60 protein-coding genes and 3 tRNA genes (2 of these 63 cut by a window edge) are annotated in these 57,139 nt (G+C 43.6%); 45 read left to right on the top strand and 18 right to left on the bottom strand.

Annotated features, from left to right (window positions below; all coding sequences use genetic code 11):
• A protein-coding gene (locus NUW02_02355; GenBank protein ID MCR4274869.1) for a ParB/RepB/Spo0J family partition protein crosses the window boundary here: on the top strand, window positions 1–213 show its end. The gene continues 753 nt to the left of window position 1, outside the view; 213 of the gene's 966 nt are visible here — the last part of the coding sequence; its start codon lies beyond the left edge, outside the window; it ends in the stop codon at window positions 211–213.
• Here NUW02_02355 and NUW02_02350 read toward each other — a convergent pair.
• From NUW02_02350 to dprA, 3 genes are all read right to left on the bottom strand, one after another.
• The gene (locus tag NUW02_02350; protein MCR4274868.1) at window positions 210–1,706 is read right to left on the bottom strand and encodes a RelA/SpoT family protein; all 1,497 of its coding nucleotides are present in this window, start codon (window positions 1,704–1,706) and stop codon (window positions 210–212) included. The two genes, NUW02_02355 and NUW02_02350, sit on opposite strands and share 4 nt — an antisense overlap.
• Before the next feature lie 78 nt (window positions 1,707–1,784).
• Window positions 1,785–4,031: a type I DNA topoisomerase gene (topA, locus tag NUW02_02345; GenBank protein ID MCR4274867.1), complete on the bottom strand. Its 2,247-nt coding sequence runs from the start codon at window positions 4,029–4,031 to the stop codon at window positions 1,785–1,787.
• Window positions 4,032–4,100: 69 nt separating this feature from the next.
• Window positions 4,101–4,976, bottom strand: coding sequence for a DNA-processing protein DprA (gene dprA, locus NUW02_02340; GenBank protein ID MCR4274866.1), 876 nt, complete (start codon window positions 4,974–4,976; stop codon window positions 4,101–4,103).
• Window positions 4,977–5,058: 82 nt separating this feature from the next.
• Here dprA and serS point away from each other — a divergent pair, with 82 nt between their 5' ends.
• The 3 genes from serS to NUW02_02325 all read left to right on the top strand — a co-directional run bounded on the left by serS (window position 5,059) and on the right by NUW02_02325 (window position 8,861).
• Complete coding sequence (gene serS / locus NUW02_02335) at window positions 5,059–6,330, top strand: serine--tRNA ligase (protein MCR4274865.1); 1,272 nt, start codon at window positions 5,059–5,061, stop codon at window positions 6,328–6,330.
• A gap of 3 nt (window positions 6,331–6,333) precedes the next feature.
• Entirely contained in the window at window positions 6,334–7,224 is an 891-nt protein-coding gene (locus tag NUW02_02330) for a hypothetical protein (protein MCR4274864.1), read from the top strand.
• A gap of 680 nt (window positions 7,225–7,904) precedes the next feature.
• A complete protein-coding gene (locus tag NUW02_02325) occupies window positions 7,905–8,861 on the top strand; it encodes a tRNA-dihydrouridine synthase (GenBank protein MCR4274863.1) in 957 nt (318 codons plus the stop codon).
• Window positions 8,862–8,882: 21 nt separating this feature from the next.
• On the opposite strand, the gene NUW02_02320 is transcribed toward NUW02_02325, so the two are convergent.
• Entirely contained in the window at window positions 8,883–9,167 is a 285-nt protein-coding gene (locus tag NUW02_02320; GenBank protein ID MCR4274862.1) for a helix-turn-helix domain-containing protein, read from the bottom strand.
• Window positions 9,168–9,328: 161 nt separating this feature from the next.
• Between NUW02_02320 and dnaX the strand changes: the two genes are divergently transcribed.
• The 4 genes from dnaX (at window position 9,329) to NUW02_02300 (ending at window position 12,154) form a co-directional block, all read left to right on the top strand.
• Window positions 9,329–10,360: a DNA polymerase III subunit gamma/tau gene (gene dnaX, locus NUW02_02315; GenBank protein MCR4274861.1), complete on the top strand. Its 1,032-nt coding sequence runs from the start codon at window positions 9,329–9,331 to the stop codon at window positions 10,358–10,360.
• 12 nt (window positions 10,361–10,372) lie between these two features.
• Window positions 10,373–11,422 carry a quinone-dependent dihydroorotate dehydrogenase gene (locus NUW02_02310; protein MCR4274860.1) on the top strand — a complete coding sequence of 350 codons (1,050 nt, stop codon included), beginning with the start codon at window positions 10,373–10,375 and terminating at the stop codon, window positions 11,420–11,422.
• 139 nt (window positions 11,423–11,561) lie between these two features.
• A tRNA-Gln gene (locus NUW02_02305) sits at window positions 11,562–11,632 on the top strand.
• 30 nt (window positions 11,633–11,662) lie between these two features.
• A complete protein-coding gene (locus NUW02_02300; protein MCR4274859.1) occupies window positions 11,663–12,154 on the top strand; it encodes a GNAT family N-acetyltransferase in 492 nt (163 codons plus the stop codon).
• 2 nt (window positions 12,155–12,156) lie between these two features.
• Here NUW02_02300 and NUW02_02295 read toward each other — a convergent pair whose 3' ends face one another.
• Window positions 12,157–13,071: a sortase gene (locus NUW02_02295; protein ID MCR4274858.1), complete on the bottom strand. Its 915-nt coding sequence runs from the start codon at window positions 13,069–13,071 to the stop codon at window positions 12,157–12,159.
• 82 nt (window positions 13,072–13,153) lie between these two features.
• Here NUW02_02295 and NUW02_02290 point away from each other — a divergent pair, with 82 nt between their 5' ends.
• The 6 genes from NUW02_02290 to NUW02_02265 are packed head-to-tail and all read left to right on the top strand — an operon-like array spanning window position 13,154 to window position 18,274.
• Window positions 13,154–13,762: a hypothetical protein gene (locus NUW02_02290; protein MCR4274857.1), complete on the top strand. Its 609-nt coding sequence runs from the start codon at window positions 13,154–13,156 to the stop codon at window positions 13,760–13,762.
• A gap of 6 nt (window positions 13,763–13,768) precedes the next feature.
• A complete protein-coding gene (locus NUW02_02285) occupies window positions 13,769–14,533 on the top strand; it encodes an HAD-IIB family hydrolase (protein MCR4274856.1) in 765 nt (254 codons plus the stop codon).
• A 30-nt stretch (window positions 14,534–14,563) separates the two neighbouring features.
• A complete protein-coding gene (locus NUW02_02280; GenBank protein MCR4274855.1) occupies window positions 14,564–14,908 on the top strand; it encodes a phosphomannose isomerase type II C-terminal cupin domain in 345 nt (114 codons plus the stop codon).
• Window positions 14,895–16,067 (top strand): glycosidase, encoded by a 1,173-nt coding sequence (locus tag NUW02_02275; GenBank protein MCR4274854.1) that lies wholly within the window; start codon window positions 14,895–14,897, stop codon window positions 16,065–16,067. The genes NUW02_02280 and NUW02_02275 overlap by 14 nt, the downstream gene beginning before the upstream one ends.
• A 6-nt stretch (window positions 16,068–16,073) precedes the next feature.
• Window positions 16,074–17,981: a hypothetical protein gene (locus NUW02_02270; GenBank protein ID MCR4274853.1), complete on the top strand. Its 1,908-nt coding sequence runs from the start codon at window positions 16,074–16,076 to the stop codon at window positions 17,979–17,981.
• A gap of 44 nt (window positions 17,982–18,025) precedes the next feature.
• Complete coding sequence (locus NUW02_02265; protein ID MCR4274852.1) at window positions 18,026–18,274, top strand: GIY-YIG nuclease family protein; 249 nt, start codon at window positions 18,026–18,028, stop codon at window positions 18,272–18,274.
• A gap of 4 nt (window positions 18,275–18,278) precedes the next feature.
• On the opposite strand, the gene NUW02_02260 is transcribed toward NUW02_02265, so the two are convergent.
• Window positions 18,279–18,908, bottom strand: a complete 630-nt coding sequence (locus NUW02_02260) for a hypothetical protein (protein ID MCR4274851.1) — start codon at window positions 18,906–18,908, stop codon at window positions 18,279–18,281.
• Window positions 18,909–18,991: 83 nt separating this feature from the next.
• On the opposite strand from NUW02_02260, the gene NUW02_02255 reads away from it, so the two are divergent.
• The 16 genes from NUW02_02255 to NUW02_02180 all read left to right on the top strand — a co-directional run bounded on the left by NUW02_02255 (window position 18,992) and on the right by NUW02_02180 (window position 36,595).
• Window positions 18,992–19,969 (top strand): CAP domain-containing protein, encoded by a 978-nt coding sequence (locus NUW02_02255; GenBank protein MCR4274850.1) that lies wholly within the window; start codon window positions 18,992–18,994, stop codon window positions 19,967–19,969.
• Window positions 19,970–20,108: 139 nt separating this feature from the next.
• Entirely contained in the window at window positions 20,109–20,765 is a 657-nt protein-coding gene (locus NUW02_02250; GenBank protein MCR4274849.1) for a hypothetical protein, read from the top strand.
• Window positions 20,766–20,968: 203 nt separating this feature from the next.
• Window positions 20,969–21,445 carry a hypothetical protein gene (locus NUW02_02245; GenBank protein MCR4274848.1) on the top strand — a complete coding sequence of 159 codons (477 nt, stop codon included), beginning with the start codon at window positions 20,969–20,971 and terminating at the stop codon, window positions 21,443–21,445.
• Window positions 21,446–21,535: 90 nt separating this feature from the next.
• On the top strand, window positions 21,536–21,736 hold the full coding sequence (locus NUW02_02240; GenBank protein MCR4274847.1) for a hypothetical protein: 201 nt from the start codon (window positions 21,536–21,538) through the stop codon (window positions 21,734–21,736).
• Between the two features lie 155 nt (window positions 21,737–21,891).
• Entirely contained in the window at window positions 21,892–23,682 is a 1,791-nt protein-coding gene (gene typA / locus NUW02_02235; GenBank protein ID MCR4274846.1) for a translational GTPase TypA, read from the top strand.
• A 156-nt stretch (window positions 23,683–23,838) separates the two neighbouring features.
• Window positions 23,839–25,359 (top strand): DEAD/DEAH box helicase, encoded by a 1,521-nt coding sequence (locus NUW02_02230; protein MCR4274845.1) that lies wholly within the window; start codon window positions 23,839–23,841, stop codon window positions 25,357–25,359.
• A gap of 163 nt (window positions 25,360–25,522) precedes the next feature.
• Window positions 25,523–25,720 carry a cold shock domain-containing protein gene (locus tag NUW02_02225; GenBank protein MCR4274844.1) on the top strand — a complete coding sequence of 66 codons (198 nt, stop codon included), beginning with the start codon at window positions 25,523–25,525 and terminating at the stop codon, window positions 25,718–25,720.
• Between the two features lie 166 nt (window positions 25,721–25,886).
• On the top strand, window positions 25,887–27,167 hold the full coding sequence (locus tag NUW02_02220; protein MCR4274843.1) for a DUF4147 domain-containing protein: 1,281 nt from the start codon (window positions 25,887–25,889) through the stop codon (window positions 27,165–27,167).
• Between the two features lie 7 nt (window positions 27,168–27,174).
• On the top strand, window positions 27,175–29,610 hold the full coding sequence (gene ppsA / locus NUW02_02215) for a phosphoenolpyruvate synthase (protein MCR4274842.1): 2,436 nt from the start codon (window positions 27,175–27,177) through the stop codon (window positions 29,608–29,610).
• Between the two features lie 6 nt (window positions 29,611–29,616).
• On the top strand, window positions 29,617–30,639 hold the full coding sequence (locus NUW02_02210; GenBank protein MCR4274841.1) for an NAD(P)-binding domain-containing protein: 1,023 nt from the start codon (window positions 29,617–29,619) through the stop codon (window positions 30,637–30,639).
• Window positions 30,636–31,790: a hypothetical protein gene (locus NUW02_02205; GenBank protein MCR4274840.1), complete on the top strand. Its 1,155-nt coding sequence runs from the start codon at window positions 30,636–30,638 to the stop codon at window positions 31,788–31,790. The genes NUW02_02210 and NUW02_02205 overlap by 4 nt, the downstream gene beginning before the upstream one ends.
• Window positions 31,791–31,792: 2 nt before the next feature.
• Window positions 31,793–32,266, top strand: a complete 474-nt coding sequence (locus NUW02_02200; GenBank protein MCR4274839.1) for an FKBP-type peptidyl-prolyl cis-trans isomerase — start codon at window positions 31,793–31,795, stop codon at window positions 32,264–32,266.
• 222 nt (window positions 32,267–32,488) lie between these two features.
• Window positions 32,489–33,115: a TMEM175 family protein gene (locus tag NUW02_02195; protein ID MCR4274838.1), complete on the top strand. Its 627-nt coding sequence runs from the start codon at window positions 32,489–32,491 to the stop codon at window positions 33,113–33,115.
• Window positions 33,116–33,194: 79 nt separating this feature from the next.
• Entirely contained in the window at window positions 33,195–34,628 is a 1,434-nt protein-coding gene (locus NUW02_02190; GenBank protein ID MCR4274837.1) for an HlyD family efflux transporter periplasmic adaptor subunit, read from the top strand.
• Between the two features lie 10 nt (window positions 34,629–34,638).
• Window positions 34,639–35,901 carry an ABC transporter permease gene (locus NUW02_02185; protein ID MCR4274836.1) on the top strand — a complete coding sequence of 421 codons (1,263 nt, stop codon included), beginning with the start codon at window positions 34,639–34,641 and terminating at the stop codon, window positions 35,899–35,901.
• 4 nt (window positions 35,902–35,905) lie between these two features.
• Window positions 35,906–36,595 (top strand): ABC transporter ATP-binding protein, encoded by a 690-nt coding sequence (locus NUW02_02180; protein MCR4274835.1) that lies wholly within the window; start codon window positions 35,906–35,908, stop codon window positions 36,593–36,595.
• Here the strand turns inward: NUW02_02180 and NUW02_02175 are convergent.
• Together NUW02_02175 and NUW02_02170 are read right to left on the bottom strand one after the other, a co-directional pair.
• On the bottom strand, window positions 36,592–37,359 hold the full coding sequence (locus NUW02_02175) for a HAMP domain-containing histidine kinase (GenBank protein MCR4274834.1): 768 nt from the start codon (window positions 37,357–37,359) through the stop codon (window positions 36,592–36,594). The genes NUW02_02180 and NUW02_02175 overlap by 4 nt on opposite strands.
• Entirely contained in the window at window positions 37,356–38,030 is a 675-nt protein-coding gene (locus NUW02_02170; protein ID MCR4274833.1) for a response regulator transcription factor, read from the bottom strand. The genes NUW02_02175 and NUW02_02170 overlap by 4 nt, the downstream gene beginning before the upstream one ends.
• Before the next feature lie 135 nt (window positions 38,031–38,165).
• On the opposite strand from NUW02_02170, the gene NUW02_02165 reads away from it, so the two are divergent.
• The 3 genes from NUW02_02165 to uvrB all read left to right on the top strand — a co-directional run bounded on the left by NUW02_02165 (window position 38,166) and on the right by uvrB (window position 42,105).
• On the top strand, window positions 38,166–39,428 hold the full coding sequence (locus NUW02_02165) for an FAD-dependent oxidoreductase (GenBank protein ID MCR4274832.1): 1,263 nt from the start codon (window positions 38,166–38,168) through the stop codon (window positions 39,426–39,428).
• A 72-nt stretch (window positions 39,429–39,500) separates the two neighbouring features.
• The gene (locus NUW02_02160; GenBank protein ID MCR4274831.1) at window positions 39,501–39,899 is read left to right on the top strand and encodes a hypothetical protein; all 399 of its coding nucleotides are present in this window, start codon (window positions 39,501–39,503) and stop codon (window positions 39,897–39,899) included.
• Window positions 39,900–40,020: 121 nt separating this feature from the next.
• Entirely contained in the window at window positions 40,021–42,105 is a 2,085-nt protein-coding gene (gene uvrB / locus NUW02_02155; protein ID MCR4274830.1) for an excinuclease ABC subunit UvrB, read from the top strand.
• A 74-nt stretch (window positions 42,106–42,179) separates the two neighbouring features.
• Here the strand turns inward: uvrB and NUW02_02150 are convergent, their stop codons facing one another.
• Entirely contained in the window at window positions 42,180–42,575 is a 396-nt protein-coding gene (locus tag NUW02_02150; protein MCR4274829.1) for a hypothetical protein, read from the bottom strand.
• A gap of 116 nt (window positions 42,576–42,691) precedes the next feature.
• On the bottom strand, window positions 42,692–42,883 hold the full coding sequence (locus NUW02_02145) for a hypothetical protein (protein MCR4274828.1): 192 nt from the start codon (window positions 42,881–42,883) through the stop codon (window positions 42,692–42,694).
• 354 nt (window positions 42,884–43,237) lie between these two features.
• Between NUW02_02145 and NUW02_02140 the strand changes: the two genes are divergently transcribed.
• From NUW02_02140 to NUW02_02115, 6 genes are all read left to right on the top strand, one after another.
• Entirely contained in the window at window positions 43,238–43,765 is a 528-nt protein-coding gene (locus tag NUW02_02140) for a hypothetical protein (protein MCR4274827.1), read from the top strand.
• 187 nt (window positions 43,766–43,952) lie between these two features.
• Complete coding sequence (locus NUW02_02135; GenBank protein MCR4274826.1) at window positions 43,953–44,138, top strand: hypothetical protein; 186 nt, start codon at window positions 43,953–43,955, stop codon at window positions 44,136–44,138.
• 60 nt (window positions 44,139–44,198) lie between these two features.
• A complete protein-coding gene (gene uvrA, locus NUW02_02130; protein MCR4274825.1) occupies window positions 44,199–46,859 on the top strand; it encodes an excinuclease ABC subunit UvrA in 2,661 nt (886 codons plus the stop codon).
• 31 nt (window positions 46,860–46,890) lie between these two features.
• Window positions 46,891–47,853, top strand: coding sequence for a hypothetical protein (locus tag NUW02_02125; protein MCR4274824.1), 963 nt, complete (start codon window positions 46,891–46,893; stop codon window positions 47,851–47,853).
• Window positions 47,854–47,859: 6 nt separating this feature from the next.
• Window positions 47,860–49,083, top strand: a complete 1,224-nt coding sequence (locus tag NUW02_02120) for a GIY-YIG nuclease family protein (protein MCR4274823.1) — start codon at window positions 47,860–47,862, stop codon at window positions 49,081–49,083.
• 680 nt (window positions 49,084–49,763) lie between these two features.
• A complete protein-coding gene (locus tag NUW02_02115; protein ID MCR4274822.1) occupies window positions 49,764–50,729 on the top strand; it encodes a D-alanine--D-alanine ligase in 966 nt (321 codons plus the stop codon).
• Here the strand turns inward: NUW02_02115 and NUW02_02110 are convergent.
• The 4 genes from NUW02_02110 to NUW02_02095 form a co-directional block, all read right to left on the bottom strand.
• Window positions 50,702–51,250 carry a phosphatase PAP2 family protein gene (locus NUW02_02110; protein ID MCR4274821.1) on the bottom strand — a complete coding sequence of 183 codons (549 nt, stop codon included), beginning with the start codon at window positions 51,248–51,250 and terminating at the stop codon, window positions 50,702–50,704. The genes NUW02_02115 and NUW02_02110 overlap by 28 nt on opposite strands.
• A gap of 3 nt (window positions 51,251–51,253) precedes the next feature.
• Window positions 51,254–51,329: transfer RNA gene (locus NUW02_02105), tRNA-Ala, on the bottom strand.
• 252 nt (window positions 51,330–51,581) lie between these two features.
• Window positions 51,582–51,652, bottom strand: a tRNA-Pro gene (locus NUW02_02100).
• A 75-nt stretch (window positions 51,653–51,727) separates the two neighbouring features.
• Entirely contained in the window at window positions 51,728–52,051 is a 324-nt protein-coding gene (locus tag NUW02_02095; GenBank protein MCR4274820.1) for a hypothetical protein, read from the bottom strand.
• A 215-nt stretch (window positions 52,052–52,266) separates the two neighbouring features.
• On the opposite strand from NUW02_02095, the gene NUW02_02090 reads away from it, so the two are divergent.
• The 3 genes from NUW02_02090 (at window position 52,267) to NUW02_02080 (ending at window position 53,403) form a co-directional block, all read left to right on the top strand.
• On the top strand, window positions 52,267–52,572 hold the full coding sequence (locus NUW02_02090) for a hypothetical protein (protein ID MCR4274819.1): 306 nt from the start codon (window positions 52,267–52,269) through the stop codon (window positions 52,570–52,572).
• A gap of 8 nt (window positions 52,573–52,580) precedes the next feature.
• Entirely contained in the window at window positions 52,581–52,907 is a 327-nt protein-coding gene (locus tag NUW02_02085; GenBank protein MCR4274818.1) for a 4a-hydroxytetrahydrobiopterin dehydratase, read from the top strand.
• A gap of 88 nt (window positions 52,908–52,995) precedes the next feature.
• Window positions 52,996–53,403, top strand: a complete 408-nt coding sequence (locus tag NUW02_02080; GenBank protein MCR4274817.1) for a hypothetical protein — start codon at window positions 52,996–52,998, stop codon at window positions 53,401–53,403.
• A 201-nt stretch (window positions 53,404–53,604) separates the two neighbouring features.
• Here the strand turns inward: NUW02_02080 and NUW02_02075 are convergent, their stop codons facing one another.
• Window positions 53,605–54,102 (bottom strand): hypothetical protein, encoded by a 498-nt coding sequence (locus NUW02_02075; protein MCR4274816.1) that lies wholly within the window; start codon window positions 54,100–54,102, stop codon window positions 53,605–53,607.
• Window positions 54,103–54,287: 185 nt separating this feature from the next.
• On the opposite strand from NUW02_02075, the gene rplU reads away from it, so the two are divergent.
• A complete protein-coding gene (gene rplU / locus NUW02_02070) occupies window positions 54,288–54,596 on the top strand; it encodes a 50S ribosomal protein L21 (GenBank protein ID MCR4274815.1) in 309 nt (102 codons plus the stop codon).
• Between the two features lie 55 nt (window positions 54,597–54,651).
• Entirely contained in the window at window positions 54,652–55,125 is a 474-nt protein-coding gene (locus NUW02_02065; GenBank protein MCR4274814.1) for a hypothetical protein, read from the top strand.
• A gap of 2 nt (window positions 55,126–55,127) precedes the next feature.
• Here NUW02_02065 and NUW02_02060 read toward each other — a convergent pair whose 3' ends face one another.
• Window positions 55,128–55,736 (bottom strand): recombination protein RecR, encoded by a 609-nt coding sequence (locus NUW02_02060; protein MCR4274813.1) that lies wholly within the window; start codon window positions 55,734–55,736, stop codon window positions 55,128–55,130.
• A gap of 154 nt (window positions 55,737–55,890) precedes the next feature.
• On the opposite strand from NUW02_02060, the gene NUW02_02055 reads away from it, so the two are divergent.
• Window positions 55,891–56,319, top strand: coding sequence for a hypothetical protein (locus NUW02_02055; protein MCR4274812.1), 429 nt, complete (start codon window positions 55,891–55,893; stop codon window positions 56,317–56,319).
• A 63-nt stretch (window positions 56,320–56,382) separates the two neighbouring features.
• Here NUW02_02055 and NUW02_02050 read toward each other — a convergent pair whose 3' ends face one another.
• Window positions 56,383–56,688 (bottom strand): nucleotide pyrophosphohydrolase, encoded by a 306-nt coding sequence (locus NUW02_02050; GenBank protein MCR4274811.1) that lies wholly within the window; start codon window positions 56,686–56,688, stop codon window positions 56,383–56,385.
• A 40-nt stretch (window positions 56,689–56,728) separates the two neighbouring features.
• Window positions 56,729–57,139, bottom strand: partial view of a hypothetical protein gene (locus tag NUW02_02045; GenBank protein ID MCR4274810.1) — the 3' portion only. It continues 255 nt past the right edge of the window; only the last 411 of its 666 coding nucleotides appear in the window; its start codon lies beyond the right edge, outside the window — the gene reads right to left on this strand; it ends in the stop codon at window positions 56,729–56,731.

Genomic DNA, 57,139 nt, shown 5'->3' with positions numbered 1-57,139 from the left:
GGGCGTATTTTTATTGATTTTGGTTCTGAGGAAGATTTACGAAAAATTCTTGCAGTTCTCAACAGTGAAGTCGCATCATTCAACGAACTATCTCAAAATACATCAACGACCCCAGAAGAAGTAACTGATGTGGTGCCAGAAATAGCTACCACAGAAAATGAAACAAAGGGAAAAGATGACGATTTGTATTCAGTAACTCATTTCTCCGTTTAGTTTTTTTCAAGTGCTATTCGGATTTTCTTTTTTGCGAATCCTGTTTTTGCCCATGTGAGCCATTTCTGGGAAGGTTTACTGTTGTCTCGTGTTTCAATAAGCACAACGTCGCCGTGATTCAATTTTGTTGAAAGTGCGACAAATTTTCCATTTATACGAGCTCCTGACGCATGGTCTCCAAGGTCGGTGTGAATTGAATATGCAAAATCAATCGGTGTGGCGTCAACAGGCAAATCAACAACCTCTCCATTTGGTGTAAATACAAAAATACGATCATTAAAGAAATCATTTCGAAGATTTCGAATAAAAGAAAGCGAGTGCTCCACATCATTTTGAGTTTCGGTCAGTTCATGAAGCCATTGTGTCATTGGACTTGTATTGTTTGTGTTGAGGGTGCTTCTTCCAAATAATTTTTCAACCAACAGTGCACTTGAATCCGTTGTGATACCTGTCTTCTCTTTATACCCCACATGGGATGCAATTCCGTACTCAGCAACATCATGCATCGCCTGTGTTCTAATTTGAATTTCAACAATTGCACCATTGCCGGTAAAAATGGTTGTGTGGAGACTTTGGTAGCCGTTACGTTTTGGCGTTGCAATATAATCTTTAATGCGCCCAGGAAGCGGTTTCCATTTACTGTGGGTGAGTCCAAGTGCGAGATAGCATTCCTCCACGGTTTCTACAATAATACGCAACGCTTCAATATCGTAGACACGATCAATATTCATTTCTTTTTCTTGCAACTTTTTATTGAGACTATAAATATGTTTTATACGATAATCCATTGCATGTACTACGATATCTGATTGGGCGAGCAGTGCTCGTATTTCATGGGAGAGTTTTTTTAATTGTCCAACATGTTCTTTACTTTTTTCTTCACGGAGCGCATACGTTTCCGCATACTCTTTTGGATACGCAGTTTTGAACGCAACGTCTTCAAGCTCACCTTTAAGGTTTCCAATACCAAGTCGGTGTGCTATTGGTGCATATATTTCAAGCGTTTCCATCGCGATGCGTTGTTGTTTTTCTTGAGGGAGTGCGGAGATTGTCTCTAGATTATGAAGTCGGTCGGCAAGCTTAATAAGAATAACGCGAGGGTCGCGCGCCGTTGCAAGAAACAGTTTACGAAGTGTTTCGACATGGCGTTTGAGTCCGCGGTATTTTAACTTTCCAAGTTTTGTTACACCATCAACAAGAAAGGCAACCTCGTCTCCAAATTGCGTTCTAATTTCTTGAATGGTGATGTGTTCAACATCTTCAACACTATCGTGAAGTAGTCCGGCCATAATAGTTGTTGCATCTGCCCCGATACGTGCGAGGTGGCGTGCTGTTTCTGCAACATGGACAAAGTACGGTTCTCCCGATTCACGTTTCTGGTCTCTGTGTATATTTTCTGAAAAAGAAAAAGCAGTTTCAATACCTCGTTGTTCTTTTTCAGTGAACTTTTTATGCGATGCGGAAATAATGTTTTGGGCGGTAAGTATTTTCATGGGGTTTGGTGTATGTAGTATACTCAGCACTAAGACCTTTGTTTAGTGCTGAGTATGGTACAGTAGAAAGAGGCAGGACTATTTTTTCTTTGTAAAACGTCTCTTTCCGCGGAATTTTTTTGGCTCTTGGAGAATTGCAAGGGCACGCTCAAGAGTTACTGTGTACACATCATCTGTTTTGAGGGAACGAAAATCTCCGTCGTGTCCAATATATGGACCAAAACGACCCACATTGGCAACAACATCCTTTTTTGTTTCAGGATGTAGCCCAAGCACTCTCGGCAAACTCAAGTAGATAACTGCTTCTTCAAGGGTCACTGATACAGGATCTTTTTCTTTTGGGATACTTGAACGTCGAGGTTTTTTATTCTTTGTGGTTTTGAGTCCAAGTTGAACATAAGGTCCATATGGCCCATCAAGAACAAAGATGGGCTCTTTGGTTTCAGGGTGAAATCCAATTTCTTCTGGGTCGGTTACCTCTTTTCCATCAGCAGAGCGTGCACCATCACAATCAGGAAATCGTCCACAGCTCATAAATTTTCCATTGCGTGCAAGTTTCATTACCATTGCACTTCCACACTTTGGGCATACAAACTCTTTTGGTGCATCACCCATGTTGGTTATTTTTTCAGCCTCCTTTGTTTTTTTAGCAACATCCTTTGCAAAGGGGATATAGAAGGCACGGAGTGTTTTTTCATACTCGCGCGTGCCGAGAGCAATTTCATCCAACTCATTTTCCATTTCTGACGTAAATGAATCGCTAATGTATGTTGCAAAATGTTTTTCCAAAAAAGTACTCACCACGTCACCGGTGTCTGTTGGTGTGAGGGTTCTATTTTCTCGTGTTACATATCCACGCTCCTCAATCGTTCTGATGATAGAGGCATATGTTGATGGGCGACCAATACCACGTTTTTCAAGTTCTTTAATAAGTCCAGCCTCAGAATATCGCGATGGTGGCTGTGTTTGTTTTGCAAGCGCTGTAACATCAAGAAGGTTTAATGAGTCTCCTTCGATTACTTTTGGCATCTCAACATCTTCTCCTCGAGAATCGGGATCTGCAAGAAGCCATCCAGGAAACAATACGCGTGAACCTGTTGCTGAGAATGGAGGAACGGACTCGTCCCCAATGGTTGTTGTTATTTTTGTTTGCAGAAGTTTTGCAGGTGCCATTTGGCTACTGATTGCGCGAGCCCATATAAGTTCATAGAGCTTTTTCTCGTCATCATCACTTCCTGCGACACGAGTTTCGGCATTTGTTGGACGAATGGCCTCGTGTGCTTCTTGGGCGTTTTTACTTTTGCTTGCGTACACCATTGGTCGTGCAAATTCTTTTCCAAATTCTTTTGTGACGACCGCTAAAATTTGTGTTTGAGCTTGTGCTGCAAGATTGGTGCTGTCTGTTCTCATGTAGGTGATAAAACCTTTTTCGTAGAGTTTTTGAGCAGCGCGCATGGTTCGGGAAGGAGAAAATCCAAGCCGAGTACTAGCAGATTGTTGAATTGTTGATGTGGTAAACGGTGCGCGTGGCTGGCGTTGATTTTCTGTTTCTTTTACAGAAGCAACGCTCCAAGTTCCAGCACGTGCTTTTTCTACAATTGTATTGGTTTTTTTCTCATCCCGCGGTTCTTCTTCACATGTAAGCGTTAATTTTTCTTTCTTTCCTTGCCTGCCGGCAGGCTGGTTTGTTTGTACGTCGGCTGTAATCACCCAATAATTTTCTGGAATGAATGCACGAATTTCTCGCTCTCGTTCCATAACAATACGAAGGGCAGGGGACTGAACGCGTCCAGCAGAAAGACCATAACGAACCTTTTTCCAAATAAGTCCTGAAAGGTCGTATCCTACAAGACGGTCCAACACGCGTCGTGCTTCCTGTGCTTCGCGAAGGTGGTTATCAATGTCTCGTGGGTGGGCAACTGCTTCAAGAATAGCGTCTTTGGTGATTTCGTGGAATACAATTCTCTTTACTTTTTTATTTTTCTTGCCCGCCGTAGCTTTAGCAGAGGAGGGTGCCTTTGTACCCTCCAAATCGAGCGCTTGTGCCAAGTGCCATGCAATGGCTTCACCTTCGCGGTCGGGGTCAGTTGCAAGTAATACTTCATCTGCCTTGCTGACCGCTTTTTTAAGGTCGGCGATAATTTCCCTTTTTTCAGGAACAATCTGATAGTGCGGAATAAAACCGCCGGGAACATCAATGGCGTTCTTGTTACTCTTTGGTAAATCACGCACGTGTCCAACACTGGCTTTCACTGTGTATCCAGTGCCGAGATATTTTTCAATCGTTTTTGCTTTTGCTGGTGATTCAACGATGACGAGTTTCATATATATGTGCAACAAATACTACAAATGTGATATAAAAGCAAATGGTGTGTAGCACAAATGTGTATGACTCTATACTGTTCGTTCGATTTTGCCAAGTCGTGTGGTGATATACCCTTTTATTTCGAGCGTAGAAATAATGACGTTAATGTGTGCAATGGGCCTCTGTGTTTCTTGTGCAATTTCATCAACGGTGCGAGGTTCGGTGAGATAGTCTATTACTATTTGTTCATCGGGTAATAAATCATTACATGTTCTGCTTTGTGTATTTTCTCGTAGAGGAATACCAAGCGCTTGAAGAATATCTTCAGCACAGGTGATTGCTTGAGCCCCCTCTCGCAGGAGTTTATTTGAACCCATGTGGTGTGGAGAGGTAATTGCTCCCGGTACAACGAGAACATCACGGTTGTATTCCATTGCGAGACGTGCAGTGATGAGCGTTCCTGATTTTTCGTGCGCCTCAATAATGAGTGTGGCGTGGCACATGCCGGCCATAATTCTGTTTCGTTTTGGAAAACTCCAGACGGTTGCATTTTCCGTGGGCTCGAGCTCCGATATAAGTGCGCCACCAGCTTTAAGAATACGCCCAGCGAGTCCAACATGCATTCGTGGGTATAAAACAGAATCATCTATTCCAGAACCAGGAACTGCAATTGTGGGTAGACCAACCAAAAGTGCTTCTTCGTGGGCCACACTATCAATACCAAGGGCTAGTCCAGAGACAACGACAACTGGATATCCTGCTAGGGAAGATATAAGGTTTTGACAGACCGTCTGGCTATACGAGCAATATTTTCGCGAGCCGACAACACAGAGCATTTTGTACTCTGGTGACGGAAGTGTTCCACGAATAAAAAGTGTCTTAGGCGGATCGGCTATCTCCTGCAAGAGCTCAGGAAAGACCTTTTTTTTCAGTTGTATGGCAGGATAGTGCCCCGTCCCTTCCATCAGGTAATCCTAACAGTATGGACATAAAATAAACCTAAATTGTGGTACGATATGAACACTAATCAGGTAGCTTTCTTTATATATGTTAGATATCAACTTCATCAGGGAAAACAAAGACGTCGTTATTGCGGGGGCACAAAAAAAGCACGTGAAGGTGGATATTGAGGTACTTCTTGCTCTCGATGATTCACGTCGTGCCTTAACCAAAGAGATTGATGACATGCGTGCGCAACAAAACGCAGTGAGTGAAAAAATGCCAAACGCATCAGTCGATGAGCGCGCAGAACTCATTGCCCAAATGAAGCCTCTTAAAGAAACACTTCAAAAAAAAGAAGAAGAAATAAAAATTGTTGTTGAACAGTGGCGACTTCTTATGTTACAAGTTCCCAATGTTCCTGATATGTCTGTGCCAGAAGGGAATACTGATGCTGACAACCAAGAGGTTCGTGTGTGGGGTGACAAACCAAAATTCGATTTTGAACCGAAAGGACACATTGAGCTCATGGAAAATCTGGACATGGTTGATTTTGAACGTGGAACAAAAACAGCGGGATTCCGTGGATATTTTTTGAAAAATGCGGGAGCAGAATTATCTTTTGCACTCTGGCAATTCGTGTTTAACCACTTCATGCATAAGGGTGGGTTTACTCCAATCATCGCACCATCTCTTGTGAAGCGTGAGCCATTTGTAGGAACGGGGTATCTTCCTCAAAGTGAAGAAGATTTATACAAAGCACAGGATGAAATGTATTTGGCAGGTACAGCCGAAGTTCCAACAATGGCGTACTACATGGACGAAGTTGTTGAACGATCAGAATTGCCAATTAAGTTCTTTGCTTTTTCTCCGTGTTTTCGACGAGAAGCGGGAAGTTATGGAAAAGATACGACCGGCATTGTTCGTGTGCATGAGTTCTTTAAATTTGAACAGGTGGTGTTGTGCGAGGCAAGTCACGAGGAATCTGTAAAACACCACGAGGCACTCACCACGAACGCTGAAGAGCTCCTGCAGGCATTACAATTGCCATACCATGTGGTGATTAATTGCAGTGGTGACCTCGGTCTTGGGCAGGTTAAAAAATATGATATAGAAACATGGGTTCCAAGTGAAGGGAAGTATCGTGAGACACACTCATCTTCATACTTCCACGATTTTCAAACACGTCGTTTGAATACCAAATATCGGGATGCTGATGGAAAATTGCAGTATGCTCACTCGCTCAATAACACCGCACTTGCAACTCCGCGCATTCTTGTTCCTCTTGTTGAAAACTACCAAAACGCTGACGGTTCAATCACTATTCCAGAAGTACTCCGTCCGTATATGAACGGGAAGGAAAAAATCTCAAAAGCGTAGTGTATGTTTCGGCGGTTTACATCAGAACGTGTTCGGAAGCTTCGGCGCAAACGCTTTGTTGTGTTTTCAGTTATATACACACTTCTGGTGTTTTCATTATTTTTATTTCTTTGGCAACTGTCATACGCGAACTTTCTCCAAATTAACAATGTATCCATTGAAGGAGCAAAAACAGTAGCACGTGCTGATGTGTTTGGTGCGGTGAGTGATACCTTGACTGGCGCATACGGACACATATTTTCAAAACGAAATATTTTTTTGTATCCACGCGCAGAAATACAAAAAAGTATACTTACCAGGTTTCCTATTCTAAAAAAGGTGTCTATTGGTGTTGAGAATGGGCACAAACTCGCTATTCACCTTGAAGAACGGAAAGGAGTTGCTGTTGTGTGCCAATTAGTGGGTGATGTACCAACACCCACAACAGAAGAATGTTATTTTATTGATGACACTGCGTTTGTGTTTATCACAGCCCCTCATTTTTCAGGCACATCGTATATTACCTACGAGTTGAACATGATGGCGGTGCCACTCGGAACATATGCCCTTACACTTGAAGAATTTTCTCTCTTTCGCTCACTCATTACAGCTCTTGGAAAACTATCTATGCGTGTTACACATCTTCGTATAGAAGGAAACGATATTGAAGTATCACTTACGACGCCACATCGAGACACCCTTCGATTGTTGGTAAAAAGAAGTAACTCATATGACGAAGTGCTCACTAATCTCACAACAATTATTGAATCAGATGATTTTAAAAAAGCAGGTGGAATTATGGGTGTTGAATATATAGATCTTCGTTTTGGTAACAAGGTTTTTTACAAAGAGAAAGAACACAAGGAACAAGCTCCGTCTCTGTTAGAAGTTACTCCAGAGTTGCAATCTCTCTAACATAGAGAAAGGCCCTCTTGCGAGGGCCTCTGGGTTTGGTGTGCGTTGTGGGGTCGGTTAGCGTGTTCCGAGAACTCCTTGATGGAGACGGCACCTGGCTAGGGTTATCCGAAGCGCCTCTGCGGCCTTGGCCTTCGCTGCGGCCTTCTTCTCCTTCTTGGTGCGTGCCTCGTCAATTTCCTTTCGTCTCTCTCTCCCCGATTTTTTGAAACCCATTATCAACTGTCTCCCGTGTTCTCACACCTCGTTATTGGGGTGTGTAGTACACAAACGAGCGTCTTTGAAACAAAAAAGAACGGCAATTGAAAACTGTACCATTTGAGGCATCTGTAGGCAATGCCATGGTTGGGAAACAAAAACCGGCACACGTATGTGCCGGCGGCAGAGCTCTCATTACTTGAGCTCTTGCTCAGCCCAACCCTTCGGCTTCATCCGCGCGTAGATGGCCGCGTAAGACTGACAGATGTTCGGATCAAGGCCTGACGCCTCACTTTTTGGTATTGCTCTGAATATTGCAAGAGCAAGCCCATCGCCCGAGTGATACTTCGCCCAGTGCTTGTCACCGGCCTCAACTGCCCAAGAGGGTAGTTCGGATAAATCCATCGGAATCTCCTCTCCATAAATCTGCTGGAAATACTACTCCTTGTGAGACATGCTCGCAAGTGATAGGTTTCTTGTATATGTCTTTTTGGAAAAAACTCCCACAACCATTCTTTTGTCTTGCCCCAATGGCGGATGTAACTGACCCCGCGTTCCGGCGGATTATTGGGAAGTATGGAAAACTTGATGTCTTGTGGACCGAGTTTGTTTCTGCAGACGGGTTATTCCGTGGAGGATATGATGCGCTGGTACATGATCTTGAGTACTCAGAAGGTGAGCGACCAATCGTTGCACAATTTTTCACTTCAACGCCTGAGTATATGGAAAAGGCTGGAGCGCTTGCACGCGAGCTCGGGTTTGATGGTGTTGATATCAACATGGGGTGTCCTGATGATGGTGTGTGTAAGCAAGGCGCAGGTGCCGCACTTATGAAGGAATCACAACTTGCCCAAGAACTTATTCTTGCTCTCAAACAAGGGGCAAAAGATATTCCTGTGTCGGTAAAAACACGCATAGGATACACAACCAATGAATTGGAGACATGGTTGCCGACACTTCTTGAAACACACATTGATGCAATTACCATTCATGCCCGCACAAAAAAGGAAATGTCAAAAGTACCAGCACGGTGGGACACTATTGCACAAGCAGTTGCAATTCGAGATGAGTTTGAAAAGGAAAGCAAACACGAGACGCTTATTATTGGGAATGGAGATGTGGTTGATATGAACGATGCGCGAGAAAAAGTAATTACGTACGGCCCTGACGGAGTGATGTTTGGTCGTGCTATTTTTGGAAATCCATGGCTTGGGTCTGACTCACCTCGGCCAGGGTTGTCTGAGCGTCTCACTGTTCTTGCCGAGCATACAAAACTTTTTGATGAATTATGTGGCAAGAGGAAATCCTTTGCGTTGATGAAGAAACACTTCAAATCATATCTTCAGGGTGACGGATATGACAAAAAAATTCTTCTCAAACTCATGGATGCTCGAACTGCCGGTGAGGCACTTGATGTAATACAAAAGTTTTTAAAATAAGCCCACCCTCCCACACAAGTTCTATAATTCTATTGAATTATAGAACAAAAGAAACTCCCTTCCCTTGTTTGTAAGGGAGTGGATAATAGTGTGTCCTTGATATTTTTTTGAGACAAGCCCTGCACGATGCATTTTTTGCACATGTTGGCTGGCATTTTTGTAGTCAGTATTGAGATACTCAGCAATTTCTTCAAGTGTCTGGTCAGTTATGCTATCTAATCGCAAAAGAGTACGAATGCGGTGATGGTGAGCAAGACCACGAGTTAATAGCTCCAGATATTTTATTTTTTGTTCGTACTCAATCATATTTTTGATGATGCCTATTTAACTATGCCAGAGTTAAAGAAATTCTAAAATTCTATAAATCTATAGAATTATCGAACAAAAGATTTTTATATAGTACTTAAAATAGACGACAAAAGTACGGGGGTGTGCGGTTTTAAAACACTGGTATAATGTCTCTATATATGAACAATGTAGCCCTGTATAGAAAATATCGCCCACAAGAGTTTGAGGAGGTTCGCGGGCAAGACCATGTGGTTAAGGCACTTCAGGGTGCCCTTGAACAAAAACACATTGGACACGCCTATCTTTTTACAGGTGGACGGGGAACAGGTAAAACATCCGTTGCGCGTATTTTTGCTCGTGCGGTGGGGACACAGGACACAGATCTTTATGAAATTGATGCAGCAAGTAATCGCGGTGTTGATGATGCACGAGCTCTTCGAGATGCGGTTGCCACACTCCCATTCAACTCTCCCTACAAGGTATACATCATTGATGAAGCACACATGCTTACGAAGGAAGCATCAAATGCCTTACTTAAAACTCTTGAGGAACCACCTGCACACGTTATTTTTATTCTTGCAACAACGGAACTCCATAAAATTCTTGATACGATTGTTTCTCGATGTGAGGTACACACCTTCAAACAACCAACGCGTCAGATATTGAAAGATCATGTTGCTACCATTGCAAAAAAAGAAGGCTTTACTCTTGAACATGCAGCAGGGGATTTGATTGCACTTCTTGCTGAAGGATCGTTTCGTGACGCGAATGGCATTCTGCAGAAAATTTTGTACGCCTCCAAAGACAAAAAAGTGAGCGTTAAAGAGGTATCGCTCATTACATCAGCTCCTCGTGGTGAGTATGTAAATGATATTGTGTTGTCACTTCACACGGGCGATCCCAAAAAAGGACTTGATGCATTACAGAAAGCATCACATGAAGGTGTGGATATGAATGTATTGAGCAAACTTCTACTAGAGAAATTACGTGCAGTTTTATTGTTGCGGTATGCCCCAGATATGAAAAAACAGTTTGGTGAAGAATTTTTGGCGGAAGACATCACTCTTTTGGAAGAATGTGCTAATGCACAACCTCCGCATATTACATCAGCAACACTCTTGCGATTTCTTGATGTACACACGGCTATCTCCCGCGCGTATCTTCCACACCTACCACTTGAACTTGCGATTATTGATTCCACAAAAAAATAATTTAGCTGGTGTATGTCGTTCTATAAATTACTTTTAAAACCAATACTTTTTCAACTTGACCCTGAAAGGGCCCACGATGTCATGGTTGCTTTCGGTGAGTGGTTTGGTCGTTTTGACGTATCTCGGGCCTTGGTGCGTGGTATATACGGCTACAGGGGCCCGGATATCTCAAAGACGGTAGATGGCATCGTATATAGAACCCCATTCCTCTTATCTGCGGGCCTTGATTACAACGGTCGTCTCACGCGCATTCTTCCCTCAATTGGACTTGGTGGGGAAGAGGTGGGTTCGGTTACTGCCCGAGTATGCGAGGGAAATCCAAAACCTAGACTCACACGACTTATTCGTTCACAAAGTATTTTGGTAAACAAAGGACTTCGCAATGATGGTGTTGATGCAATTATCAGACGACTACAATCTTGTCCACGCGAAAAAGAGTACGTGATTGGTATAAGTATTGCTCGAACAAATGACAAGCAGGCCGCAAGTATTGAAGACGGCATTGCTGACTATGTGTATTCTTTACAACAACTTGTTCACGCAGGCGTTGGTGATTATTACACAATTAATATTTCATGTCCGAATGCATCTGGTGGAGAAACATTCACCACATCAGAACTTCTTGGAGCACTTCTGTCGGAATTGAAAACAATTCAACACTCAAAGCCAATGTATATAAAAATGCCCATCAATATTCCGTGGCATCTTTTTGAAAAGCTCCTTACTATTATTGACGAATTTGGACTTTCGGGTGTTGTTATAGGAAACGTCAATAAAGACTATACTTCGTTGACACATAGGGACGAGGCACCAGAAAAATATGTGGGCGGTTTAAGTGGGAAGCCGTGTCAACAACTCTCAACAGAGCTGATTCAAAAAACACGTGAGCGATTTGGTAATCGATTCACCATCATTGGATGCGGAGGAGTTTTGTCTCCCGAGTTGGCATTAGAAAAGTTTGATGCTGGTGCAGATTTGGTCCAGATGATTACAGGACTTATTTTTGAAGGACCATCATTGGTGAAGCGAAGTTGTTGTGCATACGCACAGAGACTTGGCTAAAGAGGTTTTAAAAGATATAGTGTCTTCAATTGCTGGGTCGGGCTAATGCTCCCGATTTCTTAATCTCGGAGAGATTGTTGAAATCGCAGTGCAAGCGAGGCCTTTGGCCGAGTCGTAGTAGGATACAACTGAATAAAACTCCGGGATCGTCTAATGGTAGGACATCAGGTTTTGGTCCTGAGTATTGGGGTTCGAGTCCCTATCCCGGAACAAATATTAAAGGTGCCTGACCCCAATTTTATGCAATTTTCTACACCAGAAGAGATACAACAAAAACAGCTAAAACGACGTCCTGCCGAAGAACAAGATTATGAATTTGCCCGTCAAGTCCACCATGCCTCTTATCGCGATGTTGTAGAAAAGCAGTTTGGCAGCTGGGATGAACAAAAGCAGGACAAATTCTTTCGGTCAGCGTGGGAAAGTTCTCCTCATGAGCTCATTTATTGCAACGGCGAGCCCTGTGGATATTTTTCGATGCACGAAACCGATGATGCAATTCAACTTCATGAGCTAGTACTACTCCCAGAGTTTCAGGGGCAAGGCATAGGGAGTGAGATTCTGAAGGAATCTCTTGAACAGGTAAGGGCGAAACATAAACCCGTCCGACTTCAGGTCTTGAAAAAAAACAAGGCGGCGAATCTGTATCGTCGTATGGGTTTCAAAGAAACCGGAGAAACCGAAACGCACATCGAAATGGAGTTTAATCCACACAACTCAACTCATCACGGTTGATACTACTCCACAGCATCAGTGAACACCACCAACCTTTGGCTAAAACTTAATTGGCCCGCAATCCATGTGCCGTCACAGGTAATGAGGTTAAGGTGAGCGTCGTTATCGGTCGCGGTAAAAACATCGGTAGCGTCCGCTGATGGATCATAATTGCGGATTTTGCGAACAACAAATGTGGTGGTTTTTCCTTTGTCGTTTAGAACAGACAGCGTGTCTCCCACACGCAACTCATTCAGCGTATAAAACACACCCGGTTTTGTCATCACACCTCCGCGTATTTGGGCGACATGTCCAGTAACAACAGCAACACCACTTTCCCCAGGACGTACACTTCCCGTAAACCACCCAATATCAACAACATTGTTTGGTATTTCCATTGCTCCATCGGGGGTAAGACCATTGTATTGAAAACCAGCATCAACATTGAGTTTTGGAATGGTGAGACGTACCGGCAATCCACTTTCTCTGTTCGTGGTTGCTGTTTTGGCTGGTGTGTTTAGTGTTTGTGTTGGGGCAGTCGTTGTTCTAGTCGTTGTTCCAAGAGCGATTTGTGAGCGCAGTTTGTCAATAAGATTTTGTAGTAGAGCTATATTCATACTCTCTCGTGAGAGGGGACCAAAATAACCAACTGAAGGATAAATGTTTAATGATGCTTGCCACGCACTAAGGGCGGTCCTTGTCAGAGGACCAAAGTAATCGGTCGGGGTAGAAATTTTTAGAAAACCTCCAGTAATTAAAAATTGTTGTAGAGCAGATACGTCAGTTCCAGATGCTCCGACAGTTAAGTCACGTGCAAAGGTAACACCTACTGTGGGTAGGACGGGCGAGAGAGTTTCTCCATGTGCACTACTTCCAATCACAGAAACACAAAGGAGCAATGCACTAAACCATACTTTGTTTGATACTTTCATTGTCATACCATTATGACACATATTTCAAGATGTTTGTACATCGAAGTCAAAAGTATGTAGGATTTTAGTTGTTTGATACAATTAGTGTATGAAAATAAAAAAAGTCGTTAAAGGTATTGAGGTTAAGCGGGCATTTGTTGTTTCCGATTTTATTAGTGCAAAAAAGGACAGGAGGAAACACCTTACGCATGTTCCACAAAGTATTTTTCTAGAGAAATTAAAAAATGCCAAAAAGAAAGCGTTAAAACTAAAAAAAGCTCAACTTGATAGAATTATAAAAAATGAGTATAAAAAAAGACTTGTCGCATACGACACAAGCACGTGGTGTCTAGCTGAAATGAAAACAAGTGAAATGGGCGTATGGAAAAAAGCTGGAGGCTTACCATTATCGTGGGCAAGTGGTTCTCTTGCCGAAACTGCGCGAAAAGTAAAGTACGCACTGAATCATAACCCAAAACTTCTGAAAAAGAGGTCGCGATACAGTATTCCAAATATGATAAAGACAAATACGCATCTTCTACAAAAAGAAAAATACTTACTACCAATTGTTTTTAAACATGGAACAGGTACAAAAGGGCGGAAAGGATTACAAAGACGACTGAAGGGAGATATTGATGATGGATGTATGCGATCTATTGCATTGGCCATCAGCGGTAAAAAAACTATTAAGGTATATTTTGGTTTTCCAAAAGAATAAACACCCATGCCCCCAGCACAACTCATCGCGTTTGATATTGACCAAACACTTACAGAATCAAAAACAACCATTGATACAGAAATGGCGGGGCTTTTACTGCGCCTTGTGAAAGAAAAACGTATCGCGATTGTATCTGGAGCTCCGTTGTCACAATGTCTTGAACAAGTAGTGAATAAAATAGGATGTACACCAGAAGAGTTACAAAATGTTTCTATTATTCCAACGAATGGTGCAGCGCTCTATACATACTCAGACGGATGGCACGCTGTGTATGAAGAGCTTCTAACGCTCGAAGAAAAAAAATCTATTCTCGATGCATTTGAGCAAGCATTTGTTGCTACTCATTTTGAAAAAGAAAACCCAGACGCACGAGGACCAATTATTGAAGATCGAGGGTCACAGATAACTTTTTCAGCCCTTGGAAGCAACGGCCCCCTTGAACTCAAAATGAAGTGGGACCCTGATTTTTCAAAACGAAAAGCAATGGTTGCAGTTATAACTCCACTTCTCTCGGGTTTTTCAATCAGTATGGGGGGTGCGACGTCAATTGACGTCACTCGTAAAGGAATCACAAAAGCAATGGGACTTTCTCGTTTAGCAGCACACCTCCACATATCCCTACAAGACGTCTTATATGTCGGCGACGCTCTTTTTCCTGGCGGTAATGATTCCTCGGTCACGTCCCTCGGTGTCCGGACAGCCTCCGTTGCAATTCCAGGTCTTGACGACACGAAGGCCCTTCTCAAGGGCTGGTTTACCGACCTTGTGTAATATACTAAAATAACAGGGTATACTAGTGGTATGCAAAAACCATTTGACACACAACGTCCGTGGGGCTCATTTCGTGAATTTACAACAGGTGAACCAGTCACCGTGAAATTGTTGTTTGTTCGTCGGGGGGAAGAGTTGAGCTTACAGCGTCACATAAAACGTAGTGAATTTTGGCGTATCATTTCGGGAACGCCGCATGTTATCGTCGGAGAAAATGAAACAGACGCGCATGCCGGAGACGAATTTGACGTTCCCGCAGGCACAGAGCACAGAATCTCAGCATCTAATAATGACGTGGAATGTTTGGAAATTTCATACGGTATGTTTGATGAAAATGACATTGTTCGTGAACAAGATAAATATGGCCGTGCATAAGAAAAAAGAAATAGTAACAAAAAAAACAAAGCGAACTATTTTGTCGCGTGTGCCTAAGCGTCGTGTGGCCCCAAAGAAAAAACTAACGACATCAAAAAAACGTACAGCAAAGCGTGTACTAAAGGTTGTGCATGCGAAAAAAGGAAGTCCACTGACTCTTGTGCGTCACAAAAACAACCCTATCATTGCACCGTCGCAGTATTTTTGGGAATCAAAGTGGGTGTTTAATCCGAGTGCAATTCTTTATGATGGAAAAGTACATCTTGTGTACCGTGCGGTTGGCGGTAGTGATGTGTCTATGGTTGGGTATGCACACAGTTCTGACGGATTTACTATTGATGGACGGTATCCTGAACCAGCGTTTTATCATCGTAATAAACCCGCGGGTGATCATTCAGAATTCAAGATTCCATATTCGTCCGGCGGTGGATTCTGCGGAGGTTCAGAAGACCCGCGCATTACACTTATTGGTGACCGTGTGTACCTACTCTTTACAGCATTTGATGGTTGGAGCTCTATCCGTATTGGAATGACATGGCTTGAACTTCCTAATTTTCTTAGTCGCATTTGGAAATGGAAAAAACCTGTTTTTATTTCTCCTCCAAATGAAGTACACAAAAATTGGTTACTGTTTCCAGAAAAAATTAATGGTAAGCAGGCAATTTTACACAGTATTTCTCCAGAGGTGTCTGTTGCATATGTAGATTCTCTCGATGAATTTGATGGAAAAAAGTTTATCAAGAGTGAATATAAGAGTGGGGCACGTCGCAGGTCGTGGGACAACTGGATTCGTGGTGCGGGTCCATCACCAATAAAAACAGAACACGGGTGGCTCCTTCTCTACCACGCAATGGACGTGAATGACCCAAATCGCTATAAGCTCGGTGCAATGCTTCTTGACCTTACAAACCCTGAAAAAGTACTCTACCGTTCGTCACAACCAATTCTTGAACCAGATGAGTGGTACGAGAATGAAGGTTTTAAGGCGGGCGTTATTTATGCAAGCGGTGCGGTTATTAAAGACGGGCTCTTATTCGTATACTACGGGGGAGCAGATACGGTGTGTTGTGTTGCCGTTGCTGATATAAAAAAGTTTCTTAAAGCACTCATGACAACAGGAACACCATCACTTTCACGAAAGAATAAGACCTCGAGATAGATTTTCATGTTTACTGTTACACGTTCTCCGCATAACCCAATACTTAGCCCTATCAAACATAATCCATGGGAGGCGTTTGCGACGTATAACTGGTGTCCAACTGAATATCGTGGTAAAACGGTCGCACTCTATCGAGCGCTGTCGGAAAAGATTTTTTATGAGGGTGCTCACATGCACATTTCAACCATTGGTGCAGCACATAGCACCGATGGAATACATTTTCCTATTCGAGAACAACTGATTACCCCCGAGCATGACTGGGAGAAATTTGGCTGTGAAGACCCTCGGGTGACAAAAATCGGACAAACGTACTATATTTTTTACACGGCCCTCAGCACCTATCCTTTTTCATCGGACGGTATCCGTGTTGCTGTTGCAACATCAAAAGATCTTAAAACGATACAATCAAAACATCTCGTCACACCGTTTAATGCCAAAGCGATGGCACTCTTTCCAGAAAAAATAAACGGAAAGTATGCTGTTATTTTTTCTGCGCATACCGATAGTCCTCCAACAAAAACAGTCATTGCCACATGCAGTCGTCTTGAAGAGTTGTGGTCTCCCGAATACTGGGAGGCGTGGAATGCAAACAGTGAGTCTCGGGTGATTGAGTTGACTCACCGAAGTGGTGATCACACTGAAATCGGGGCTCCCCCCATTAAAACATCAAAGGGGTGGTTGCTTATTTATTCCCACATTCAACACTATGGTAAAGACAATATGGTGTTTGGCATTGAGGCCGCACTTTTAGACCTGAAAGACCCACGAAAGGTACTTGGGCACACACAGGGTCCGCTCATTACACCAGAAGAAACATATGAAAAATATGGCCAGGTTATGAATATTGTTTTTCCTTCCGGTGCTATCGTCAAAAAAGGACTTCTCCATATTTATTACGGTGCTACTGATACGACGTGTTGTTGTGCCACGGTTAACTTGAAGCATCTATTGAATAGTATGGAACATGGAGCCACAGATAATCTTGTGGTTCGATTTGATTCAAACCCAATTATCTCGCCGTCACAAAATGCATGGGAGAAGAAAGCAACATTTAATCCTGCGGCGGTGTATATAAAAAGGAAGACGCATATTTTGTATCGCGCCATGGGGGATGATAATACGTCGGTGATTGGGTATGCCTCGAGTACAGACGGAGAAACAATTGATGAGCGATTGACCGAGCCCGCATATGTGCCACGAGAATCATTTGAGCAAAAAGGTGTTCCTGGAGGAAATTCAGGATGTGAAGACCCGCGCATAACACACATAGGAAAAACACTCTACATGTGTTACACCGCGTACAATGGAATACAAGCACCGTCCGTTGCTATTACACAGATACAAGAGTCAGATTTTTTGGCTCACCGGTGGAAGTGGTCATTACCACAAATCATTACACTAGAGAATGTAGATGATAAAGATGCTTGTCTTTTTCCGGAAAAAGTTGACGGTAAGTATCTTGTTTTTCATCGAATGGACAATATGATATCTGCAGATTTTATTGAATCACTCACGTCCATTAGTGAGCGACTGCCAAATCGAGTACAAATTTTAGCCCCCCGTCCTGGAATGTGGGATGGTCAAAAAGTGGGTATCGCGGCACCACCTGTAAAAACAAAGGCAGGATGGCTCCTGTTCTATCATGGAATCTCCGAGTCAAACACATACCGCTTAGGTGCGGTTCTCTTAGACCCTAAAAATCCAACTGAAATACTATCACGAACTGCGGCGCCAATTTTACAACCGCACGAATGGTACGAAACGAAGGGGCAAGTTCCGCGTGTTGTTTTTCCGTGTGGCGCCGTTGTACGAAAAGGTACCGTGTATATTTATTATGGAGGAGGAGATTCTATTGTTGCTGGAGCGAGGGTTTCATTGAAGAAACTTCTTGAAATACTCACAGTGTCGGTATAAAAAAATTTGTAACACTGCGTTCTTTTGTTTGCATTCTATACACAATGACGCACTTTGTTTACATAGTCACATGCGCCGATTCAACTCTGTATATTGGGTGTACAAATAACCTTGAAAAAAGGATTCGAGAACACAACACATCAAAAGGTGGTGCACACTACACAAAAATACGCAGGCCAGTCACGTTGGTGTATTCTGAAAAATTCAAAACACTCGCACAAGGTCGTGCTCGGGAAGCGGAGATAAAAAGATTTTCACGAGGTAGTAAGTTAGCGCTGATTACCAAAAAATAAATTTCTATTTTCGTTTTGGTTTTGTATACTCAGTTATTTTTCCCGCCTCTATTTCAACAGAATCAGCACGTCGAAGTGCGTGTATCATTTTTTTGTTGAGAATTGTACTGTGTGGTGAACGAATGATTTCATCTTCAATATTCCACATATCGCGATTAGAGGTGAGCCAATCATCTTCAAATTGCAACATATTAAAAGGTTCTGAATATCTCCGAAGTGTTTTGGCGCCGCTATCAATAAAGTATTCATTGAAGTAGGACATAACAAGTTCTCGCACGGTTTTATATACTGGGTCCCTATATCGCAACACAGCATGATTTGTTTTACTCAGTGCGCCCCAATGACCGTTTTCTTTAAAAAGTGCCACCACGTGGTCCGTGTCATTATTGGGCGTTTCAAGGTCAAGGAGAAAAGGGTGTTGCCCGTGGTACCACAAGGCAGCCGCCGCGAGAATAGCGCCTTCAAGGCAGTGTGCCGTGTTGTGCTTGAGCGCTTCCCGCGGAGAACGGCAGGTGCTCCTACGTGGCTCAAAATTAAAAGGAATTGTATCAAGAAAATCCTGTATTTTTGCAGGGGTATTGATTTTTTTAAATATCACAAACTCCGTGCGTAACGTTTTTGGAAACTGTTGCATACTACTAGTGTAAATCATTGTTTTTGAAATGGTATAGCCAGCACACACCTTTCAAAATAGGTATGTGCTGGCTATACTGGTGTATGAGAATCAAACGCATACTAGTACTTCTTTTTATTCTTGCGCTCTCTCTGGCGGTCTTTTTGTATCGTGCAGACAGTGTTGCCATTATTGAACCACTTGTTGGTACAAAAGTCGGAGGCATACTTCTTGAAATAAAAAATAAGGCACATTCTGCAAATGAGGCAGTACAAAATAAAATCAAAGACACTGTTGAAGTATTTTTACCTAGAACTGAAGAAACACAAAACACAAGTCAAACAAAAACTCAAGAACCAACACCGCCCGCTGTACCAGAAACAACAAAGCCACAAACAAATGAAAATACAAATGTATCTGAACAGTTAACAGTTGTTGGAACTATTTCTCAAACAAACCAGTATCGACAGCAACAAGGTCTATCACAACTTTTACAGAATTCTCGTTTAACCCTTTCGGCGCAGATGAAGATAAATGACATGTTTGCTGGTCAGTATTTTGAACATGAATCACCGTCGGGTATTGGGTCGGATGATTTGGCACGCTCAGTTGGGTATGCCTATCTTATGATTGGGGAAAATCTGGCACTCGGTGATTATGAGAGTGATTTTGAATTAGTGGAAGGTTGGATGAATTCGCCGGGGCATCGAGAGAATATTTTGAATTCAAAATATACAGAAATTGGCGTGGCGATTAAAAAGGGACTATTTAATGGAGAAGCAGTATGGTTGGCGGTGCAAGAATTTGGTCGGCCAACGTCTGATTGTCCAGAAGTAAGCATCACCCTCAACAATCAGATTGAAGCAAGCCAGCAATTACTTTCTGAGCTTGAACAAAAATTATCGGACATGCTTGACGATATAGAGGCGACAAAACCAACTCGCGGTTCTGTGTATACACAGAAAGTTGATGTATACAACACACTCGTGCACCAGTACAATGTGTTTGTTGAGCAATCAAAAAATGACGTTGCAACGTATAATGCGCAAGTGAAAGCACACAACACCTGCGTACAAGAATAGTTCTTTATTTTGACAAATATATATTTTGTATTCCCGTATTTTTTGTTCGTACTAGATGTAACGCTTCCAGTGCGGTATCATATACTAGTAGTAAGTCCGCATATTAGCGGACACTAATTTATACATAATATTATTGTTTATGCAAAAAAAATCGTATAAAAAAGCATTTGTGGCATTTGCACTAGCACTTATTTTGGGTGTTGGTCTTTTTAGTACACTGAACGTGAAGTATGTTCACGCAGAGTCGGACAATTCAAATTCGGTAGCAAATATTGAGCAACTTCAAAAGACCCTCGAATCGTTGCTACAGAGGTTAATTGAACTTCTGACAAATCAACTCGCACTTCTCAGCAGAGGGGAAAACAATTCAAATGATGACTCAAATGATGACTCAAATGATGACTCAGATGATGATTGTGCAACGAGTACAACAAACACATCAGGACTTACTGAACTTGAAGCAAAAGTCTACACCAATGAAACTCTCATTAAGGTTGAGTTCAATGGTACAAAAGATCTCTTCACAACAAGTTCAACAGTACGAGCAGATATTATTGAGGATGTTCTTGCGGAATACAGCACACTAACTCTTACTCAAGTTGAGGATGAGCTTGTTATTGAAACAGAGAACCGCGTAAGTCGTGCAAGTGACAAGACGTGGGCAAACGGCGTCAATGACGGTATTGATGATTGTAGTGACGGTGACGACGACGATGATGACGACGATGATGATGACGATGATGACGACGACGATGATGACGACGACGATGATGATGACGATGATGACGACAACTAATCATCTCGTATAATCAACAAAAGCCCCGACCACAGTGGAGGGGCTTTTGTTTTCTGGGATTAAGAAATACAACCCAGCACATAATAGTTTGGGTAATCCCTATGTGTTGGGTATACTTATCTAGAGCAAAACATTAACAAATAAAAATAAAATTAACGTCGCGCTTTAGCGGACAGTTGCGCGACACGATTTTGTGAAATCGTATGAAAAAAATATTTTACATTGTTATTGGCCTCGTAATTCTTTCTGGAGTGTCGTATGTGATTTTTTCTTCGCGTACACAAGAACCAATTACTCCTGAAGATGAAAATCAAAATACAGATGACGGACGAGTTCGCGCACCTGCAGAAGTTGCGCTTGGGGTAGGAAAGACTGGGGAAGGTGCGGGGCTTTCCCTGACACTCAATAAGGTGGTATCAGATAGCCGTTGTCCTACCGACGTACAGTGTATTTGGGCAGGCGCAGTTACTGTTGATGTCACACTCCAAAGTGGAACTGAAAAAACAACAGTAACCATGGTAGAAAATGAGCAACCGGTCACTTTTGCGGGCTACCGCGTCTCACTACTCTCGGTTACACCCACTCCAAAATCGACCATTAGTATCAACCCACAAGAGTATGTAGTGACCTTCTATATAGCTCCTATCCTTGGTATCAACCCCTTGCCGGAGAACATGTAGGTAGTGTATACAGAACCAATAAAGTGGTGTTTTGCGTTTTATGGGTTTTATGGTACTATTGGGGAAGTATTAGTCACTAATAACAATTACATGGCAGAACTTAAAGCACTTTGCATGAAGTGTCGACAAAAAGGTAAGGAGCACCAAATGCAAGTAATGACGGATATAAATGTCTTGGAAAAGGAAGGAAAGGGTGGAGCAAAAAAATATTCCGCAAAAGGTAAGTGTGCGGTCTGCGGAACAGGAATGTTCAAATTCCTCTCTAAGGAAGACGCGGCAGCACTCAAATAACAAACTAAAAATACCCCGCCTTTGGCGGGGTATTTTTGTTTCTATCAAAGGACCCACAGAAAGGGTGCTTTGACGCATTGGTGTAAAGAGCGTATAGTGTAGCAGTACCCGCCGGGCGGGATTTTTTTATCCCGCTAAAGAATACCCACTTTCATATGGAAATCAGAAATATCGCAATAATTGCACACGTGGACCACGGCAAGACAACTCTTACCGACGCACTCATGCGCCAAACAGGTGCCACCAAAGAGGGTGTCTCCATGGACTCAAATACACTTGAACTAGAGCGTGGTATTACTATTTATGCAAAAAATGCATCACTGATGTACAAGGGTACAAAAGTGAACATTGTTGACACACCAGGACACGCCGACTTTGGTTCTGAGGTTGAACGAGTGTTGCGCTCCATTGACTGCGTGCTTCTTGTTGTTGATGCGCAGGAGGGTCCAATGCCTCAGACACGTTTTGTACTTAAGAAATCTCTCGAGCTCGGACTCAAGCCAATTGTCGTTATTAACAAAATTGATAAACCAGCGGCTGACCCAGCTCGTTGTCACGATGAAGTGCTGGAATTGTTTATGGAGCTCGGCGCAGCAGAAAACCAGCTTGATTTTCCTGTTGTGTATGCGATTGGACGAGCAGGAATTGCAAAGAAAAATTTAGAGGATGATTCTCAAGATTTAATGCCACTTCTTGATGTTATTCTTGAACATGTGCAACCAGCATCGTCTCCTGAAAAAAACCAACACCCACTTCGTCTTCAGTCATTTAACCTTGCATACGACAATTTCCTTGGGCGTATGGCCGTTGCACGTATTTATGAAGGTGAAATTGCGCCAGGAATGAATGTGTTTGTTAAAAAACCAGATGGGACAACACGTGCAGGTAAGATTACCTCCGTGTTTACCTTTGAGGGTCTTGCTCGAGTTGAAGCAAAAAGTGCTCGTGCAGGTGACATTGTGATTGTTGCAGGTCTTCCTGATATTGATATTGGAGAAACTATCACCTCAGACGCTGACGCTGGACCACTTCCAGCAATTGCCGTTGATGAGCCAACAATTGTATTGCAATTTTTGGTCAATAATTCTCCTTTTGCGGGTAAAGACGGCCAATATGTGACGTCACGACAAATACGTGAATACTTGGAACGAGAAATTGAGGTGAATGTTGGATTGAAAATTGATTTTTCTGGAAATGATAGTTTTAAAGTATATGGACGTGGAGAATTGCATATTGCGATTCTTCTTGAAAATATGCGACGTGCGGGATATGAAGTACAAGTATCTCAACCACACGTCATCATTCGTGAAGAAAACGGTGTAAAAAGTGAACCGTTTGAAGAAGTGGTCATTGATGTACCGAATGAATTTCAAGGAAGTGTTATTGATCGTTTGAGTAATAGAGGTTTCATATTGAAAGGTATACTTCAAGAACACGGAGGTCTTACCTCCCGAATTATTTTTGAAGGTCCAACACGGGGTCTTCTTGGGTATCGAAACCAGTTTGTTATTGATACAAAAGGGGAGGGAATTCTTGCCTCTCATGTACTCGGGTTCAAACCGTATGCTGGAGAAATAAAACGAAAGGCCGTTGGTTCTATGATTTCTATGGTATCAGGAAAATCAGTTGCCTTTTCATTGTGGGGTTTACAAGATCGAGGAGTACTCTACATTGGTCCTGGAGTTGAGGTGTACGAAGGAATGGTTGTTGGAAACACGTCAAAAGGAGAAGAAATGCCAGTGAACCCAACTAAAGGAAAACAACTCACCAACATGCGCGCGTCGGGTACCGATGAGGCAATTATTCTTTTTCCACCACTGGAAATCAGTATTGAGCGTGGTCTAGAGGTCATCAATGAAGACGAATATTTAGAAATTACTCCCAAAAACGTTCGCATTCGCAAACAATATCTTTCTGAACTAGATCGAGCAAAAGCTCGTCGGTAGGTGTGTTTGTTGACAAAGGTGAGTATCTAGGATATAGTGACCTCAGGTAACTATTCTCATTAGTTTTGTGTAGGGCTTTGTCCCACACGCGAGGTGTCACTATTTTTATTACAGACCTCATAAAGAACTGGCGAGACACTGGTCATCGCAATCTTTATGTTTCAAAAAAACTCAAGTAATTCTTCGCGTCCGCGAGGTTCTCGATCTGTAGGTGGTCGTACTCGCTCATTTTCACGTCCTTCAACATCTCGTCCAGGAGGGCACTCTTCACATGCTCCAAGTGCATCTGGTGCCCGCACAGGTGGTCATCTGTATGTGCGTCCTGCATCTGCACCTTCACCACATCGTCCTCACAACTATGCACCACGCCCAAGCGGTGTGTCATCTTCCGCATATTCTCAGGAGCCACGCCAGTACGGTGCTCGTCCTTTTGCGTCTCATGCACATGGACCACGCCCAGCTGGATACACACCACGTGTAGGAGGGCGTTCTTCTTCTCATGTGTCCTATGGTCGTCCTCCACAAAAAGGAGGATTTCGTCGCGGTCCACAAGGAGGGAGTCGTGGCCGTGGAGAGCGAATTGATTTCAATCGTTTCATCAACAAGGCCGTTATTACTGAAAAGGTAGAACACTTTATTCCAGAACACCGTTTTGATGATTTTAAAATTTCAGGAGCTTTAAAACAAGCCATCGTCTCAAAAGGATACGAATTTCCAACACCAATTCAAGATAGAATTATTCCCCACATTCTTAATGGGTCGGACGTCGTTGGTATTGCAAATACAGGAACAGGGAAAACTGCAGCGTTTCTCATTCCACTTATTGAGAAAATAAGCACTCGTCCAGTTGAAAAAATTCTCATTATGGTACCCACCCGAGAGCTCGCGCTTCAAATTGATGAAGAGTTTAAAGGATTTGCGCGTGGTATGCGACTTTTTTCAGTGTGTTGTGTTGGGGGTATGAGCATCGGCAAGCAGATTTCTGATTTACATCGCCAACACAATGTGATTATTGGAACCCCGGGTCGTTTGAAAGACCTCATTGCCCGAGGAAAAATTAGTCCTGCACAATTTGCCACAGTGGTACTTGACGAAGCTGACCGAATGCTTGATATGGGATTCATCAATGATATGAAGTTTATTATGGGTAAAATGCCCACACCTCGCCACACACTTTTCTTCTCAGCAACACTCTCGGGTGATATTCAAAAACTTATTAAAGATTTTCTTGTTGAACCTGTTTCTATTTCTGTAAAAACACAAGAAACAGCCCAAGGTGTTGAGCAAAATATTATACGAGTTGCCCCAGGTGCAGACAAATTGGATATTCTGCATGACCTCCTCAATAAAAAAGAGTTCAGTAAAGTATTGATTTTTGGACGCACAAAGCACGGCGTTGAAAAACTTTCACAAAAACTTATTGAACGAGGATTTAAAGCAGAATCAATTCATGGAGATAAAAATCACGCACGACGTCAACGTGCACTCCGCTCATTCAAAGAAAATCATGTGCAAGTTCTCGTTGCAACAGATGTTGCAGCTCGAGGTCTTGATATTGCTGACATCACACACGTCATCAATTATGATTTGCCACAGACGTTTGACGACTACATCCACCGCATAGGACGAACGGGCCGTGGAAGTAAAACAGGCAACGCGTTAACATTTATAGAATAGCCACAGGTCAAGATGACTAACTATGGCTTGAAATAAGGCCATATTGACGAGCCACAGAAGGCGTTGCAAAAAGTGTTGACATAAGATACACTAGTCTGGTGCGAGATGCAGAAATAAAGTCGAGTTTCTCGCTATTGAGTAGTCTTAAATATATCAAATCAATATGAACGGAGTTATCAAAACTCTTACAGATCGAGGATTTGGATTCATTTCTCGCGAAGGCGAAACAAAGGACCTTTTCTTCCACTCTAAGGAATTGAACGGCGTTACGTTTGAAGAATTGAAGGTTGGCGATGTTGTCTCCTTTGATGTTGTAGACGGGGAGAAGGGCCCTGCAGCAACAAACGTATCACGCGCATAAGCGTCGTGAAGAAAAACCATCCCGCCAAGGCGGGGTGGTTTTTCTATTATATGAGGTCATACAGCTATCCGTGGTATTTTTAGATCCTGCTTGGTACACTGAGAGTACACACAAGTATTCGTCGCGCTTTAATTGACACTTGCGCGACGCGATTTTGTGAAATCGCATGAAAATAAAGAATTTTGAGCAATTAGCGACCACACCACAGCGAACCGACGCACTTTCAATTTTAGACGCCGGACTCTCTGCGATTGATACACGAGCGGTAATTCAGAAAACCGTTTTTATAGAAGGGGGAGTGCTTCATGCTGCTGATGGTTTATATACACTCTCTGACTTTGATCGTGTGCGTGTTGTAGGGGTCGGTAAATGCTCTGTTGAGGCCGTGCGTACTTTTGAAGAAGTGCTAGGAGACGTATTGACTGACGGAATGGCTATAGATATTGTGCCCGGTACCTCTCAAACAGGGAGAGTTTCTTTTTTTGTTGGCACTCATCCGCTTCCTACACAGGCAAATGTTGATGCAACTGCAAAGCTATTAACATTTTTAGATTCGTGTACATCACGGGATCTTGTTTTGGTAGTTATTTCAGGCGGTGGTTCAACACTTCTTTCTCAACCACCACAGTCCATGATGGTTAGCGATGAGGCACGTCTTATTACATCACTTATGGATGAGGGAGCAACGATTCAAGAAATGAACACAGTGCGAAAACATCTCTCAACGGCCCGTGGTGGGGGTTTGGCACAGCATGCGCATCCCGCAACACTTGTCGCACTTATTTTTTCTGATGTGCCCGGTGATGATGTTTCGTTTATTGCATCTGGACCGACCGTGTTGGATACAACAACAGCTATCGACGCACGGACAATTCTTAAAAAATATACTATTGAGCATGTGTCGGAATATCTTATTGAAACACCAAAAGAAAAAGAGGTTTTTGAACACACTCTCAACATCGTTGTTGTTTCAAACAGAGTTGCGCTTGAGGCGATGAAGAAAGAGGCCGTGGCACGTGGGTATTTGGCAGAGATTGTTACCACAACACTCACTGGTGAAGCGCACAACATTGCGCAGGAAACCCTAAATCGCCTGCACACGGCTCTAGAAAAAACAGTTCTATTGTTTGGTGGTGAAACAACGGTTATATCAGAAGGTCCTCACGGAGTTGGCGGACGAAATCAGGAGGTTGTTCTCGCCGGGTTTTTGGATATTCGTGATGGAGAGACGCTTATTGCATGTGCGTCTGATGGGCGTGATAATACAGATATCGCGGGTGCGATAGGTGACGCCGTTGCCCAAAGGAGAGCACACGAGCAAGGTATTTCAATCGAAGAGCACCTTGCGTCCCACAATTCCTTTCTCTTTTTTGAAAAAGTTTCGTCCCAGATTATAACAGGTAACACTGGGTCAAATGTATCAGATCTTATTATTGCATTAAAATGATATTCTCATGAACTCACGATACATTCTTCCTCTCGACGGTGTTACTCTTGCAGACGTTTCGCGCGTTGGTGGAAAAAATGCATCTCTTGGAGAAATGATTAAGGAATTAGGTGGTAAGGGTATTATGGTGCCATCAGGTTTTGTAACAACTGCGGATGCATATCGATTTTTTATGAAAGAAACAGGTATGGACACCTTTGTTGCTACAACCCTTAAAGGACTTGATACGCATAATATAAAAGATTTAGCAAAGCGTGGAGAAAAAATTCGTAAGGCGATTGTTAAAGCGAAGATGCCAAAGGAATTGCGAAGTGAAATCGCGTTTGCCTATACAGAAATGGAAAAGAAATATGGCAAAGGAGTAAGTGTTGCCGTGCGTTCAAGTGCGACCGCTGAAGATCTTCCAGGTGCGTCATTTGCTGGAGAACACGACACGTATCTCGGTATTATTGGTATTGAACGTACGGTGCTTGCGGTACAAGCAGCAATAGCATCTTTGTTTACCGACCGTGCTATTTCATATCGAGTAGATAAAGGGTTTGAACAATCAACCATTGCGCTCTCGGTAGGGGTTCAAAAAATGGTTCGCTCTGATGTTGGTGCGTCAGGGGTTATGTTTACCATTGATACGGAAACAGGTTTTAAGAATACTGTGGTTATTAACGCATCGTGGGGCCTTGGAGAAATGGTGGTACAAGGAAAAGTAACTCCTGATGAATATCTTGTGTACAAAGAAGCACGAGCAAAAGGAAAATTGCCCATCATCAACAAAGTGCTCGGTTCAAAGCTTTCAAAAATGTTGTACGGAACAGGTGGCGGTAAGAGTATCAAGCAAACAAAAGTTGTAGCAACCAAAGAAAATGAACGAGATTCGTGGGTTCTTTCTGAAATGGAGATTCGCACACTTGCGCAGTGGGGAATTGAAATTGAAAAACATTATACAGCGCGTGCGGGTGTTTGGACACCGATGGATATTGAATGGGCAAAAGATGGACGTGATGGCAAGTTATACATTGTGCAAGCACGACCAGAAACAGTACAGGCGCTACGCGACAGGGCGGTTATTGTTGAATACACACGACATGGAAATGCCCCCGTATTGTGTGAAGGAATGTCGGTGGGAAGTAAAATTGCTACAGGAAAGGCACGCGTTATTCTTTCGCCAAAACAAGCACATACATTTAAAAAAGGAGAGGTGTTGGTGACAGATATGACGGATCCCGACTGGGAACCAATTATGAAAATTGCATCGGCAATTGTAACTGATAAAGGCGGACGCACATCACACGCTGCAATTGTCTCACGTGAATTAGGTATTCCCGCGATTGTTGGTTCAGGAAACGCAACACGAAAAATAAAAACAGGAATGGACATCACCGTAGATACCACAGGAACGACGGGTGTCGTCTTTAAGGGAATTTTGCAGTTTTCCACACTGCAGCATAATATCGCGCACCTACCGAAACCAAAAACAAGTGTCATGGTAAACATCGCCTCTCCAGACCACGCATTTGAAGCGTCGTTTTTACCAGTCTCCGGTGTGGGGCTTGCGCGTGAGGAGTTTATTATTGCTTCTGTGGGCGTGCATCCCATGGCTCTCTTGGAGTACAAAAAACTTTCAAGCACACTTAAAAAACAAATTGATGCAAAGACGAGAGGGTGGGATGATAAAGTGGCGTTTTATGTTGACCGCCTTTCGTATGGTATTGCGACAATTGCTGCCGCGTTTTATCCGCGACCAGTTATTGTGCGATTTTCTGATTTTAAAACAAATGAGTATCGAACACTTCTTGGTGGAGATGCATATGAACCACAAGAAGAGAACCCAATGATTGGGTGGCGTGGTGCCTCTCGGTATTCAGATGCACGGTTTGCTCCGGCGTTTGCACTAGAGTGCAAGTCAATCAAACGTGTGCGTGATGATATGGGGTTTGATAACGTCATCCCCATGGTTCCATTTTGTCGAACTCTCAAAGAGGGTGAGCAGACACTGATGCTTATGGCACATGAGGGACTTGTGTCTGAGTATGCACAACTACAAGGACACCGACGTTCAGAAAAAGCGGTTCCGGTATACATGATGTGTGAAATTCCTTCGAACGTGCTCTTGGCAGAAAAATTTCTAGACATGTTTGATGGTATGTCTATTGGTTCAAATGATTTAACACAATTAACCCTTGGGCTTGATCGTGATGCAGGAACACTATCGTATATTGGCAATGAAAACAACGATGCGGTAAAAGACCTTATTTCAAAAGCCATTTCTGCCTGTAAGAGGCGTGGAAAGTACATTGGCATTTGTGGACAAGGACCATCTGACATTCCAGAATTTGCGCGTTTTCTTGTTCAAGAAGGAATTCAAAGTATGTCGCTGAATTCTGATGTGGTGATTAAAACTATAGATGCTATTTATAAAACAGAGCAGTCGCTCTCTAGAAACTAACATATTATGAAAGCAGTATTTTTTGGATGTTCAAAAGAACACGAGACATATCTTGTACGGCGAATGAGTGAACGTGGAATGTCCATAGAGGCGGTCTATGTACCAGAAATTCTTTCTGAAGAAACGCTCCCCCTTGCTCTTGATGCACCGATTATTTCCGTGTTCAGTGCCTCTCCTGTTTCTGAAGAAGAATTGCAAAAATTGCCGCAATTAAAATATATAGCAACACGATCAACGGGGTATGACCACATTACTATTGCCGCCACCACAAAGAGGGGCATTATTGTTTCAAATGTTCCGTCATATGGGGAAAACACAGTTGCTGAACATGCTTTTGGACTTCTCCTCGCACTATCAAAAAAGATTTTTGCAGGATTTGAACAGATTCGTGAAAAAGGTGATTTTGAATTTGAAGCATTACAGGGATTTGATCTCAAAGGAAAGACAATTGGTGTGGTTGGGGCAGGCCGTATCGGGTGTCATAGTATTGCCATTGCGAAGGGATTTGGTATGAATGTTCTTGCGTACGACCTCTTTCCTAAACCAGAATTGGCCACACAACTCGGTTTCTCATATGTTTCTCTTGATGAACTGTTGTCAAAAAGTGATGTGATAACGCTTCATGTTGCACATACTCCAGATACACACCATCTTATTAATACAGAATCAATCGCAAAAATGAAGCGTGGAGTTGTGCTCATCAACACAAGTCGTGGGGCCGTTGTGGATACTGAAGCACTCGTCAAGGCTCTCACCGATGGTCAGATTAGTGCTGCAGGTCTTGATGTGTTGGAAGAAGAGGGAATTATTCAAGATGAAATGCAATTTATCCTTTCGGGAAAAGGTGAGGGACATGATTTGCGAACAGTGCTCGCAAATCATGTGCTTATTGATATGCCGAATGTCATCATCACTCCACATATTGCCTTTAATACAAAAGAAGCCGTTGGGCGCATTTTAGAGACAACGATTGATAATATTGATGCGTTTGTGAAGGGTGCGCCACAAAATATTGTTACCGGTGTATGAGTCGTATTTCCACTATTGTTGGTACTACAGTCAAAGATTCTCGAGGAGAAGAAACGGTTTTGTGCACAGTGACACTTGCAAGTGGTAGTACGGCCAGTGCCTCGGTGCCGAGGGGAAAAAGTGTGGGGTCACATGAAGCGGTATCTGTGCCTGCAGAAATTGCTGTGAGTGTCATTAAAACTCAAATTTTTCCACGACTGATTGGACTTGATAGCGGTAATCAAAAAGAAATTGACACTATTTTGTGTGAGCTTGGTGGTGAACAAAAAAAAGAAATAGGTGGAAACACGACATTGGTTGTTTCAATTGCTGTTGCACGAGCACATGCACAAGAAATCGGAATTCCTCTGTGGAGATATCTTCGTGATAGTTCGCATATAGATACGTTTCCAAGTTTGTTCCCGCGTCCATTTGTGAATGTCATAAATGGTGGGGCGCATACAGGAAACACAAAACTGTTTCAAGAATATATTGTCGTTCCACAAGAGGATTCAGTGGATGCGTGTCTTTCATCGGCGGAGCATATTTTAAAGGAGGTTGGAAAAGAAATTCAAACTTTATATCCCGAAACACCACGAGGGGACGAGGGGGGGTATGCACTACAAACACAGAATCCACTAGAGCCTTTCTTGTTGTTGCAAAAACACAGTGGAGACAATGTTTTTTTTGCACTTGATGCTGCCGCAACAGATAGTATATACACAGATGAGGAGCGAACCACGTTGTTTGTTGAAATGTCTAATACGTTTCCACTACGATTCTTGGAAGATCCGTACGGTGAAGAATCTTTTTCTTTATTTTCAACATTACAGGAAATGCTTCCAAATGTAGTGGTTGTTGGAGATGACCTCACCACAACAAATATCACTCGTATTGCAAGGGCACATGCGGAGAGGAGTATTACAGGGGTGATTATAAAACCAAATCAAATTGGCACAGTGAGTGAGGCACTTGAAGCCGTGCGCACGGCGCGTGGGTACGGGTGGACAGTTGTTGCGTCACATCGTTCGGGTGAGACGGACGATACGTTTATAGCTGATTTTGCGTACGGGGTGGGTGCAGATGGAATAAAGATAGGTGCCCCTGTCCAGCCTGAAAGAAAAGTAAAGTATGATAGACTACGAGCTATTGAAAAAGAATTAACACCATAACTATGCACACAAAAAATATCGTTGTCGGAATTATTATTGTAGTAGCACTTATTGCACTCGTGATGTGGGGTAAGAAGGCACAGGCTCCTGTTATTCAAGGAGAAACGCCAACAACACAACAGGAGGGCATCATACGAACCATGACACCAGTACCAGGACTTACCGTTGAAGTTTTGCAGGAAGGAAGCGGACAAGAGGCAAAGGCAGGAGACGCTGTTTCAGTACATTACACAGGAACACTTACAGATGGAACAAAATTTGATTCAAGTGTTGATCGAGGGGTTCCGTTTGAATTCCAACTTGGTGTAGGGCAGGTTATTGCTGGTTGGGATGCGGGAGTTGCTGGAATGAAAATTGGAGAAAAAAGGAAGCTTACTATTGCGCCAGAATTGGGCTACGGAGCACAAGGTGCGGGTGGTGTGATTCCACCAAATGCAACACTTCTTTTTGATGTTGAACTTCTCGCAATTAAGTAGTTTGAAATCAAAAAATGTACGCACGACAAAATCGCGCTTCGGGGCCACCACCTCCAAGCGTGATTTTGTCTCGGTTGCCATTGTTGGGCATCTATTGTATGAAAAGTGGATAGGAGACATAGAAACTATTCATACCGCAGGGTATACTGTATGTATGTAATACAAATACCACCGCGCTCTTGTGTCATGTTTCAATTGCGCGGTGCGATTTTGTGAAATCGTATGAAACAAACACGCTTTGATAATCTTGCTGACGGAATTTTTGCAATTGTTATGACGCTTCTAGCACTCGAGATTCGTGTTCCAGCACTTGTTGGGGAAGTGGGCAATGCCTCTGTGTGGTATGCGGTTGTCTCTCTTACACCACATATCCTCAGTTATTCACTCAGTTTTCTCCTCCTCTTTACCTATTGGCGCGGTCACCACTCTATTGCCTCGGTTCTTGCACAAAATATTGATGCAAAACTGACAACTATTAATGCATTCTTCTTTCTACTGGTTGGGCTCGTTCCATTTTCAACGCTTCTTTTAGGAAAATATTTCTTTACACAGGCGGCCATCACCCTCTATGGTTTAAATATTATTTGTATTGGTTTGTTGTTGTATTGGATGCGGCAGTATATTATTTCATCTCCAACAATACGCAATATGGAAATGGATCCTGTGCAACTTCAACACAGCACATTGCGTATTCTCGTTCCAGTGTACATGTCGTGCATTGCAATTTTGGTGAGCTTCCTTAACGTACATGTCTCACTGTTTCTTTTTATGTTTGTCATTCTCTTTAATCTCTCTGGTCACAGTACAACACTACTTACAAAAGTATTTCCAAAAATGTTTAGTACATAGTAATGTACGACACTGGATGAAGGAGTTTATGTTCTAAAATACGTCTAGATATCACGTATTTGTGCTATACTGGATGTCTATGCAGTCATTATTTAAGAACAAAAAAGTTCTCTACGGAGTGCCACTAGCACTCGTGTGTATTATTGCTATTTGGTTTGGGGTAGCAAAAAATGGCAATGGTTCCGATGAGGTTATTACTATTGAAAAACGAGATGTGGTTGAGAGGGTGGTACTTTCAGGAACAGTAGAGGCAGATATTGTATCCGATCTTGGATTTGAAGCATCCGGTGTTGTTCGGGATGTATTTGTATCTGTAAATGATGTGGTATTTCAGGGAGCCACTCTGGCCCGTCTTGGTCTAGGAACTCTTCAGGCAGAACTTCAGTCCGCCCAAGCAAGTCTTCTTATTAAAAAAGCTCAGGTTGCGAATACCACTGTTAGTTTAGATACGGTAAAGAAAAAACAAGATACTCTTGTTGCAAATGCCTTGAGTGAGATGTTATCAGATGATGTGGAAGCAGAACCACAGAGTTCAACATTTACCCAGACAATCCCTACAATTACAGGACGATATGTTGGTGAGCCTGGTACATATAAAATACGAATAGAGTCGGGAGTACAACAATCAAGAGAAACACTTCGCGTTTTTGATTTAGAAAGTACGGAAGAAGTTGAAATAAATAGAACGGGGCCAACCCCACTTGGTACGCGTGGACTTTTTATTTCGTTTCCAGATGCTATTTCTACATATAGAAACACAACATGGTTTGTGACACTTCCAAACGAAAAAGGAGTTTCATACACAACAAATTACAATGCGTACCAAACAGCTCTCAATGAACGCCAGCGTGCAATAGAAGATGCGGAGGCAGAATTACGTGCACAAAACGCAGGTTCATCTATTGCAGAAGCAGAAGTGGTCCAAGCACAGGCAGAGGTAACACGTGTTGGGTCACAGATTAGAGAGAGAACACTTGTAGCGCCCTTCAACGGTATTGTTACGGCGGTGCACATTGATCCAGGCGAATCAGCTGCCGTTGGCGTACCAGCCGTTTCGCTCATTTCTCAAGGAGGTTTTGGGGTTGAAATTGATCTTCCAGAAATTGATAGTATAAAAGTGAAGATTGGTGACAAGACGTCCGTGATACTTGATGCTTTTGGCACTGACACTATTTTTTCAGCAACCGTCGTTTCGGTAAACAGGACAGAAACTATTGTTGATAGCGTGTCGGTGTATGAGGCGCGCATTGCGTTTGATGTTCAAGATGAACGCATTGCATCTGGAATGACAGCAGAAGTTACCATTACAACTGATGAACAAAAGGGTGTACTCGCGGTTCCTGCTAGGGCTATTCTCTATCGCACAGATGGTGCCCCGTATGTTTCTGCAGAGATAGGCGGAAATGGTGAAACACAAGAGGTAGATGTAACACTCGGATTGCGTGGCTCAGATGGGTTTTTTGAGGTACTAAGCGGACTTTCCGAGGGAGACAGGGTGCACATCTCTTCATAAGTATTCTGATATGTGGAAAGAAACGATACAGATAGGATTTCTCCTTGGTGTACGGCAAATACGCCATGCAAGTAAATGGACGACTGGGCTCATTATTTTCATCATGATGCTTACGTTCCTGAATCTCGTTGCCGTCTCAGGAATTCTTGTCGGGCTTATTGAGGGATCTGTGAAAGCATACAGCGACCAGTTTACTGGGGACGTTTTTGTTTCAACACTTGCTGGAAAAAAATATATAGAAAAAAGTAATGACATGCTTGCAACACTGGATACGATTCCGGGTGTTGCTAGTTACTCTGCCCGATACACAGAAGGTTCCACCATTGAGGCGAATTATCGTATACGGCGTGACCCACAACAGTTGCGAGATACTGTTGGAACAAATCTGGCGGGTATTAATCCTACGTCTGAAGAAGCACTCACACATATTTCAAAATACCTTATTGAAGGTGAGTATATTTTGCCAGACGACACAAATTATATTGTGCTAGGTTCAATGCTTTTGGAGCAGTACTCTCCGTTGGGAGCGCAGGGTGATGATGCGGGTTTTCCGACAGTTAAAGATGTGCACATAGGTTCACGTGTCCGCGTAACAGTAAATGGTGCTACTAAGGAATATATTGTAAAGGGAATACTCAAAACAAAGGTAGATGAAATTTCTCGCCGTGCCTTTTTGCCTGAGAAAGAATTTGTACGGTTTACTGGACGAACAAATCTTAACGTGAACGAAGTTTCTATCAGGGCCACGACACCTGCAGATGCACCAAAAGTAAAACAAGCACTTCTAGATAGTGGTATTGGAACAAATGCACTTGTGCGCCTTTCACGTGAGGGTTTACCGACGTTCTTGCTCGATATGATTAAAACATTTGATTTGTTGGGTAACGGTATTAGTTCTGTTGGCCTACTTGTTTCTTCGGTCACTATTTTTATTGTTATCTTTGTGAACGCAATTACACGACGTAAGTACATCGGTATTATGAAGGGAATTGGTATTCGTGCAGGGGCTATTGAGTTTTCATACGTGATTCAGTCACTCATGTATGCGGTTGTTGGCTCAGGTCTCGCCCTTATCATTATTTATGGTTTTCTCGTCCCATTTTTTAATGCAAATCCAATTAACTTCCCGTTTTCCGACGGTATTTTGGTTGCGCCACTCTCAAGTACGATGATAAAACTGGCTGTTCTTGTAATCTCAACACTCATTGCTGGATATATTCCTGCATGGATGATTATTAAGAAAAACACACTTGATTCAATTCTTGGTAGATAAATATATGATTCAAGTTACCAATCTCATAAAAAATTTCGGAAGTGGGGAAGTGGTCACGAAAGTGCTCCGCGGTATTAACCTGCACATCACCAAAGGAGAATTCGTTGCTATTCAAGGAAAGTCGGGTGCTGGCAAGTCAACGCTTCTGTATCAAATGAGTATTCTTGATATGCCAACAAGCGGACAAATTATTTTGGATGGTATTAACACGGAGAATTTTACCGAAACAGAGCGCACGGATTTTCGATTAAATCGACTTGGTTATATTTTTCAGGATTACGCTCTTATTCCAGAATTGTCCGCGGTAGAAAATGTTGTGCTTCCTATTCTCATGCTTGGCACGGAAAAACGAGCCGCCCTCGAGCAAGCGATGACTGCACTTGATGCGGTTGGTCTTGGACATCGCCATGACAACCTTCCTAGTCAACTCTCTGGTGGTGAACAACAACGCGTGTCTATTGCGCGTGCCATTGCCCACACACCGGATATTCTTTTTGCTGATGAACCAACTGCCAATCTTGACAGTGTGTCAGGTGAGGAAGTAATGCGTGTTATAAACGAATTGCACAATAAAAATGGACAAACAATCGTTATGGTGACGCATGAGCCAGAATACGCAGCCTACGCTGACCGGCTTATTGAAATTCAAGACGGAATGATTGTTTCCGATAAGCAACAAAAAGGAGCACACTAGAGGACTCTTTCGTGTGTTGGAAATAAGATTTGTACATGGGTGCCTTTACCAAGCGTACTTTCAACAGTGATTGATGCTTTGTGTTTTTCTGCAATTTTTTGTGCGATAGCAAGCCCAAGTCCTGTCCCACGTTCTGATTGTGCGCTTGCATGTGGGGTACGATAAAATCTATTAAAGATATGGGGCAAGTCCTCATCAGCAATACCAATACCATTATCTTTCACATGTATAATGGTGTTTGCGCTATTTCCGTGAAGGGTAATAAAAAGTGTTCGTTTTCCACGTGGCTTACTATATTTAATACTGTTACTGAGCACGGCCATAATAAGCTCTTCAACTTTTTCTTTTATTCCTCGTACCCAAATATCTTCTTGGATATCCGCATGAAGAAAAATATGTCGTTCGCCGACAAGGGTTTCTATGTATTCTACAATTTCATGGAGGAGCTCACTGAGACTTACATCCTTCATAAATTTTGTAAATTCAGTTTGTTCAAGACGTGATATGTAGAGTGCGTTATGAATGAGTGCAGACATGTTATGAATTATTTTCTCGCATCTCTGCACATGTCCTTTGTGTGATTGTGGTGTCTTTCGTTCCAATAATTCTAATTCTCCCACGAGACAGGCGAGTGGTGTCTGAAGTGCGTGTGATATGTCAGTGAAAATATCCGTAGCACTTTCCGGCACTTCGCGGGTCGATATGGATGTCTTTTTAATAAAAAAACGGCGATGTGCGCCGTCAGAAAGTTCGGGAGTCTTCATATACACTGCGCGAGCTTGTAGCCTTGCCCGGGAATCGTATGAATAAGTTTTTGACGTCCGGGCCGTTCTATCTTTTTTCTCAAACTCAGTATGTGTGCCTCAATGGTATTTGAGAACGGGTCAACATCTCGTTCCCACACATGTTCCATAATCATTCCGCGGGTAACAGCGTAGTCGGCATTTCGCATGAGGTATTCCAAAAGCATAAATTCTTTACGCGTGAGTGAGAGTTTTTCTTTTCCACGCTGTGCTGTGTGGCGTTGCGAGTCCAGTGTTAATGTGTCAACGGTCAACGTGTCTTCATTGGCTTTAAATGGACGGCGCAAGAGTGCGCGTACTCGCGCAATGAGTTCATCCACACAAAATGGTTTGGTAAGGTAGTCGTCAACCCCCGCATCCAGAAGGTTTACTTTTGTTGAGGTGTCGCCTTGAACAGAAAGTGACAAAATGGGCACAGTTTTGCCACACCCACGAACTTCACGACAGATGGAAATACCATCTTTCTTGGGTAGTATGTTGTCCAAAATTATGAGGTCGTACTCATTGGTTTTGGCGAGAAAAGCTCCTTCCTCACCATCACTAGCAGTATCAACAGTAAAAAACTCGTCTAGGAGGGTCGATCGTATGACGGAACGTATAATGGCTTCGTCTTCTATGACCAGAATTTTCATACAGTGTTCCTTGTATCACAAAAGCTTTCCTCTTGTCCAGTTTTTTAAAAGAGGACTTTATAAAAACTTTATCTCAAAAAAGGGGTGTCCAAAAAGCTTCTTATTAAGCCGTATTTTGGTATCATAGGTGCATCTATGAAAGTGCACCCAAAGAAACACATAATCATTGTTGGTATGGGGTTTGCGGGACTTCATGCGTATTTGACCCTCACACGCATACTGCGGGCATCCGACAACATTGAGATTACCATTGTCTCGGCAACCGATTCCTTCACCTTTATTCCCATGATTCATGAGGTTGCCACTGGATTACTTCGTCCAGACAGCATCACCTACTCACTTAGAAATATGGTGGGTCCGTATATACGCGAGTTTCTTGAAGGATGTGTGACAGCGGTTGACCTCAACACAAAACAAGTGACGGTTGCGTTGACTGAAGGTATTTCAAAAAACTACTCCTACGACACACTCATCATGGGCATTGGGTCCACCACAAACTTTTTTAATACACAAGGAGCAGAAGAGTACGCGTTGCAACTCAAAAGTTTGGATGACGCAAAACATCTCAAAAACAAAATACTTTCTGCGTTTGATGATTCAGCAGACCATCTTCGTATTGGAAAGTCCGCCGAAGTTAATGTAGTTGTTGTGGGTGGTGGGGCAACGGGAGTTGAACTGACGGGTGAACTCTCTGATTTTATGGAACTTCTCTCAACAACATACAGTGATGTGCGCGTTCCTCACTCAATCACACTCCTTGATGGTAATGATGTTCTCGTCAAAGGAGCACATACATGGATTAGTGCTAAGGCACAAAAAATACTTGAGCACCGACCAAACGTGAAGGTTATGCTCAACACACATGTTGAAAAGGTAACAGCGCAAGGTGTGGCTACACATGGCGCACTGATTCCTTCAACACTTACCATTTGGACCGCTGGTGTGAAGGCATCGGAAGTAGCATGGCTTCCCGCTGGCGCCGTTGTTGTTGATGAACGAAGTCGACGTATTCCTGTTGATGGCATACTGCGACTTTCGCAGTATTCCGATGTGTACGTGCTTGGCGACCAAGCGCTTGTCCGCAGTACCGCGTGTCAGTATCCAATGCGCGCGCAAATTGCTATGAAGCAGGGAATTGCGACCGCGCGAAATATTGTACGGACGATTCGAGGAGAAACAGTTGTGCCATTTGAGTGGGACGACAAGGGATTTATTCTATCGCTCGGAGAAGGGGGTGCGGTCGCCGAAGTGAGGGGTGTTCGATTTTCAGGACCTCTTGCGTGGTGGGTGTACCGAACTGCGTATCTGTTCACGCTTGTTGGTATCCGCGCAAAATTACGCACAGCGCTTGAGTGGACCATCAATCTTTTCACCAAACGCGATATTTCACGTATTTGACAAAAATCAATTTAAAGAGTATTGTGCGTGCGGAATGATCTTGATTGGACTGTGTCCAATCGTAAATTAAATATGCAGTTTATCCGCACTGCGGAGAAAGTGAGAAAAAAGATGCTGAACAGCCAACTGAAGTTCGTGCTTTGGTGGGCGATCGGGATGATTGCCTTTGTGACAGTGGCGTATCTTTTCAGTTCGCCCCCCGAAGGTTCAAGGGTCATCAGTTTTGCCATTGTTAGTTTTGCCATCGTTATGGCCTTTCTCGTCGTCCTCCACATAGCCATCGTCGCCGCCGACAACCCGCGGATTCGTTTCCGTTTCGTTCTCGTGGCAGATTTACTGGTGGCTGGTGCGATTTTTCTGACTCTGAATCTCGGGCTCCTCTGGCCAGCAATCATCGGCACAGCTCTCCTCGGCCTGTGGCTCACGAGCATCTACTGGCATGAGCGACGACTTCGGCTCGCCATGCTCTAGACTGCAGCGCATCGCGTCGGTTCAATTCCGACGCGATGCAAAGACCCCGCTTTTGGTTTGACCGAAGCGGGTTTTGTTTTTAATTCTATAGAATCAAAATAATGGTAGAATGAGTGTTTCTATGACAAAAAATCTATTTAAATTATACAGCCATTTCGAGCCGGCAGGAGACCAGCCGAAAGCAATACAAGACCTCACACAAGGGGTTCGTGACGGTGTGCAACACCAGACGCTTTTGGGCGTTACGGGCTCCGGAAAGACATTTACGATGGCAAATGTCATTGCAAACATTGGCAAACCAACGCTGGTGATTGCGCACAACAAAACACTTGCCGCACAATTGGCGCAAGAGTACCGAGAGTTTTTTCCTAAAAACGCCGTGCACTATTTTGTGTCGTACTACGACTACTATCAACCAGAAGCGTACGTTCCTGTTACCGATACCTACATTGAAAAGGAAGCACAAATCAACGAAGAGATTGACCGACTTCGTCATGCGTCCACACAAGCACTTCTCACACGAAAAGATGTCATCGTGGTTGCATCGGTGTCGTGCATTTACAACCTCGGTCGTCCAGAGGAATACGAAAAAGTACACGTCAAACTTGAGCGTGGTGCACAAATAAATCGCTCGCACTTTATTCGAGAACTCATTCGTATTTATTTTGAGCGCACCAACAGTGACCTTAAACCCGGAACATTCCGCGCAATTGGAAACGCTATTGAAATAATGCCCGTGAATGAAAAAATCGTCTATCGCATTGACCTTACGGATGACCATATACAATCAATTTCTATTATTGATGCTGTGTCGCGTGTGATTCGAAGTGAAGTTGAATCGGTGTTTATTTTTCCAGCGAAGCATTTCGTGTCCGACAAAGAAGATATACAAAAAGCTCTCAAAAGTATCAAGGAAGAACTTGATGAGCACGTTGCAAAACTAACCCTGGAAGGGAAGTTGCTTGAAGCAGAACGTTTGAAACGACGTACGTCATATGATCTTGCCATGATTCGTGAGGTTGGTTACGTGAGTGGTATTGAAAACTACTCACGACATTTTGACGGACGCGCGCCAGGTGAGCCCCCGTTTTCACTTCTTGAATATTTTCCAAAAAAAGCAGACGGCACACCCGATTTCTTAACGGTCATTGATGAATCGCACGTGAGTGTTCCGCAGATTGGTGGTATGTACGCGGGAGACCGTTCGCGCAAAAAAACACTCATTGAGTTTGGTTTTCGTCTGCCGTCGGCGATTGATAACCGTCCACTGCAATTCAGCGAATTTTCTGAACGCGTGGGGCAAGTGGTGTACACGTCGGCAACGCCGGCCGTGTATGAATTAGAAAAGAGTAAGGGTCATGTGGTGGAGCAAATCATCCGACCAACAGGCCTCATTGATCCGGAGGTGATTGTTCGGCCCATCCAAGCAAAAGGAAACTATGCAGGGCAGGTGCATGATTTTATTGCGGAGGCGGAGAAAGTTATTGCAAGTGGGGCGCGTGTCATTACCACAACGCTCACGAAGCGTATGGCGGAAGATGTCGCTGACTATTTGAAAGAGAAGGGGATTTCGGCAGAATATTTACACAGTGATATTAAAACGATTGAACGCATTGAATTGCTAACAAAATTTAGAAAAGGTTCCAAGAACGGTGGTTTTGACATGATTGTGGGAGTTAACTTGCTTCGTGAAGGATTGGATTTACCCGAAGTTGAACTCATCGGTATTTTGGACGCAGATAAGGAAGGATTTCTACGCAGTGAGACGTCGCTCATTCAAACCATTGGTCGTGCGGCGCGAAACGTGCTCGGGCGTGTCATTCTCTATGCTGATACCATGACTGGCTCAATGGAGCGCGCGATTAGTGAGACAAACCGTCGTCGTGCAATTCAGATTGCGTACAATACGAAACACGGCATTACACCAAAAACGATTCAAAAGAAAATCTCAGACATCACGGATTATATGTTGCGTGAACATGGTGCGACGGTCGCCGAACTGGTGGCACTTGATACTGCGGGAGGAGCAAATCTCAAACAGCTTATCAAACAAAAAGAAAAAGAAATGAGTGACGCGGTGAAGGTATTGGATTTTGAAACAGCGGCGATTGTACGTGATGAAATTCTTGCACTGACACACCTATTGGAAAAGAAAAAACCTACACATTCTACACAGAGGGCGGGGAAGGGGGGAAAGAAAAAATAAAAAACAAAGCGGGAGGACCAATTGAATGGTCGTCCCGCTCTTACTCCCGAGAGGTTGTTCATCCGAACGAGGACTCACACCTTGCCGGTGACGACTCTGAGTGCCAGAGAAAGTCCGTCGACGAAGGCCTGATGGCGCTCGTTTTCTCCGTCGTGCCTCTTCCTCATCTCCTCGGCGTTCCCTAGGAGGTTCTCGACTCTCGCCAGAAGGTGCGCCTTCTCTTCCGAGAGACTGGCGACATCCAGCTTGGCGGTCCCAAAGTTCAAGAAGAGGTCAGCTCTCGCCTGGCGAAGGACGTGTCTCTCGCCGAGAAGTTCGTCCCTCTCCTTGGTAAGATCTCGAAGCTCTTCCCCTTGTCGGGAGAGGTCATTCAACATCTCCCCCCTCGTACGCTGGTCCTGCGTTGCAAAACGTCGCTTCTTTGCCATCGCAAACCTCCTCTGATGTGGCACCCACAAGTAGGCAATCACAGTACAAAACTGTGTGGAATATACCAAACTATTTCTCTTACGTCAAACGCAAAGGAGATTCTGATTTTTCCATTATAAAACGCGTACGCGTTTTATAATGGAAAAAAGTTTGTTTATTAGTGACGTCTCAACTTAAGCCCGCTCCAAACAAGGAGGGCGCAGGCGAGCACCGCAAGCCAGGAAAGCCACATAGGAACCATCCAGCCCGCAATAACTGCGTTCCACGCGTAGAGAACACGCATAAGGTGCAGAATACCAATGACCGCAAAAATAAACGTAGTAATGGAGATAAAGCTTTTGTGTGACATATGTATGTAGTTAGTTGGTAATGCTCTCTTAAACGTAGTCCTTTTGGCCTTATTTCTCAATGTTAAAAGGGTATAAGGAGGGGTGCCTGACCCCGTTAGAGTTTGTATAGATTTGTTACATTTGCCAGTGTCAAAAGTACCTTTATATTATTAGGTTTTTTAGCTTGTTTAAAGGGAAATCTCTAATGGGGTTGACAAATACAATGTATATGATATACTGTACACGTACGATCTTTAAAAGAGGTTCTACTTCGGAATTTTGGGCACTTTATAAGAATTTTATGAACGGTGCGTAAAATTCTGCAGTAGAACAAATCAACCAACCGCGACCAAGGTCGCAAGGGAGAAAGAACCATGAACACCAAGCTTCAGAAGCAGTCGATTCAGATTTCGGTCCGCGACATCCTCGTCTCTCGCCTGAACGTGCTGGAGGGCCGACTCGCCGAGTACGAGGTGAAGTTCCCCACGGCGAACTTCACGGAAGCCAAAGCACGCTTCCATGATGCGGAGACGGTTCTCCGCAACTTCAACGCGAAGCCGAAGAGCGAGGACAAGAACCTCGTCGACTACAACCTCATCAAGGGTGACAAGGCCATGATCGCCGCCATCCTTCAGGTTGTTGCTATCGAGGACAACGAGAAGCAGCCCGAGAAGTCGAAGTCGACCGAGGTCAAGGTGGCCACCGGCAGCTTCGTGGGGGACGCTCCTGCCGTCAAGATCATCCCTCCCGACAGCACGAGCCTCTTGCTCTTCACCTCAGCCGAGGCGAAGGCAATCCTGAAGGACGGCGAGACCCAGAAACGGCTCACGCGAGTGAGCGTCGTGCGGGGCAAGACTGTCATCGACTCCTCCAAGCGGGGGCGCAAGGCTGCCACGAAGTAAGGTCGCCGGTTGGTGTTAGTGAGGCGCACTCTGGGAGAAATCCTAGTCTGCGCCTTTTTCTTTTCCCAACATTTTGCTTTCTACCTACTACTTACTACATTCTACCTACTACTTCCTACTTATCCCTTTTCTGCTATACTTGCCCATGTACCCCCCCCTACAAAAAACAGGGGGCATTACTGCATATATGAAGAAAAAAACACAACAACAAGGACTTCGTTCGGTAGAGCGTCTTTCACATTTTCGATGTGGAGTGTGCAATAAGTGGTGGTCAGTTGGTGATGCACCAACTACCAAAAAAGAATGGCACTGTCCATGGTGTGGGACAAAGCAGGTAATGAAGAATACGTCGCGCCTCAAGGTCGCGTCTTAGTGGACGGTACGCGACATAATTCCGCAGAATCACTTGCGCGACGTGATTTTGTGAAATCAAATGAAAAAACCAGATAGCGATAAAATAATCGTCAAAGGCGCACGAACCCACAACCTTAAAAATATTACGGTTGAAATGCCACGCAACAAAATGGTGGTGTTTACTGGTTTGTCTGGCTCCGGAAAATCATCCCTTGCGTTTGATACCATTTTTGCTGAAGGCCAACGTCGATACGTTGAATCACTGTCCGCATACGCGCGACAATTTATCAGCCAAATGCCAAAACCAGATGTTGATGAAATCGTCGGGCTTTCTCCTGCAATTTCAATTGACCAAAAATCTCGTTCAAATAATCCACGTTCAACTGTTGCAACCATTACGGAAATTTCCGATTATCTTCGTATTTTGTACGCGCGCATTGGTATTCCGCACTGTTTGGTGTGTGGTGAACCGATTAAACGTTTGACGAACGAAGAAATTCAGCATTTTATTCTTGAAAAAATTATTAAAGCATCGGCTGGTCTCAAGAAACGTACGCAAAAAAATCTCTCCGAAGCAATTACTGATGCACAAGGTGGTCCTGCACTCGAAATTCTTTCTCCTATTGTACGTGGACGAAAAGGAGAGTACTACCAACAGTTGTATGACTTTCTCAATCGTGGCTATACGGAGGTGTTGGTGGATGGTGTGCGTAAAAAACTCCGTGAGCAAATTATTCTAGAGAAACACAAAAAGCACGACATTGATATTCTCATTGACCGTATTCCGTTGGTTGATTTTGTTGAATCGAAAGATAATGCTGTTGAACGGTTGCGTGAGTCACTTGAACGTTCGCTTCATGAAGCACAAGGACTTGTGCGCATTGTCTTTTCTGGCATTGATGAGTTTACAAAGAAAGGAACAAACGACATCGGCGTGCTTATGTCGTCCAAGTTTTCATGTCCAAATGACGGCTACTCGTACCCAGAAATTGAACCACGTTTATTTTCATTCAACAGTCCGTATGGTGCATGTGCAGAATGTAATGGGTTAGGAACGCAGGACTTTTTTGTTAACGACCCGTGTTTAGTGTGTAACGGTGCACGTCTTCGTCCCGAAGCACTCCACGTGCGTATTCATGAAAAAAATATTGTTGAGCTCACGGCCTTGTCTGTAGATGACGCCCATGCATTTTTTGTTGATTTGCCGTTGACGGAGAAAGAAAAAGAAATCTCAAATGTGGTGGTGCGTGAAATTATTGACCGCCTCAAATTTATGCAGAATGTGGGGATTGGGTATCTGACACTGGACCGTCGTGCAAACACACTTTCAGGTGGGGAAGCACAACGCATCAGACTTGCTTCCCAACTCGGCTCAGGACTTGTGGGCGCTCTCTATGTGCTTGATGAACCAACAATAGGACTTCACGCTCATGATAACGATCGTCTCATCAGAACACTCCACAATCTTCGCGACCTTGGAAATACCGTGATTATTGTTGAACATGATGAGGACACCATTTTTTCATCCGATTATATTGTGGACATTGGGCCCGGTGCCGGTATTCATGGAGGGAAAATCGTCGTTGCCGGAGATTTGGAAGAATTATTGACCGCAAAAGAACCTCCAGTGAAAGGAAAATCACTCACGCTTGCCTATTTGCGCGGAGAAAAACAAATTGAACTTCCCGAGATGCGCCGTACGGCGGATAAGGGAACGATTAAAATTCGCGGAGGAAACATCTTCAATATAAAAAATATGAATGTGGATATTCCACTCGGCAAGTTTATTGTTGTCACGGGTGTTTCTGGTTCCGGAAAATCGTCGTTCATGTATGAGATTTTGTACAAAAATTTGCAGGCGCGCCTTGAGAGAAAATATCGCACCGCGCAAACGTTTAATTGTGGGTCTATCACAGGAACAGAGTATGTGTCTCGAACGATTATGATTGACCAGTCGCCGATTGGACGCACATCACGCAGTAATCCAGCAACATACACTGGCGCATTCACCCATATTCGTGACATGTTCGCCACAACAGCAGAAGCTCGTGCTCGTGGCTGGAAAGCAAGTCGTTTTTCATTCAATGTAAAAGGTGGGCGATGTGAAGCATGTGAAGGAAAAGGTGAGATTGCGGTTGAGATGCACTTTTTGCCGACGGTGTATGTTGGGTGTGATGTGTGTCATGGCAAACGGTTTATGCGCGAAACACTAGAAATTGAATATCGAAACAAGAGCATCCACGACGTGCTTTCAATGACCGTTGAGGAAGCTCTCGCATTTTTTAATGATATTCCTGCAATATTTGACCGACTCAACACACTCAATGAGGTAGGTCTTGGGTATTTACAACTCGGCCAATCGGCCACAACGCTCTCAGGTGGGGAATCACAGCGTGTCAAAATTTCTTCTGAACTCTACCGCACACACGTACAAAAAACACTTTATCTCCTTGATGAGCCGACAATTGGGCTTCATTACGAAGATGTGCGAAAACTGATAGAAATACTCCAAATGCTTACCACAAAAGGAAACTCCGTTATCCTCATTGAGCACAACATGGACATTGTGAAGAGTGCGGATTACATTATAGATATAGGCCCTGACGGAGGAAATGAAGGCGGGAAGGTTGTTGCTCACGGAACACCAGAAGAAGTTGCGGATTCTGGTACACACACAGGAAAGTATCTACACAAAGCATTGCGTAAGCACAAAGTTCAAAGTACAAAGTCCAAAGAATAATTCAAACGCTTACTACTTATCACAATCAATTATGCCCAATCTACACCCAGACGATTTGAAGCGTGCCCAAGAGGAGACAAGGAATATTCAAAAAAACCAACTTGCCACAAAAAAAAGAGACGAAGAACTGCACATAAAAAACCTAACGGAGAAATTGAGAAAGCTGGGAGATGAAATTCACGACAGTGAACGGGATCACACCGCTCTTGTTGCGCAACAAGAAGCGATTGGGCAAGAAGAAAAAAAAGCAAAAGAGAAACTCAGACAAGTTTTTGGAACAACGGTGCGCGGAAAAACGGAAAGTCAAGGTATTGTTGCTAAAATAAAAACGTTCAAAACTCAGTTGGCAGAACTGACTAAAAAGAAAGCAGAGTTTACAGCAACCCTTGCAGAATTAGGGCAGAAAGCTGCTAGTAAAACACCAACAGGTAGCCAAAAAGATGAACAGGAAAAACTTGAACTAGAGCGCCTATTAAGTGTTCTAGAAAAAGAGATGGAAACTCTTACAATAAGTATACGCGCAGATGAAGCACGTTTGAATGAAGAAAAAGCAACCCTTTTACAAGAAAAGACGCAATTAGAACAGACTAAACAAAAACTTACAAAAATAACCACCGTAACTCAAAAAGGGGCACGGAACAAGGACACACTGCAGATAGAGGAAAAAAAGAGAGAGGCAGATACAAAGAAGACGGAAACATTATTACACTCTATAGAGGGAGAAATTCAAAAGGTTGCAGGAGAATTGGAAACTACCACGCGTCAGGCAAAGATGCAGGAAGCAACACTACAAAAAAGTAGCACCGAAGAAGATGTTGCTAAAAAAACAATTGCCACAGCACAAGGTAAACTTCTTCCAGGTAGCCATAGCATGAAGACTAAAGAGAGGGAGTTGGTTGACAAAAAAGCAGAGGAAGCAAAAGCTAGGGCGGAATTGCGTAAAGCAGAAGAAGAATTGCATGCCACAGAAGCAGAATTACGAAAGGTCGCCTAATGTGAGATGAAATTCATTGATTCTAAAATACACACACTTCCCGACATGCCGGGCGTGTACTTCTTCTTAAAAGGAAAGAAGATTTTGTACATTGGAAAGGCAACATCGCTCCGTTCTCGGGTGAAAAGTTATTTCTTGTCTGATATTACAGAGACACGTGGACCGCGCATTGTAAAAATGCTTGAGGAGGCAACAGGTGTTCGTGTGGAGAAAACCGACTCGGTATTGGAGGCGCTTATCCTTGAAGCGGTGCTTATTAAAAAGCACCAGCCGAAGTACAACGCAAAAGAAAAAAGTGACACCAGCTTTAATTACGTCGTAATCACCTTTGAGCAATTTCCTCGTGTCTTTACGATACGCCACCGAGAACTGTTGCAAAATCAAATATTAAATATCAAATATCAAAAAACATTTGGACCGTTTCCATATGGGACACAGTTACAGGAAGCGCTCAAAATTATACGTAAAATATTTCCGTATCGCGGAAAGACAGATGCACCTCTTGCGACGGACAGAAGACGAGCGTCTCGTTTGTATGAAGAGATTGGACTTTCACCCCAATCGAAGAATATCACTCCACGTGAGTACAAAAAAACAATTCGGCATATTGTGCTCTTTTTTGAGGGGAAAAAGAAACAACTTATCCGTGCCATTACGCGTGACATGAAGGCGTATGCTAGGACAAAACAATTTGAAATGGCGTCTGAAATGAAACGTCGTCTGTACGCTCTGCAACATATTCAGGACGTGTCTCTTTTAAAAGCTACAAGCTACAAGCTACAAGCTACAAACTCGTTCCGTATTGAAGCATATGATGTGGCGCATATTTCTGGAACGGCTCGAGTGGGAGTGATGACGGTTGTGGAAAATGGGGAATCCAACAAAAAAGAATATCGAACATTCACTATTAAAACACATCAAAAAGGGGACACCGCAGGACTTGCTGAAATTTTAGAACGACGACTCAATCACAACGAATGGCAGTTGCCGAAACTTATTGTTGTGGATGGTGGTATTGCTCAAAAGAATACCGCAGAAAAAGTGTTGAAAACCTTTGGCTATCAAATTCCTGTTGTTGCGGTTACAAAAAACGAACGACACCGACCTGAAAAATTGCTTGGAAATAAGGAACACATCACAGAGTATGGAAAGGAAATTCTTCTCGCCAACAATGAGGCACATCGTTTTGCAATCTCTACGTTTAGGAAAAAAACATTAAGGTTGCATTAAAATACTAGGATAAGTACTATAAGGTCCACGGGCGCACGTTCAGGCGGGTTGGTGGGTCACTTTTTGGATGACCCCTCCGGACCTTCCTGTGTATCAAGCAGAGAAGCCGCTTTCGTTGCGCCCGTCCGAGACGCTCAAAATACCTTGAAAGGGGCGTCTCAAAGCGCTTTTGGGTTCCAACCCGATTTTCCTCTTAGGGAAAGAAAAAATGGCGCACAGAGTGTGAGTAGATGGTTGGGCGAGATTGCACCGATTTCAGGTAGGGAACGCCTCGAGCCCAGCACCGCATGTCGTTCACACGAACATGCGAAAAAAAGTTACCACTCGACCCCCGGAGCGTAATCCGGGGTTTTCTTTTTGTCTTATTTTTTGTGGTATACTACAGGCAGGTTCAAACGCCCTGCAATCTACTGGCCAGCTGATCGACCGGGCCGTGGGCGCGAACGTCTGATGGGGCTAAAGACATGAGCCTTATCGATCTCCGGTTCTTTTCTTCGACCTTTTCCGATTCTCCACTCAAAAGAATCTGAAGGTCGCGTACTGTTCCGAGAACATCCAACCCAGCTGAACCGTGCCCCACGGAAAGCTCGCGAGGACGTCTCAGTACTCGGAAAACGGCGCTACGATAAGGCGCCGCTTTTCTTTTTCAAAAATGTTCATGTGTGCGGTATACTTTATACATGACAAAAATTCGAGTTGGTGTACTTCGTGGAGGTCCGAGTAATGAATACGATATTTCTCTGAAAACAGGGAAGACGGTTTTGGATACACTCGAACGCGAAAAATATGAGCCCGTGGATATTTTTATTGATAAAGCGGGACAATGGCACGCAGATGGATTCCCACTAGCACCCGAGCACGCGACAAAGCGTGTTGATGTTGTGTTCAATGCACTTCATGGGGCATATGGAGAAGACGGTGAAGTTCAGCGAATACTTGAAAGCACGGCAACTCCATACACTGGCTCACGTTCGTTTGCATCAGCGCTTGCGATGCACAAAGGGCGCACTAAAGAGGTACTTGCTCAAAATGGCATCAAAACACCCCCGCATATTATTTTTGACACACGAACACAAGGACCTTCCGACGTACTTGAGATATTTAAAACGTTTCCAAACCCAAGTGTGGTAAAACCTGTCGCTGACGGTTCATCATTCGGTGTTTCAATTGTACGAAAATTTGATGACCTAGGTGAGGCAATAGAACGCGCCTCAAAGTTTTCTCCCGAAGTGCTTATTGAAGCATTTGTGAATGGCAAAGAAGCAACGTGTGGTGTTATTGAAGATTTTAAGGGAGAAAAAGTGTACACACTCTTGCCGATAGAAATCATTCCACCAAAAGAATCGGCATTTTTTGATTCTGATGCAAAGTATGGAGGTGGAGCAGAAGAGCGATGCCCAGGACGATTTTCACGAGAAGAAACACAAGCGATTCAAGATGCGGCGCGTGCCACACACCAAGCAGTTGGTGCGTCACACTATTCGCGAACGGATTGCATGGTTACTCCGCGCGGAGATGTGTATGTGCTTGAAATAAATACGCTTCCGGGATTAACATCAGAATCACTTTTCCCAAAATCTCTCAATGCGGTGGGGGTTCCACTCGCACATTTTCTTGATCACATTGTTACCTTGGCGTATCGGTGAAGTGCGAAGCGCACGATGTATCCAATCGCAACACCGAACACAATTCCTCCGAGAATATCCAAAGGGAAGTGAACGCCCGCAATAACACGAGCAATACCTACCACAAGACCAGAGGCGTACAAAAAGTACGCCAACTTTTTATTTCCGAAAAAGTACATTGAGGTTGCCAAACTGAAAAGAAAAATAGTGTGTGCCGATGGAAACGAGGAAGTTGTTTCAATAAGCAAATGTGGTGCACCAAGAGCCCAGAGAGGTCGCGGGTGGTCATAAAAAAGGCGAAAGAAACCAGTTACAACATATGCACCAACCACACTTATGATAAGACCCGCAACATTCCATAAAAATTCCTGCACACGCTCACGATTAATATCTCGGTAGATGACAATGCAGACTATTGCAATGAGCACATACGTAAACGGCTCGGCAAAAAATATAATCACGTTGTCGAGAAACGCTGACTTCCCAACAAGTGAGTTCAGAATATAAAAGAGAGCGATATTGAATGGTTCAAGAAATTGCATTTTTGGTGGACCCGAGCGGACTCGAACCGCTTACCTCCTCATTGCAAATGAGGCGTTCTACCAGATGAACTACGGGCCCAAAAAAAGGATGGCACGCAAACGCGAGAATGAAGTCGTCGAGGCGAGGACAAAAAGGAAAGCTTGCTTTCATTTTTGACCGAACCGCAGAGGATGGAAATTCGAACGTTTATGTGGTCTGCTGAGGGCCCGTATCGAGTAATCGAAGATACAAGGCCCACAACGAAGAAAATAATACCATAAAATGCCTTCAAAACAAGCATAATCTGCGGTAGTATAGACACACGCACCCCACAGGAATCGAACCAAAGTGTCGGGCCGCCGAGAATCGAACTCGGTCTACGTGCTCCCGAAGCACGCGTACTACCGGTATACTACGGCCCGATGCTAAATTCTACTGAGGTTAGTATACACTGGTGCTACACATATAAAAAAACAAGAACAACAGAAGTTTAAAAACTATTTTCCGGTCTTAATCGCTTTTTCCAATTCTTTTTGCATTTCGCTCAATCTTTCTGCATCCGCTTCTCTTTGTTGTTCAAGAACCATAATTTCATCCTGAAGAGAGTTGGCATCCGCTTCTGCTTCTTCAAATTCCCTTTTTAATTTATTTGCTTCTGCTAGTTTTTCATCGGCAGATGCCTGTTTGCTTTCGTACATCCTTTTTTTACTTGCCACGTCACCTTGTTTTTCTTTATATTTTTCCTGTTTTCTTTTTAGTTCACGCCCCTCTTCCTCCAGCGCTTTTCTCAAACTGTCCAATGTTTGTGCTGATGTACTCATGGTGTGTGGGTTATGTATATGATGCCAGTATATCATTTTTAGACATGGGCTCAGACACTTGAAAATTGCTCAGGACAGGGTGGTTTCAAGGTGCTACACTAAACCTAACCATAACCATCACAATATACGTCGCGCTTTAGGTCACGTTTTAATGGACAGTACGTGACATGATTCTGCAGAATCAACAATTGCGCGACGCGATTTTGTGAAATCGTATGAAAACATCAAACTATCTTCTGAGAAGTTTTATGAATGCCGGCGGAGTATGTATCTATGTGTCTGGAATTGCGTGGCTTGGATTCAATACTCAAGGAATTGATAACGTGGCTGGTTTTGCTCTCCCTATTTTCATGCTTTTACTCTTTGTTGTTTCAGCATCCATAACTGGCGGGCTTGTGTTAGGTAAACCAATACTCTTGTATCTGGATGGAATGAAACGCGAGGCATTTATATTATTTTGTGCAACACTCGGATGGCTTGTTGTATTTCTCGCCATTATTGCCACAACGATAATTCTGTAAACCATTCTATGGAACTATCACAACAACACTGTGTGCCGTGTGAAGGTGGTATGCCACCCATGAGTGAGGAGGGAATTGCAAAAAATCTTCTTCTTGTTCCAACATGGTCGTTGAAAGAGGGACGGCTTTACAAAAAGTTTCAGTTCAAAACATTTCCTGAATCGGTTGCTTTTGTAAATGCGATTATGCCTATTGCAGAAAAAGAAGGCCATCACCCAGACATTTCTATTTTCTATAATGTTGTTGAGCTCTCGCTCTGGACGCACGCTGTCGACGGTTTGTCCGTGAACGACTTTATCCTTGCGTCAAAAATAGACACACTGAACTCCAAGTAATTGACTTTTAAATAGAAAAGTGCATAATCAAAAATAGAAAACAAACAGGCAGACGAGTCCCGTCAGCCTTTTCAGGAAGGAACAGACCATGAAAAAAGGTAGGAAAGCCCAAGTGAAGACCGTCCGACTGGTCAGTGGCGAACACGTTCGTGTTGATGTGAGTGAGACCGCCATTAAGATGGCCTCGCTGATGCGCATCGGCAAGAACCTGCTTGTCGGCTCGGTGAAGCCGGAGGGGTTGAACGGAGCATACTTCTGGTACGAGTGCGAAGATGGCGTGCACCGGTATCTCGGGGACATCGTCTTCAGCGACGTGGGCAACAGGAATGTTCTCTGGAAGCTCTTCCTTGTGACTGGACCCCCATCGGACTGGAAGAGACTTCTACGGTTCTTCGCCGATGAGAACAGGGTCTTCATCAACGCCGCGGAGGAACCACCCCCTCCTCCCGTTACGGTGAATCCCAGCGCATTCAGGCTGTTGTCCGTTTGTAAATAGACACAAGACGAACCCCGGTAGTACCCCCAGAACAGTGTTCTGGGGATGTTTTTTTGTTGGTCTGACTTGAGATAAAATAGTGGCATTGCTCATCTGGCACAAGTATCGATACTTGCAACGAACACGGGGATACGAAAAGAGTCCCACACGATAGAGTTTGTGTAAAACTCCTTTCGTGAAGGACTCGACGAGAACCGGTTCCTAGTGACTAACTCGCCACGGCACATGGTGTAGCACCCACGTCCGGGCGTTTTTCAACCCCTCCCAAACCCCGAAGGCAACTATGAGCAGACAAGCTACCACGAGACCACCAAGAAAAACGTAGACGATGCTCATGTAGCGATTGGCATTGAGCAGTAAAGCAATCTCGCTGTAGCCCATTTTTCCGAGAAGCATCGAACTCCAGTGCACTAAGATGGGAAGGAGGCCGTAGGCGGTCCATATCCAGAACACGCTTCTGGGGGCGGTTGACTTACTTCGGGAACCACGCCAATGAAATCGAACAGGCAACCACTTTCGATTGCTGTTTGGCACCACGACTCCTGAGGTTACTCCGAACAGGAGCCAGATGAGCAGAAATGCTGGCCCGAAGGTTGCTACGGCGGGGAGACTCTCAGGGCTCCATCCTGCCAAAAGACAGTAGGGGACTGCGAGGACCAACCCGATGAAACAGTACACAATCACGCCGACTACCGTCATGACGTTCTCCTTTTTGAAGACGGGTTGATAGGAACATCTGTGTCTGTGTGCGATGGTACAGCAAAAACAAAAAAAGTCAATGGTTTGATATGGTTAAAAAATTTTATATATATTAAACCGTTTGGATTACAAAATGTTGTTTTACATACTTGTAATCGCCCCCAGAGCATGTATACTACACATCTATGACATTTGCAGTAATTGAAACAGGCGGAAAGCAATACCTCGTTTCTGACGACAAGTCAATAGTAACCGAAAAACTTCCTGTAGACGCAGGAGGGAAGGTTGTATTTGATAAGGTTGTGCTCACGGACGATGGTTCTACTACAACACTCGGAGCTCCATACATCGCAGGTGCCAAAATTGAGGCAACTGTTGATACACAAGGACGTGGACGAAAGATTGTGGTTATTAAATACAAAGCAAAAAGCCGATACTACAAAAAGCGCGGACACCGCCAGCCATTTTCAAAGGTAACAATCAAGAAAGTTTAAACAATTCCCGGAAACGGGAATTGTTTGTATATGAAAGGTAAACTATACTAGATATATGGAAAAGTTGGATAAGGAGAATAAAAAGTTATTTTTTTCTACACCACGCATAGTGGTGTCGCTGATTATTATCATAGCCGGTACCACCCTTCTCATCCTTCGTGCCAACAACAAGTATCTCTTTGAATCTAACCTCATGTCGTTTGTTGGTGCAGCTCTCGTAATTGTTGGGCTGTGGAGTATGTTTGGTCGTCAGATTCTTGTAAAGGGGTTTCTTTTTAGGATAGGAATGATACTGATAACACTGGCCGCTTTCGCAACCACGACTCTTCTTGGGATGCTAGCCGGTTTCTCTTCTTATATAGTTCCTGATATCGGAGCTTTCTGTAGTGCGGGGTTTTCTATTGCTCTGTTAGTGAAGACTATACGCACTTGGAATAAAGATTTGACACGTGAGGAGAAGAGGAAGGTTTTTCTGCGCTGGCTTTCCGTTCCAATTATCTTTTTTCTTTTCCTTCTGATCTATTCTTAGAACTATCTTCTATTTGTAAATGCGCTTTTAATGGTGTCGGCGTCGGAGTATTCAAGTTCTGTTCCTGTAGAAAGTCCTCGTCCAAGCATAGAAATGGTAATGCCGTTTTCAGTGGTGATAGGGGAGAGAAGTGACTTCACGTGATCGGCGGTCATCTCACCTTCAGGATGTGCTCCTGTGGCAATAATAATTTCTTTGAGGTTTTTAATATTTTTCTGCACATACTTGGTGAGCTCTTCTGTCTTGAGGTTTGAGGGAGTGCTTTCAAGAAGGGGAACGGTGCCTCCGATGACAAAGTAGTGGCCGTTGTATGCGTGTGTTTTTTCAATGGCGTCTAAGTCAGCATCTTTTTCTACGACCATGAGCAAGTGCGTATCACGGTTTGGTGAGGAGCAGATATCGCACACTTCGGCGTAACCATCGGCGTCAAAAAAACGGTGGCACTGGCTACAGCGTGAAATAGATGCCTGGAGTTCTTCAATGCGCTCGGACAAACTTTTCACAAACGCCTTGTCTTGCGTCAGCAAAAAATGCACGAAACGTTTTGCTTGTCGTGGCCCAATCCCAGGGAACTTTTGAAAGTATTCAGCTAGTTTTTGGATTGCGTTCATATGTCCATTTTAGCAGATTTTTAGGGCTATTTGGGGTAACTTGACACAAGTGTAATATAGATATATAATTTCCCTAGAACTGTGTACATTGCGTACATAGGCAAACGCTCGAGAGAGCAATCCCGAGAGGGAAACTGGAGACAGGAGGACAGGGATGTCCGACATAGGAATCGCCGAACTGTTGCTTCACGGATCTGCCAACATCGACCTGATGCGAAAAAGGATTCTGCAACTGATTTCGATGATCATCGGACTGGTGCACTTGGAGTGTGATCGGACCAACTGGAAACCGGACGGTGTGCGGAAGGAATTCACAAACTCCAACTGCCACTGGTCGCTCGGTGCTTACAGAAATCGGCGTGGGGAGTACGTGATGGTTGTGGGAGTTCGCTCGCAGGCCCCTTGCTCTCTCGGTTGTCAGGTGTTTTCAACCGATGAAACTCTCATGGACCCTCTTTATGTCGATGAGGTCCTGAGTGTCTATGAGAATCTCGATGTTTTTGTGGAGGGTATGGTGAAAGAGTTCCCGAGTCTCGAGAGGGGACTCTACCCGTTCGCTCAAGCTGGAAAGAAGGAGCTGTAATCTCTCGACACGCCGCCTGACAAAGCACGGAAAGCCGCGCTTCGTCAGGCGGTTTTCTTGTTTCTAATTTTTATACCTCTCTTTATCTCTCTCAGTTACCTTATCAAAACTTTTACGAATTGCGGTGTCTAAGTTGATGTCGTGTGAATTGGCGAAGCAAATGAGTGTATAAATAATATCGCCGAGTTCCTCTTCCATATCTTGTTTTTGTTCATCCAACTTTTTCTTTTTTGGACCATAGACATGATTGACGAGACGTGCAAATTCTCCACCTTCTTCAAAGAGGCGAGCAACAATGGCGAGTGGTTCCCAATATGGCCATCCTTTTTCTTTAAACCACACATCAAGTTCTTTTTGATATTTTTCCATACGTCTTAGTTAGTTTTTATATTGCGTTCATTGTTAAATTTTAGATTAAACTACACTCACGCACTCCTTTAACATCAGTAACTAGAATTTTGTATCCTTTATTTAGGTTATCATGAGTAACCAAAGAATAAGTTACTATTTCTGGATTCTTTTTTACTCTTTTTATAAAATCACACTCATCTTTAGTTTCAATCATAAAACGATATTCGAGTTCCAGCCTTCTTGAATCCCCACCACTCAAAAAAACTGAACTGCCGTGGTCTATGCTTCTCGTCTCGCTCGTTTCCATTGACCCCTGTGTTCTGCGATTATAGGTTTCATGAGATATGGTAATTGGGCGAAGTTTTGTAGAGAAAGGAAAATCGTGTGCAGTTGAACTTAAGGTCAAAGTTGGTTTGTAGATACTTCCTGAACCATTTCCTTCATTGCGCACATCGAGAATAACCTTTAA

The sequence above is a fragment of the Candidatus Campbellbacteria bacterium genome (assembly GCA_024653945.1).
Lineage (GTDB): Bacteria > Patescibacteriota > Minisyncoccia > Phycocordibacterales > EsbW-18 > EsbW-18.
The sequence above is the reverse complement of the archived record's forward strand: the minus strand, read 5'-3'. Positions and strand labels throughout refer to the sequence as shown.

What these genes read in the sequence shown, in the direction of transcription:
- NUW02_02350 (MCR4274868.1), bottom strand. Translation starts at nt 1,706, where the DNA reads ATGAAAATACTTACCGCCCAAAACATTATTTCCGCATCGCATAAAAAG.
- topA (MCR4274867.1), bottom strand. Translation starts at nt 4,031, where the DNA reads ATGAAACTCGTCATCGTTGAATCACCAGCAAAAGCAAAAACGATTGAA.
- dprA (MCR4274866.1), bottom strand. Translation starts at nt 4,976, where the DNA reads ATGGAAGGGACGGGGCACTATCCTGCCATACAACTGAAAAAAAAGGTC.
- serS (MCR4274865.1), top strand. Translation starts at nt 5,059, where the DNA reads ATGTTAGATATCAACTTCATCAGGGAAAACAAAGACGTCGTTATTGCG.
- NUW02_02330 (MCR4274864.1), top strand. Translation starts at nt 6,334, where the DNA reads ATGTTTCGGCGGTTTACATCAGAACGTGTTCGGAAGCTTCGGCGCAAA.
- NUW02_02325 (MCR4274863.1), top strand. Translation starts at nt 7,905, where the DNA reads ATGTCTTTTTGGAAAAAACTCCCACAACCATTCTTTTGTCTTGCCCCA.
- NUW02_02320 (MCR4274862.1), bottom strand. Translation starts at nt 9,167, where the DNA reads ATGATTGAGTACGAACAAAAAATAAAATATCTGGAGCTATTAACTCGT.
- dnaX (MCR4274861.1), top strand. Translation starts at nt 9,329, where the DNA reads ATGAACAATGTAGCCCTGTATAGAAAATATCGCCCACAAGAGTTTGAG.
- NUW02_02310 (MCR4274860.1), top strand. Translation starts at nt 10,373, where the DNA reads ATGTCGTTCTATAAATTACTTTTAAAACCAATACTTTTTCAACTTGAC.
- NUW02_02300 (MCR4274859.1), top strand. Translation starts at nt 11,663, where the DNA reads ATGCAATTTTCTACACCAGAAGAGATACAACAAAAACAGCTAAAACGA.
- NUW02_02295 (MCR4274858.1), bottom strand. Translation starts at nt 13,071, where the DNA reads ATGACAATGAAAGTATCAAACAAAGTATGGTTTAGTGCATTGCTCCTT.
- NUW02_02290 (MCR4274857.1), top strand. Translation starts at nt 13,154, where the DNA reads ATGAAAATAAAAAAAGTCGTTAAAGGTATTGAGGTTAAGCGGGCATTT.
- NUW02_02285 (MCR4274856.1), top strand. Translation starts at nt 13,769, where the DNA reads ATGCCCCCAGCACAACTCATCGCGTTTGATATTGACCAAACACTTACA.
- NUW02_02280 (MCR4274855.1), top strand. Translation starts at nt 14,564, where the DNA reads ATGCAAAAACCATTTGACACACAACGTCCGTGGGGCTCATTTCGTGAA.
- NUW02_02275 (MCR4274854.1), top strand. Translation starts at nt 14,895, where the DNA reads ATGGCCGTGCATAAGAAAAAAGAAATAGTAACAAAAAAAACAAAGCGA.
- NUW02_02270 (MCR4274853.1), top strand. Translation starts at nt 16,074, where the DNA reads ATGTTTACTGTTACACGTTCTCCGCATAACCCAATACTTAGCCCTATC.
- NUW02_02265 (MCR4274852.1), top strand. Translation starts at nt 18,026, where the DNA reads ATGACGCACTTTGTTTACATAGTCACATGCGCCGATTCAACTCTGTAT.
- NUW02_02260 (MCR4274851.1), bottom strand. Translation starts at nt 18,908, where the DNA reads ATGCAACAGTTTCCAAAAACGTTACGCACGGAGTTTGTGATATTTAAA.
- NUW02_02255 (MCR4274850.1), top strand. Translation starts at nt 18,992, where the DNA reads ATGAGAATCAAACGCATACTAGTACTTCTTTTTATTCTTGCGCTCTCT.
- NUW02_02250 (MCR4274849.1), top strand. Translation starts at nt 20,109, where the DNA reads ATGCAAAAAAAATCGTATAAAAAAGCATTTGTGGCATTTGCACTAGCA.
- NUW02_02245 (MCR4274848.1), top strand. Translation starts at nt 20,969, where the DNA reads ATGAAAAAAATATTTTACATTGTTATTGGCCTCGTAATTCTTTCTGGA.
- NUW02_02240 (MCR4274847.1), top strand. Translation starts at nt 21,536, where the DNA reads ATGGCAGAACTTAAAGCACTTTGCATGAAGTGTCGACAAAAAGGTAAG.
- typA (MCR4274846.1), top strand. Translation starts at nt 21,892, where the DNA reads ATGGAAATCAGAAATATCGCAATAATTGCACACGTGGACCACGGCAAG.
- NUW02_02230 (MCR4274845.1), top strand. Translation starts at nt 23,839, where the DNA reads ATGTTTCAAAAAAACTCAAGTAATTCTTCGCGTCCGCGAGGTTCTCGA.
- NUW02_02225 (MCR4274844.1), top strand. Translation starts at nt 25,523, where the DNA reads ATGAACGGAGTTATCAAAACTCTTACAGATCGAGGATTTGGATTCATT.
- NUW02_02220 (MCR4274843.1), top strand. Translation starts at nt 25,887, where the DNA reads ATGAAAATAAAGAATTTTGAGCAATTAGCGACCACACCACAGCGAACC.
- ppsA (MCR4274842.1), top strand. Translation starts at nt 27,175, where the DNA reads ATGAACTCACGATACATTCTTCCTCTCGACGGTGTTACTCTTGCAGAC.
- NUW02_02210 (MCR4274841.1), top strand. Translation starts at nt 29,617, where the DNA reads ATGAAAGCAGTATTTTTTGGATGTTCAAAAGAACACGAGACATATCTT.
- NUW02_02205 (MCR4274840.1), top strand. Translation starts at nt 30,636, where the DNA reads ATGAGTCGTATTTCCACTATTGTTGGTACTACAGTCAAAGATTCTCGA.
- NUW02_02200 (MCR4274839.1), top strand. Translation starts at nt 31,793, where the DNA reads ATGCACACAAAAAATATCGTTGTCGGAATTATTATTGTAGTAGCACTT.
- NUW02_02195 (MCR4274838.1), top strand. Translation starts at nt 32,489, where the DNA reads ATGAAACAAACACGCTTTGATAATCTTGCTGACGGAATTTTTGCAATT.
- NUW02_02190 (MCR4274837.1), top strand. Translation starts at nt 33,195, where the DNA reads ATGCAGTCATTATTTAAGAACAAAAAAGTTCTCTACGGAGTGCCACTA.
- NUW02_02185 (MCR4274836.1), top strand. Translation starts at nt 34,639, where the DNA reads ATGTGGAAAGAAACGATACAGATAGGATTTCTCCTTGGTGTACGGCAA.
- NUW02_02180 (MCR4274835.1), top strand. Translation starts at nt 35,906, where the DNA reads ATGATTCAAGTTACCAATCTCATAAAAAATTTCGGAAGTGGGGAAGTG.
- NUW02_02175 (MCR4274834.1), bottom strand. Translation starts at nt 37,359, where the DNA reads ATGAAGACTCCCGAACTTTCTGACGGCGCACATCGCCGTTTTTTTATT.
- NUW02_02170 (MCR4274833.1), bottom strand. Translation starts at nt 38,030, where the DNA reads ATGAAAATTCTGGTCATAGAAGACGAAGCCATTATACGTTCCGTCATA.
- NUW02_02165 (MCR4274832.1), top strand. Translation starts at nt 38,166, where the DNA reads ATGAAAGTGCACCCAAAGAAACACATAATCATTGTTGGTATGGGGTTT.
- NUW02_02160 (MCR4274831.1), top strand. Translation starts at nt 39,501, where the DNA reads ATGCAGTTTATCCGCACTGCGGAGAAAGTGAGAAAAAAGATGCTGAAC.
- uvrB (MCR4274830.1), top strand. Translation starts at nt 40,021, where the DNA reads ATGACAAAAAATCTATTTAAATTATACAGCCATTTCGAGCCGGCAGGA.
- NUW02_02145 (MCR4274828.1), bottom strand. Translation starts at nt 42,883, where the DNA reads ATGTCACACAAAAGCTTTATCTCCATTACTACGTTTATTTTTGCGGTC.
- NUW02_02140 (MCR4274827.1), top strand. Translation starts at nt 43,238, where the DNA reads ATGAACACCAAGCTTCAGAAGCAGTCGATTCAGATTTCGGTCCGCGAC.
- NUW02_02135 (MCR4274826.1), top strand. Translation starts at nt 43,953, where the DNA reads ATGAAGAAAAAAACACAACAACAAGGACTTCGTTCGGTAGAGCGTCTT.
- uvrA (MCR4274825.1), top strand. Translation starts at nt 44,199, where the DNA reads ATGAAAAAACCAGATAGCGATAAAATAATCGTCAAAGGCGCACGAACC.
- NUW02_02125 (MCR4274824.1), top strand. Translation starts at nt 46,891, where the DNA reads ATGCCCAATCTACACCCAGACGATTTGAAGCGTGCCCAAGAGGAGACA.
- NUW02_02120 (MCR4274823.1), top strand. Translation starts at nt 47,860, where the DNA reads ATGAAATTCATTGATTCTAAAATACACACACTTCCCGACATGCCGGGC.
- NUW02_02115 (MCR4274822.1), top strand. Translation starts at nt 49,764, where the DNA reads ATGACAAAAATTCGAGTTGGTGTACTTCGTGGAGGTCCGAGTAATGAA.
- NUW02_02110 (MCR4274821.1), bottom strand. Translation starts at nt 51,250, where the DNA reads ATGCAATTTCTTGAACCATTCAATATCGCTCTCTTTTATATTCTGAAC.
- NUW02_02095 (MCR4274820.1), bottom strand. Translation starts at nt 52,051, where the DNA reads ATGAGTACATCAGCACAAACATTGGACAGTTTGAGAAAAGCGCTGGAG.
- NUW02_02090 (MCR4274819.1), top strand. Translation starts at nt 52,267, where the DNA reads ATGAAAACATCAAACTATCTTCTGAGAAGTTTTATGAATGCCGGCGGA.
- NUW02_02085 (MCR4274818.1), top strand. Translation starts at nt 52,581, where the DNA reads ATGGAACTATCACAACAACACTGTGTGCCGTGTGAAGGTGGTATGCCA.
- NUW02_02080 (MCR4274817.1), top strand. Translation starts at nt 52,996, where the DNA reads ATGAAAAAAGGTAGGAAAGCCCAAGTGAAGACCGTCCGACTGGTCAGT.
- NUW02_02075 (MCR4274816.1), bottom strand. Translation starts at nt 54,102, where the DNA reads ATGACGGTAGTCGGCGTGATTGTGTACTGTTTCATCGGGTTGGTCCTC.
- rplU (MCR4274815.1), top strand. Translation starts at nt 54,288, where the DNA reads ATGACATTTGCAGTAATTGAAACAGGCGGAAAGCAATACCTCGTTTCT.
- NUW02_02065 (MCR4274814.1), top strand. Translation starts at nt 54,652, where the DNA reads ATGGAAAAGTTGGATAAGGAGAATAAAAAGTTATTTTTTTCTACACCA.
- NUW02_02060 (MCR4274813.1), bottom strand. Translation starts at nt 55,736, where the DNA reads ATGAACGCAATCCAAAAACTAGCTGAATACTTTCAAAAGTTCCCTGGG.
- NUW02_02055 (MCR4274812.1), top strand. Translation starts at nt 55,891, where the DNA reads ATGTCCGACATAGGAATCGCCGAACTGTTGCTTCACGGATCTGCCAAC.
- NUW02_02050 (MCR4274811.1), bottom strand. Translation starts at nt 56,688, where the DNA reads ATGGAAAAATATCAAAAAGAACTTGATGTGTGGTTTAAAGAAAAAGGA.